At 64.0% G+C, this 55981-nt stretch carries 57 protein-coding genes and 1 tRNA gene (2 of these 58 only partly in view); 44 read left to right on the forward strand and 14 right to left on the reverse strand.

Annotation, left to right across the window (positions count from 1 at the left end; genetic code table 11):
• From KW845_RS05610 to KW845_RS05695, 18 genes are all read left to right on the forward strand, one after another.
• Positions 1–137 carry the 3' portion of a formylglycine-generating enzyme family protein gene (locus KW845_RS05610; protein WP_218368158.1) on the forward strand. It extends 1012 nt beyond the left edge of the window, so only the last 137 of its 1149 coding nucleotides appear in the window; its start codon lies off the left edge, out of view; the stop codon is at positions 135–137.
• Positions 138–188: 51 nt separating this feature from the next.
• Complete coding sequence (locus KW845_RS05615) at positions 189–1157, forward strand: MoxR family ATPase (RefSeq protein WP_218368159.1); 969 nt, start codon at positions 189–191, stop codon at positions 1155–1157.
• An 8-nt stretch (positions 1158–1165) separates the two neighbouring features.
• The gene (locus KW845_RS05620; RefSeq protein WP_218368160.1) at positions 1166–2104 is read left to right on the forward strand and encodes a DUF58 domain-containing protein; all 939 of its coding nucleotides are present in this window, start codon (positions 1166–1168) and stop codon (positions 2102–2104) included.
• Positions 2101–2604 (forward strand): DUF4381 domain-containing protein, encoded by a 504-nt coding sequence (locus KW845_RS05625; RefSeq protein ID WP_218368161.1) that lies wholly within the window; start codon positions 2101–2103, stop codon positions 2602–2604. The genes KW845_RS05620 and KW845_RS05625 overlap by 4 nt, the downstream gene beginning before the upstream one ends.
• Positions 2591–3619, forward strand: a complete 1029-nt coding sequence (locus KW845_RS05630; RefSeq protein WP_218368162.1) for a VWA domain-containing protein — start codon at positions 2591–2593, stop codon at positions 3617–3619. The genes KW845_RS05625 and KW845_RS05630 overlap by 14 nt, the downstream gene beginning before the upstream one ends.
• Positions 3604–5133, forward strand: a complete 1530-nt coding sequence (locus tag KW845_RS05635; protein WP_218368163.1) for a VWA domain-containing protein — start codon at positions 3604–3606, stop codon at positions 5131–5133. Before KW845_RS05630 ends, KW845_RS05635 begins: the two co-directional genes overlap by 16 nt.
• Positions 5130–6518: a BatD family protein gene (locus KW845_RS05640; RefSeq protein WP_218368164.1), complete on the forward strand. Its 1389-nt coding sequence runs from the start codon at positions 5130–5132 to the stop codon at positions 6516–6518. Before KW845_RS05635 ends, KW845_RS05640 begins: the two co-directional genes overlap by 4 nt.
• The gene (locus KW845_RS05645; RefSeq protein ID WP_218368632.1) at positions 6518–7552 is read left to right on the forward strand and encodes an HAD family phosphatase; all 1035 of its coding nucleotides are present in this window, start codon (positions 6518–6520) and stop codon (positions 7550–7552) included. Before KW845_RS05640 ends, KW845_RS05645 begins: the two co-directional genes overlap by 1 nt.
• Before the next feature lie 37 nt (positions 7553–7589).
• Entirely contained in the window at positions 7590–9224 is a 1635-nt protein-coding gene (locus tag KW845_RS05650) for an arylsulfatase (RefSeq protein ID WP_218368165.1), read from the forward strand.
• A gap of 76 nt (positions 9225–9300) precedes the next feature.
• On the forward strand, positions 9301–11844 hold the full coding sequence (locus KW845_RS05655) for a fused MFS/spermidine synthase (RefSeq protein ID WP_218368166.1): 2544 nt from the start codon (positions 9301–9303) through the stop codon (positions 11842–11844).
• Positions 11845–11865: 21 nt separating this feature from the next.
• Positions 11866–12657: a hypothetical protein gene (locus KW845_RS05660; protein WP_218368167.1), complete on the forward strand. Its 792-nt coding sequence runs from the start codon at positions 11866–11868 to the stop codon at positions 12655–12657.
• A 78-nt stretch (positions 12658–12735) separates the two neighbouring features.
• Positions 12736–13689: a hypothetical protein gene (locus KW845_RS05665; protein ID WP_218368168.1), complete on the forward strand. Its 954-nt coding sequence runs from the start codon at positions 12736–12738 to the stop codon at positions 13687–13689.
• A 76-nt stretch (positions 13690–13765) separates the two neighbouring features.
• Entirely contained in the window at positions 13766–14950 is a 1185-nt protein-coding gene (locus tag KW845_RS05670; RefSeq protein WP_218368169.1) for a hypothetical protein, read from the forward strand.
• Between the two features lie 102 nt (positions 14951–15052).
• The gene (locus tag KW845_RS05675) at positions 15053–16354 is read left to right on the forward strand and encodes a DUF3300 domain-containing protein (protein ID WP_218368170.1); all 1302 of its coding nucleotides are present in this window, start codon (positions 15053–15055) and stop codon (positions 16352–16354) included.
• Positions 16351–17199 carry a DUF2950 family protein gene (locus KW845_RS05680; RefSeq protein ID WP_218368171.1) on the forward strand — a complete coding sequence of 283 codons (849 nt, stop codon included), beginning with the start codon at positions 16351–16353 and terminating at the stop codon, positions 17197–17199. The genes KW845_RS05675 and KW845_RS05680 overlap by 4 nt, the downstream gene beginning before the upstream one ends.
• Before the next feature lie 34 nt (positions 17200–17233).
• Positions 17234–17626, forward strand: coding sequence for a hypothetical protein (locus KW845_RS05685; RefSeq protein ID WP_218368172.1), 393 nt, complete (start codon positions 17234–17236; stop codon positions 17624–17626).
• A 69-nt stretch (positions 17627–17695) separates the two neighbouring features.
• Complete coding sequence (locus tag KW845_RS05690; protein WP_218368667.1) at positions 17696–17875, forward strand: hypothetical protein; 180 nt, start codon at positions 17696–17698, stop codon at positions 17873–17875.
• Positions 17876–18093: 218 nt separating this feature from the next.
• On the forward strand, positions 18094–19674 hold the full coding sequence (locus KW845_RS05695) for a PAS domain-containing sensor histidine kinase (protein ID WP_218368173.1): 1581 nt from the start codon (positions 18094–18096) through the stop codon (positions 19672–19674).
• Positions 19675–19677: 3 nt separating this feature from the next.
• On the opposite strand, the gene KW845_RS05700 is transcribed toward KW845_RS05695, so the two are convergent.
• A complete protein-coding gene (locus tag KW845_RS05700; RefSeq protein WP_218368174.1) occupies positions 19678–19899 on the reverse strand; it encodes a hypothetical protein in 222 nt (73 codons plus the stop codon).
• Between the two features lie 235 nt (positions 19900–20134).
• Here KW845_RS05700 and KW845_RS05705 point away from each other — a divergent pair, with 235 nt between their 5' ends.
• Positions 20135–20557 carry a GNAT family N-acetyltransferase gene (locus tag KW845_RS05705; protein WP_370628181.1) on the forward strand — a complete coding sequence of 141 codons (423 nt, stop codon included), beginning with the start codon at positions 20135–20137 and terminating at the stop codon, positions 20555–20557.
• A 48-nt stretch (positions 20558–20605) separates the two neighbouring features.
• On the opposite strand, the gene KW845_RS05710 is transcribed toward KW845_RS05705, so the two are convergent.
• Positions 20606–21481, reverse strand: coding sequence for a LysR family transcriptional regulator (locus KW845_RS05710; protein ID WP_218368175.1), 876 nt, complete (start codon positions 21479–21481; stop codon positions 20606–20608).
• A gap of 164 nt (positions 21482–21645) precedes the next feature.
• On the opposite strand from KW845_RS05710, the gene KW845_RS05715 reads away from it, so the two are divergent.
• Both KW845_RS05715 and KW845_RS05720 read left to right on the forward strand, forming a co-directional pair.
• Positions 21646–22452: a class II aldolase/adducin family protein gene (locus KW845_RS05715; RefSeq protein WP_218368176.1), complete on the forward strand. Its 807-nt coding sequence runs from the start codon at positions 21646–21648 to the stop codon at positions 22450–22452.
• Between the two features lie 56 nt (positions 22453–22508).
• Entirely contained in the window at positions 22509–23501 is a 993-nt protein-coding gene (locus tag KW845_RS05720) for a tripartite tricarboxylate transporter substrate binding protein (protein WP_218368177.1), read from the forward strand.
• A 24-nt stretch (positions 23502–23525) separates the two neighbouring features.
• Here KW845_RS05720 and KW845_RS29640 read toward each other — a convergent pair whose 3' ends face one another.
• Positions 23526–23765: a CrpP-related protein gene (locus KW845_RS29640; RefSeq protein WP_370628182.1), complete on the reverse strand. Its 240-nt coding sequence runs from the start codon at positions 23763–23765 to the stop codon at positions 23526–23528.
• Positions 23766–24051: 286 nt separating this feature from the next.
• Positions 24052–24816: an IclR family transcriptional regulator gene (locus KW845_RS05725; RefSeq protein WP_218368178.1), complete on the reverse strand. Its 765-nt coding sequence runs from the start codon at positions 24814–24816 to the stop codon at positions 24052–24054.
• 178 nt (positions 24817–24994) lie between these two features.
• Between KW845_RS05725 and KW845_RS05730 the strand changes: the two genes are divergently transcribed.
• The 6 genes from KW845_RS05730 (at position 24995) to KW845_RS05755 (ending at position 31925) form a co-directional block, all read left to right on the forward strand.
• Entirely contained in the window at positions 24995–26269 is a 1275-nt protein-coding gene (locus tag KW845_RS05730) for an FAD-binding oxidoreductase (protein WP_218368179.1), read from the forward strand.
• Between the two features lie 49 nt (positions 26270–26318).
• The gene (locus KW845_RS05735) at positions 26319–27335 is read left to right on the forward strand and encodes a dipeptidase (protein WP_218368180.1); all 1017 of its coding nucleotides are present in this window, start codon (positions 26319–26321) and stop codon (positions 27333–27335) included.
• Positions 27336–27353: 18 nt separating this feature from the next.
• The gene (locus KW845_RS05740; RefSeq protein WP_218368181.1) at positions 27354–28319 is read left to right on the forward strand and encodes a tripartite tricarboxylate transporter substrate binding protein; all 966 of its coding nucleotides are present in this window, start codon (positions 27354–27356) and stop codon (positions 28317–28319) included.
• 47 nt (positions 28320–28366) lie between these two features.
• Positions 28367–29383 carry a tripartite tricarboxylate transporter substrate binding protein gene (locus KW845_RS05745; RefSeq protein ID WP_218368182.1) on the forward strand — a complete coding sequence of 339 codons (1017 nt, stop codon included), beginning with the start codon at positions 28367–28369 and terminating at the stop codon, positions 29381–29383.
• Between the two features lie 16 nt (positions 29384–29399).
• Complete coding sequence (locus KW845_RS05750) at positions 29400–31166, forward strand: gamma-glutamyltransferase family protein (protein ID WP_218368183.1); 1767 nt, start codon at positions 29400–29402, stop codon at positions 31164–31166.
• Between the two features lie 165 nt (positions 31167–31331).
• Entirely contained in the window at positions 31332–31925 is a 594-nt protein-coding gene (locus tag KW845_RS05755) for a YSC84-related protein (protein WP_218368184.1), read from the forward strand.
• Positions 31926–32040: 115 nt separating this feature from the next.
• On the opposite strand, the gene KW845_RS05760 is transcribed toward KW845_RS05755, so the two are convergent.
• The 3 genes from KW845_RS05760 to KW845_RS05770 all read right to left on the reverse strand — a co-directional run bounded on the left by KW845_RS05760 (position 32041) and on the right by KW845_RS05770 (position 33590).
• Positions 32041–32358 (reverse strand): hypothetical protein, encoded by a 318-nt coding sequence (locus KW845_RS05760; RefSeq protein WP_218368185.1) that lies wholly within the window; start codon positions 32356–32358, stop codon positions 32041–32043.
• 80 nt (positions 32359–32438) lie between these two features.
• Positions 32439–32897 carry an Lrp/AsnC family transcriptional regulator gene (locus tag KW845_RS05765; RefSeq protein ID WP_218368634.1) on the reverse strand — a complete coding sequence of 153 codons (459 nt, stop codon included), beginning with the start codon at positions 32895–32897 and terminating at the stop codon, positions 32439–32441.
• A gap of 69 nt (positions 32898–32966) precedes the next feature.
• Entirely contained in the window at positions 32967–33590 is a 624-nt protein-coding gene (locus tag KW845_RS05770) for a hypothetical protein (protein ID WP_218368186.1), read from the reverse strand.
• Between the two features lie 159 nt (positions 33591–33749).
• Here KW845_RS05770 and KW845_RS05775 point away from each other — a divergent pair, with 159 nt between their 5' ends.
• The gene (locus tag KW845_RS05775; protein WP_218368187.1) at positions 33750–33995 is read left to right on the forward strand and encodes a hypothetical protein; all 246 of its coding nucleotides are present in this window, start codon (positions 33750–33752) and stop codon (positions 33993–33995) included.
• 93 nt (positions 33996–34088) lie between these two features.
• Here the strand turns inward: KW845_RS05775 and KW845_RS05780 are convergent, their stop codons facing one another.
• Positions 34089–35543, reverse strand: a complete 1455-nt coding sequence (locus tag KW845_RS05780) for a PLP-dependent aminotransferase family protein (RefSeq protein WP_218368188.1) — start codon at positions 35541–35543, stop codon at positions 34089–34091.
• 515 nt (positions 35544–36058) lie between these two features.
• On the opposite strand from KW845_RS05780, the gene KW845_RS05785 reads away from it, so the two are divergent.
• The 3 genes from KW845_RS05785 to KW845_RS05795 all read left to right on the forward strand — a co-directional run bounded on the left by KW845_RS05785 (position 36059) and on the right by KW845_RS05795 (position 38150).
• Positions 36059–36135 (forward strand) — tRNA-Met (locus KW845_RS05785).
• A gap of 96 nt (positions 36136–36231) precedes the next feature.
• Positions 36232–37743: a PAS domain S-box protein gene (locus KW845_RS05790; RefSeq protein WP_218368189.1), complete on the forward strand. Its 1512-nt coding sequence runs from the start codon at positions 36232–36234 to the stop codon at positions 37741–37743.
• 44 nt (positions 37744–37787) lie between these two features.
• Complete coding sequence (locus KW845_RS05795) at positions 37788–38150, forward strand: hypothetical protein (protein WP_218368190.1); 363 nt, start codon at positions 37788–37790, stop codon at positions 38148–38150.
• Between the two features lie 22 nt (positions 38151–38172).
• Here the strand turns inward: KW845_RS05795 and KW845_RS05800 are convergent, their stop codons facing one another.
• The gene (locus KW845_RS05800) at positions 38173–38538 is read right to left on the reverse strand and encodes a hypothetical protein (RefSeq protein ID WP_218368191.1); all 366 of its coding nucleotides are present in this window, start codon (positions 38536–38538) and stop codon (positions 38173–38175) included.
• A gap of 178 nt (positions 38539–38716) precedes the next feature.
• On the opposite strand from KW845_RS05800, the gene KW845_RS05805 reads away from it, so the two are divergent.
• From KW845_RS05805 to KW845_RS05820, 4 genes are all read left to right on the forward strand, one after another.
• Positions 38717–38845: an entericidin A/B family lipoprotein gene (locus KW845_RS05805; protein WP_218368192.1), complete on the forward strand. Its 129-nt coding sequence runs from the start codon at positions 38717–38719 to the stop codon at positions 38843–38845.
• A gap of 107 nt (positions 38846–38952) precedes the next feature.
• A complete protein-coding gene (locus KW845_RS05810) occupies positions 38953–39384 on the forward strand; it encodes a BPTD_2524 family lipoprotein (protein ID WP_218368193.1) in 432 nt (143 codons plus the stop codon).
• Positions 39384–39782, forward strand: a complete 399-nt coding sequence (locus tag KW845_RS05815; RefSeq protein ID WP_218368194.1) for a hypothetical protein — start codon at positions 39384–39386, stop codon at positions 39780–39782. Before KW845_RS05810 ends, KW845_RS05815 begins: the two co-directional genes overlap by 1 nt.
• Positions 39783–39857: 75 nt before the next feature.
• Positions 39858–41150, forward strand: a complete 1293-nt coding sequence (locus KW845_RS05820) for an aspartate carbamoyltransferase (RefSeq protein WP_218368195.1) — start codon at positions 39858–39860, stop codon at positions 41148–41150.
• A gap of 37 nt (positions 41151–41187) precedes the next feature.
• Here the strand turns inward: KW845_RS05820 and KW845_RS05825 are convergent, their stop codons facing one another.
• Positions 41188–42087: a recombination-associated protein RdgC gene (locus KW845_RS05825; RefSeq protein WP_218368635.1), complete on the reverse strand. Its 900-nt coding sequence runs from the start codon at positions 42085–42087 to the stop codon at positions 41188–41190.
• A 152-nt stretch (positions 42088–42239) separates the two neighbouring features.
• Here KW845_RS05825 and KW845_RS05830 point away from each other — a divergent pair, with 152 nt between their 5' ends.
• Positions 42240–42458 (forward strand): hypothetical protein, encoded by a 219-nt coding sequence (locus KW845_RS05830; protein WP_218368196.1) that lies wholly within the window; start codon positions 42240–42242, stop codon positions 42456–42458.
• 370 nt (positions 42459–42828) lie between these two features.
• On the opposite strand, the gene KW845_RS05835 is transcribed toward KW845_RS05830, so the two are convergent.
• The 3 genes from KW845_RS05835 to KW845_RS05845 form a co-directional block, all read right to left on the reverse strand.
• Positions 42829–44505 (reverse strand): MFS transporter, encoded by a 1677-nt coding sequence (locus KW845_RS05835; RefSeq protein ID WP_218368197.1) that lies wholly within the window; start codon positions 44503–44505, stop codon positions 42829–42831.
• Positions 44506–44694: 189 nt separating this feature from the next.
• Positions 44695–46209 carry a sensor histidine kinase gene (locus tag KW845_RS05840; RefSeq protein ID WP_218368636.1) on the reverse strand — a complete coding sequence of 505 codons (1515 nt, stop codon included), beginning with the start codon at positions 46207–46209 and terminating at the stop codon, positions 44695–44697.
• Entirely contained in the window at positions 46187–46876 is a 690-nt protein-coding gene (locus KW845_RS05845; protein WP_218368198.1) for a response regulator transcription factor, read from the reverse strand. Before KW845_RS05845 ends, KW845_RS05840 begins: the two co-directional genes overlap by 23 nt.
• 221 nt (positions 46877–47097) lie before the next feature.
• Here KW845_RS05845 and recA point away from each other — a divergent pair, with 221 nt between their 5' ends.
• Positions 47098–48177: a recombinase RecA gene (gene recA / locus KW845_RS05850; protein ID WP_218368199.1), complete on the forward strand. Its 1080-nt coding sequence runs from the start codon at positions 47098–47100 to the stop codon at positions 48175–48177.
• Complete coding sequence (gene recX, locus KW845_RS05855; RefSeq protein WP_218368200.1) at positions 48174–48731, forward strand: recombination regulator RecX; 558 nt, start codon at positions 48174–48176, stop codon at positions 48729–48731. The genes recA and recX overlap by 4 nt, the downstream gene beginning before the upstream one ends.
• A 15-nt stretch (positions 48732–48746) precedes the next feature.
• Here recX and KW845_RS05860 read toward each other — a convergent pair whose 3' ends face one another.
• A complete protein-coding gene (locus tag KW845_RS05860) occupies positions 48747–49667 on the reverse strand; it encodes a LysR family transcriptional regulator (protein ID WP_218368201.1) in 921 nt (306 codons plus the stop codon).
• 133 nt (positions 49668–49800) lie between these two features.
• Between KW845_RS05860 and metE the strand changes: the two genes are divergently transcribed.
• From metE to KW845_RS05890, 6 genes are all read left to right on the forward strand, one after another.
• Positions 49801–52095: a 5-methyltetrahydropteroyltriglutamate--homocysteine S-methyltransferase gene (gene metE, locus KW845_RS05865; protein ID WP_218368202.1), complete on the forward strand. Its 2295-nt coding sequence runs from the start codon at positions 49801–49803 to the stop codon at positions 52093–52095.
• Between the two features lie 127 nt (positions 52096–52222).
• A complete protein-coding gene (locus tag KW845_RS05870; protein ID WP_218368203.1) occupies positions 52223–52825 on the forward strand; it encodes a DUF2889 domain-containing protein in 603 nt (200 codons plus the stop codon).
• A gap of 10 nt (positions 52826–52835) precedes the next feature.
• Complete coding sequence (gene sucC / locus KW845_RS05875) at positions 52836–53996, forward strand: ADP-forming succinate--CoA ligase subunit beta (protein WP_218368204.1); 1161 nt, start codon at positions 52836–52838, stop codon at positions 53994–53996.
• Between the two features lie 18 nt (positions 53997–54014).
• Positions 54015–54896 carry a succinate--CoA ligase subunit alpha gene (gene sucD / locus KW845_RS05880; RefSeq protein ID WP_218368205.1) on the forward strand — a complete coding sequence of 294 codons (882 nt, stop codon included), beginning with the start codon at positions 54015–54017 and terminating at the stop codon, positions 54894–54896.
• A gap of 238 nt (positions 54897–55134) precedes the next feature.
• Complete coding sequence (locus KW845_RS05885) at positions 55135–55842, forward strand: TerC family protein (RefSeq protein ID WP_218368206.1); 708 nt, start codon at positions 55135–55137, stop codon at positions 55840–55842.
• A 115-nt stretch (positions 55843–55957) separates the two neighbouring features.
• Positions 55958–55981: the beginning of a TerC family protein gene (locus KW845_RS05890; protein ID WP_218368207.1), read on the forward strand. Its footprint extends 696 nt past the window's final position; the window shows 24 of its 720 coding nt (coding positions 1–24); the start codon lies at positions 55958–55960; the stop codon falls past the right edge of the window.

Genomic DNA, 55981 nt, shown 5'->3' on the forward strand with positions numbered 1-55981 from the left:
GCATCAGCTACCGGGCCAGTGCCCGGCGCGGCACCGATCCGTTCAATGGCATGTCGCACCTGGGCTTTCGCACCGTGATGACTCCAGAGCAATGGAAACTGGCCCAGGCCCGCAAGAGCGGTATCGCCAGTCGTTGAAGCCGGCTGGGCGGCCGCAGTCGGCGGACGCCACAAGAACCAGGGAAGGGTATGGCGAATCGCGACGGTATTCTGGCGTTAGAGCAGGCGGTTTCCGCGGCGGTGTTGGGTCAGGCGGCGGTCATTCGCCACATACTGATCGCACTGCTGGCCGACGGGCATGTGCTGCTGGAAAGCCTGCCCGGCCTGGCCAAGACCCGCACCGTCAAGGCACTGGCCTCGCATTTGGCCGCGGACATGAGCCGTATCCAGTTCACGCCCGATTTGCTGCCCTCGGACATCACGGGTGCCGACGTCTTGCAACAGGATGCCGAAGGGCATCATCGGATCGAATTTCAGCAGGGCCCCTTGTTCGGCAACCTGATCCTGGCCGATGAAATCAACCGGGCGCCTGCCAAGGTGCAATCGGCCCTGCTTGAAGCAATGGAAGAGCGGCAGATCACGGCAGGCGGTGTCACCCGGCCCATGCCGACGCTTTTCATGGTGCTGGCCACCCAGAATCCTATTGAGCAGGAAGGCACCTACCCGCTGCCCGAGGCGCAGATGGACCGTTTTCTGATGAAGATCCGGCTGGACTATCCCAACGCCGAAGACGAGATGGCGATGCTGGCGATGCTGCGCGACGCAACCCAGGCCAGCGGCGCGGCCGGCACGCGCCTGAGCCAGGAAGAACTCTTTGCCTGCCGCGCGGAAGCGGCTGCCCTGCATGTGGCGCCCTCGGTGGACCGCTACATCGTGGACCTGGTCAACGCCACCCGCCGGCCCGCCGATTACGACGCCGACCTGGGCCGGTGGATCCAGATCGGTGCCAGCCCGCGCGGCGCCATCTCGCTGGATCGCGCCGCGCGTGCCCATGGCTGGCTGGCGGGTGCCGATTTCAGTTCACCGGACGACGTGCGCGCCATCGCCCACGCGGTATTGCGCCACCGCCTGCATTTGTCGTACGACGCGGTGGCCGACGGAGTCACGGCCGAGCAGGCCATCGACCGGTTGCTGGATGTGGTTGCGGTGCCGGCATAGGAACAGCCATGCGCAGCGCCCCACACCCCGTTCATCCCCCGCTATCGGAACTGATGGCGCTGGAAGCCGCGGTGCGCGGTTTGTCGTTCGTGGCTCGCCAACCGCTGAACAGCGTGCTGGCGGGGCAGCACGGCTCGCGGCTACGCGGACGCGGGCTGGACTTCTCGGAATTGCGGCGCTACGTGCCGGGCGACGACCTGCGGCAAGTGGATCCGCGCGCGACGCTGCGCTATGGCAAGCCCTATGTGCGCTCGTACACCGAGGAACGCGACCGGCCGGCAATGATCGTGGTCGACCAGCGCATGAGCATGTATTTCGGGTCGGTGCGAGCCTTCAAATGCGCAGTGGCCGCTCGCGTGGCAGCCCTGGCTGCCTGGATGGCCTACCGCGCGGGAGACCGTGTCGGGGGGCTGGTGTTCGACGACGATGGCGTGCGGGCATTCAAGCCGTTGCGCAGCCGCGATCGGATACGGGCACTGCTGGCCGAAGTCGCGCGCGCCAATGCCGCGCTGTCGGCACAACGACCGGAACAACCTGCCGCGCCAGGCCTGAATGCGGCCTTGCGGGGGGTCCTGGCGCATGCGCCCCACGACTTTCTGGTTTGCCTCATCAGTGACTTCGCTGGTGCCGATAGCGACACGCTGCGCTTGCTGCGACAGCTATCTGCGCACAACGACGTCGTTGCCGCGCTGGTGTTCGATCCCATGGCGCAAGACCTGCCGACACGCGGGCGCCTGGTGGTCACGCAAGGCGAATTACAGATGGAAATCGCCGTGGGCCGGCAGCGCGAGCGCCAGCCGCTGGCAGATTTTTTCGGCGGCCGCCTGCGCCAGGTGGCCGAGCTGCTGCGGCGCAGCCAGGTGCCGCTATTGTCCATCGACACCGCCGATGACGAACTGGCGCAATTGCGCCGCGAGCTGGGGCACCAGACGGGAGCGCGCGCATGAGCGACACGCTGCCCGGCCTGGATCAGTTGCGCGAGCTGCCTTTGCCGGCGGCCGTGCCATATTGGCCTCAGACCTGGGGCTGGGCGGTCCTGGCAGTACTGTTGCTGGCCGGCGGCATTTGGGCGGCCATCGCATATGCGCGGCGTCATCGACGTAATCGTTACCGCCGGCAGGCGCTGAAAGAGCTGGATGGCCTGGCACGCGAGGCAGGCGCCAATCCCTTGGCCGCGCGTGGCTTGCCAGCCTTGCTCAAGCGCACGGCATTGGCGGCGCAGCCAGCCGGGCAGCAAACGCGGGTGGCCGCACTGGGTGGCAAGGCGTGGCTGGCGTACCTGGACCAGGATGCTGGACAGCAGCCGTTTCCCGACGATAGCGCCCGCTTGCTGGCGACGCTGGCCTATTCGCCCGACGCCGCGGTGCAATCATTGGATCCGCTCGTGCTCGCGCGCTTGCTCGCGGCCAGCCGCCATTGGGTGGAGCACCATCATGTGGCGCCTTGAGTATCCCTGGCTGCTTGCCGCGGCGCCGTTGGCGCTGGTGGCCTACCGCTGGCTGCCTCCCTACGTGCAGGGCAGGGGGGCACTGCGCTTGCCGTTTTTCGACACCATGGCGGAACTCACGGGCAAGGCGCCCACGCGGCCGGGCGTACAGGCCAGCCGGGGCCAGTTGTGGCTGAACGTGGCTGTCTGGCTGCTTCTTGTATTGGCGCTGGCCCGCCCGCAATGGGTAGAGCCGCCGCTGACGCATAACGAGCCGATGCGCGACATTTTGCTGGCCGTGGATATTTCGCAGTCGATGGACAGCGATGATTTCCGCGATGCGCAAGGCCGCCCCGTGTCGCGCTGGGACGCGGTCAAGGCCGTCGTGGCCGATTTCATCGACAAACGTGCCGACGACCGGCTGGGTCTGATCGTGTTCGGCACCGGCGCCTATCCGCAAGCTCCGCTGACGCGCGACCACGCGTCGCTGCGCCTGTTGCTGGACCAGACCGCAGTCGGCATGGCCGGCCCCAATACCGCGGTGGGCGATGCGATTGGCCTGGGTATCCGCATGCTGGATTCGGCCCAGGAGCGGGACAAGGTGCTGATATTGCTGACCGACGGCAATGACACGGGCAGTGCTGTGCCGCCAGCGCGCGCGGCCGCTTTGGCCGCGGAACACCATGTCACCGTGCACACCATCGGCATCGGCGACCCGGCGGCCAGTGGCGATGACCGGGTCGATTTCGATACTTTGCGCGATATCGCCAGCACCGCCGGTGGACAGTTTTTCCAGGCCCGGGACCGAACTGCGCTACAGGCGGTTTACGCGACGCTGGATCGAATTACCCCACGCGAGGTCAAGACGCTGCGGCATCAGCCCAAGCATGACTATTTCTGGGCACCGCTCGGCCTGGCACTCTGCCTGCTGGCACTGTGGCATGGCCTTGCCGCGCTGGGCGGCCGGCGAGGGGGCAACCGCGCCGCGGCGCGAGCCAACATGCACACCAAGGAAGACGCATGGACCTCGACCTGAGCGTCTTTCACTTCCTGCGTCCCTGGTGGCTGCTCGGCATCCCGGTGGCGCTGCTGCTCTGGTGGGCACGGCGCGGCGAACTGGACACCGCCGGGCGCGACAGCCGGATCGCACCGGCCCTGTTGCCCTATCTGATCGTGAAGGCCCCCGGCAGCCGCGGCCCGCGGCCCATTGATGCCCTGGGGTTGATCCTGGCCGTGGGCGCGCTGGCCGCCGCCGGGCCGACCTGGCAGCGCGACGACCCGGTCTTCCTGGACAACGTGGCGCCCCTGATTGTGGCGGTGGATCTGTCGCCGTCGATGGACGCCGCCGATGTACCGCCTTCGCGGCTGGAGGCGGCCAAGCATGTACTGCGCGACTTGGCTGCGCGCCGTGCCGGCGCCAGGACAGGGCTGATCGCTTATGCGGGCAGCAGCCATCTGGTACTGCCGCCGACCGATGACACGAATCTGCTGGACCTGTTCGCCCAGGCCCTGTCCACGGACCTGATTGCGTCCCAGGGCCGCGACGCGGCCGGGGCTATCGCTTTGGCCACGCGCGTGCTGGCGGCCGAGCGCGCCGGAGGTACCTTGTTGCTGCTGACCGACGGCGCAGACCCGCAGCAACGCGATGCCGTGCGCAAGAATGCCCAGGCCGCCCGCGACATGCAGATACTGGTGATGGCCGTCGGGCAGACCGGCCAGGCGCGGTCGGGCATCGACACGGCGGCGTTGCGCGATCTGGCGGATGCCGCTGGCGCGCCGCTGGGCAGCCTGACGCACAAAATCGACGACCTGGATTGGATCGCCCTGCATGCGCAACAGCATTTCCGGGCAGTGCAGGACGCGCAAGCGGGACCGGCGCATTGGAAGGATGCGGGTTACTGGTTGTGCTGGCTGCTGGCGGCGATGGCGTTGCTGGCGATCCGGCGAGGCTGGAACGTCGCCTGGACCGCCAGCCTGCTTGTCGCCATCATGCTGGGCGCGCCACAGGACACGCGTGCAGGCGCGCTGGCCGATGCGTTCCTGACTGCTGACCAGCAGGGCCGCCTGGCGTTCGAGCAAGGCCATTACGACGTTGCCGCCGAACACTTCCGCGACCCGTACTGGAAAGGCCGGGCCGCCTACGACGCAGGCAACTATGCTGACGCGCTGGCCGCGTTTGCCACGATGGATACGGCCGAGGGCTATTTCTATGTCGGCAATACCCAGACGCGCTTGCGGCAGTACGACGCGGCGCTGGCCGCCTATGAACAGGCCTTGGCGCTGAAGCCAGGGTGGCAGCCGGCGATGGTGAATCGCGACATCGTGACCCGCCTGCTGGCGGCGATGAGCCAAGAGCAGCAGGGCCAGCCCGCCGAGCCGCCCGACCGCACCATCGCGGACAAGACCGCGCAGGCGGGCAAGATCGCCCAGGTGCCCGTCGCGCAGGCCACTTCCGAAGACATGTGGTTGCGCAATCTGAGCCTGTCGCCCGCGCGCTTCCTGCGCGGCAAGTTCGCTGCCGAGGATGCGGCCGCTGGAGGACGGCCATGATCCGTTGGCAGCCCGTCCTCTTGTCAGTTGCTCTGTTGCTGGGTCTGTCCGCCTCTACCCATGCCCAGGACGGTCCGGTGATGCAAGTGACGGCACGCTTGCAGGCGCCGGCCGATGTGGTGGCCGGGACGACGCTGCGCCTTGAGCTCGAGGTGATGACGCCAACCTGGTTCACGCAGCCGCCGCAGTTGCCGGGCCTGGATTTGCCGGGGGTAATGGTGACGCCGCCGTCCGGGCAGGGCGATATCGTGCACGACAAGAGAAACGGGGTGGCCTATAGCGGCCTGCGCTACACCTACATACTGAGTCCTACCGCGCCTGGCGCCGTGCAGATACCGGCATTGACCGTCAGTGCCCAAGTCGGGCCGGGCAAGCGGGCGATAACGGCCAGCAGTTCTCCCTTGTCGTTCAGCGTACAGGCCGGTAGCGATACCGGCAGCCAGGGCGTCGCGACCGGTCAACTGAACGTGTCGCAGGATTTTTCGCTGGCACCCAACCCGCTGGTGGCGGGCGGCCGCGTAACGCGCAGCGTCACGCAACGCGCCGATGGGGTGCAGGCCATGCTGCTGCCTGCCGCGCCGCTGATCAACGTGCCGGGTTTCAAGCGCTATCCGCGCGAACCGGAAGTCACCACGCTGACCGACGGCCGCGGCGGTTTCATCGGCGGGCAACGCATCGATCGTGCCGACTACATCGCCCAGCAAGCCGGCACGCTCAGTCTGCCCGCCGTGACGTTGCATTGGCGCGACAGCGCAAGCGGACAGTTGCGGCAGCAGGAGCTACCCGGACAGACCTTCGCGGTAGGGGCCGCCCCGTCGGCCACGCCGCCATTTTCGCTGGCCGACGATTTGGCGCAATTGCGGCATGGCCTGCGTTGGGTGCTTCCAGCCGCATGGCTCGCGTGGGCCGGCGGCGTGGCGCTGGTGGCGCTGGCGCTGTGGCTGACTTGGCCGTGGTGGCGACGCGGGGGCCAGGCGCTGCGTGCCTGGGTATGGCGGGCGCGCGTACGCCGGCGCGCGAGCGAGCCATGGCATTGGCACGCCTGGCGCCGCGAGGCACGCCAGGGCAAGGCGACGCTCAGCGCTTTCTATCGCTGGCTGGCGCGCGCGGCTGGCACGAACGACCTGCGCGCCGCGGTGGCGCCGCTGGGCGACCCGGCATGCGCCACCGCGGCGGCCACGCTGCGGCAGGTCTATGCAGGGCAGGGCCGCGACGCAAGCTGGCGCACCGGGTTGCTGGCGGCCTCGCGCCTATGGCGACGGGCCTGGCGCGCACGCTGCGTACCCGTACCGGCCTACGCATTACCCCCCATCTTGAATCCCGGTCTGAATCCGGGCGCGACAACGGCACGACCCTCGCGCGGCACGCGCACAAAGGACCAATGATGGACAAACTGCGGATGACAGGACTGCGGCGCTGGGCCACCTGGGCTGGCGCGGCCGCCATATCGCTACTGCTGGCGGCTTGCGCGGGGACAGACAATGCCCGCACGTCCAGCGCCGAACTGCCATCGTGGAACGACGGGCCGTCGCGCGCGGCGATCATCGAGTTCGTGAAGGCGGTTACGCAGCCGGGCAGTCCGGATTTCGTCGCCGTCGGAGAACGCATTGCAGTGTTCGACAACGACGGTACGCTCTGGAGCGAGCAGCCCATGTATTTCCAGCTGCTGTTCGCGCTGGACCGCATCAAGACGATGGCGCCCAGTCACCCGGAATGGGCACGGCGCCAGCCTTACAAGGCCGCCATCGCGGGCGATCATGCCGCGTTGGCCAAGGCCGGCGAACCCGCGTTGCTGAAAATCGTCGGTGTCACGCACACCAACATGAGCACCGACGACTTCACACTGAGCGTGACTCAATGGGCGGCCAAGGCCCGGCATCCCCGGTTCAATGAACCCTACACCAGCATGACCTACGCGCCCATGCGCGAACTGCTGGACTACCTGCGCGCCCGCGATTTCAAGACCTACATTGTGTCGGGCGGCGAAACGGAATTCATGCGGGCCTGGGCGCAAGAGGCTTACGACATCCCGCCCGAACAGGTCATTGGCAGCAGTTTCGTGACTTCGTTCGACATGCGGGGCGGCCAGCCGGTGCTGTGGCGCCATGGCAAGCTGGAATTCAACGACGACGGGCCGGGCAAGCCAGTGGCCATTCAGCGCTATATCGGCCGCCGTCCCATTCTGGCCTTCGGCAATTCCGACGGCGATCTGCAGATGTTGCAGTGGACCGCCGCGGGGTCGGGCAAGCGTTTCACCGGGTTGGTGCATCACACTGATGCCAAACGCGAATGGGCCTATGACAGGGATTCGAAGATAGGGCGCCTGGACCGCGCGCTGGACGAAGCGCAGCGCCAGGGGTGGACGGTTGTAGATATGGAAAAGGAGTGGAGCCGGGTATACGCGTTCGAGAAACCTTGATGTGTGTTGGAAGCCCTGTTGGGCAAGGAGAGCAACCATGAGAGCAAGACGATGGCTGGGAGCGGCAGTGGTAGCCGCCAGCGGGCTTGCGGTAATGGGCGGCGCGCAGGCGCAGGCCCAGAACACGCAGTCCACGCCACAGGCACAGGCCTCTGGCAAGAAACCCAATATCCTCGTGATCTTCGGCGACGATATCGGGCAGACCAACATCAGTGCCTATGGCAAGGGTGTCGTGGGCTACACGACGCCCAACATCGACCGGATCGCCAAGGAAGGCACCATGTTCACCGACTACTACGCCGAGAACAGTTGCACGGCGGGGCGATCGACCTTCATCACCGGACAAGTGCCGCGGCGCACGGGGTTGTCCAAGGTAGGGATGCCGGGCGCGCCGGTGGGCCTGCAAGACCGTGACATCACCATTGCCCAGGCGTTGAAGGGGCATGGCTACAACACGGCGCAGTTTGGCAAGAACCACCTGGGCGACCGCGACGAGTATTTGCCGACCAAGCACGGGTTCGATGTGTTCTTCGGTAACCTGTATCACCTTAATGCCGAGGAAGAGCCCGAGCGGCCGTACTGGCCCAAAGACTCGAAAGACGACGTCATCAACAGCTATAAGCCTCGTGGCGTGATCAAGGCGACGGCCGACGGCAAAATCGAGGATACCGGCGCCTTGACCTCCAAGCGGATGGAGACGATCGATGACGAAACTGTCGGCGCCGCGCTCGATTACCTGGACAAGCATGGCAAGGATGACAAGCCATTCTTCCTGTGGATGAACAGCACCCGCATGCACTTGTTCACCCATATCCGGCCCGAGCACCAGGGCAAGAGCGGCATGCCGGGCAATGCCTACGCCGATGGGATGTGGGAACACGACCAGGATGTCGGCAAGCTACTGAAGAAGTTGGATGATCTGGGTATTGCCGACAACACGATCGTGATCTATGCGACGGACAATGGGCCGAACCAGTTCAGTTGGCCGGATGCCGCAACAACGCCATTCCGCAACGAGAAGAATTCGAACTGGGAGGGCGCCTATCGTGTGCCGGCCATGATCCGCTGGCCCGGGCATATTCCTGCGGGTGAAGTCAAGACCGGAATCGTCTCGGGCCTGGATTGGTTCCCGACCTTGCTTGCCGCAGCAGGTGACACCGACGTCAAAGAACGGCTGCTCAAGGGATGGACCCCCGATGGCGCCAACCGAAGCTACAAGGTGCACCTGGACGGATACAACCAACTGGGCTACCTGACCGGCAAGAACGACGAAAGCGCCCGGAATGATTTTTACTATTTCAACGACGACGGGATGCTGGTCGCCATGCGTCAAGGCAACTGGAAGGCTGTTTTTTGCGAGCAACAGGCGCCAGGTGGATTCGCCGTCTGGAAGGATCCGTTCGTATGCCTGCGCGTGCCGAAGTTGTTCAACCTGCGCATGGATCCGTATGAGCGGGCGGATATCGTCTCCGACCAGTACTACGACTGGGTGGTAAAGAACGATTATCTGGTGCTCATGGCCTCGATGAAGGCGGCGGAATTCCTGCAGACATTCGTCGAATGGCCACCCAGCCAGCGTCCGGCGACCTTCAGCGTCGACCAGGTGCAGGCTGAGGTCGATCGGAAGGTCGAGCAAATCCTCGAAGAGCAATCGAAGAAGCAGGGCAAGTAGGCGGGAGGGCCGCGGGCGGGCCACACGCCTGCCCGCGGCCTGCGGATTTTCCACCAAGTTTCATGAGCACAACAATATGAGTTCATCCGCGCGTGCACTGGCGGGTATGTCCGGGGCCGACGCGCAAGCCTTGCCCACGGCAAGGCTTGCCACGGTGTCCCTGTTGCTGGCGCTGTCGGGCATGGCTGCCCTGGTTTTCCAGATTCTGTGGATCAAGCAGCTGTCGCTGATCGTGGGTGTGGAAGTGCATGCCATCGCGGTGGCGGTCAGTGCGTTCTTTCTGGGGCTGGCAGGGGGCAGTTGGTGGCTGGGCCGCCTGGCGGATCGCAGCGAGCGGCCGTTACGGCTGTACGCGCGGATCGAGGTGGGCATTGCGGCGACGGCGGTGGCCGTGACCCTGGCCCTGGCGCACGGCGCCTTGCCTTTTGCACGCGCTGAGCAGATCAGCCCGCTGCTGGCCTGGCTGGCCGTGGTCGTGGTTATCGGCGCGGCGCCTTTCCTGATGGGCGGCACGCTGCCTGTACTGCTGCGCGCTACCGGCGCCGGCCGGGTGGGGCGGGCCGGCGCCACCTTGTACGCCGCCAATACCGGCGGCGCCATCGCGGGCGCCTTGTTGCCGGCTTTTGTACTGATCCCCGCCTTTGGCGTGCAGCGCAGCGCGTGGGTGGCGGCGGGCCTGAACCTGCTGGCGGCGCTGGGCGCCTGGATGCTGGACCGGCGCAGCCCTATGGCCTCGCGGGGGCAGCCGGCGGCACCGGTTTCCCGGTTCGCGCCGCATTCGCTGCCTGCCCGGGCATGGCTGGCCATCGGGCTTTACACCGTGGCGGGCGCCATTGCCTTGGGCTACGAGGTGCTGTGGTCGCAGATGATCGTGCCGTTCATGAGCACGCGCGCTTTCGCATTTTCCATTGTGCTGGCCGTCTATCTGGCGGGCCTGGCGATCGGGGCGGCGCTGTACGCCCGCCTGGAGCACCGGCTGGGCGATCCCTGGCGAGTGTTCGGCCTGCTGATTGCCTGCGCGGGCATTTTCGCCCTGATGGAGGCGGCCTTGCTGGGCCGCTGGCTGGTCAGCGTCCAGAGCCTGGCGGAAGAGGCGGTGCACGGCTGGACAGGCAGCAGCCTGGCCGGCATGAGCGCACGCTTCGCGGTTGCGGCGGCCGTCATCGTGTTGCTGCCCACCTTGCTGCTGGGCGCGGCGTTTCCCGCGGTGTTGCGCATCGCCGTGCCGCCCGAGCAGCGCGGGCAGGGCGCGGGCGCGGTGTTGGCGGGAAACACGCTGGGCGGCATTGCCGGCACGGCCCTCACCGCCTTTGTGCTGCTGCCGTACCTGGGCACCCTGCGCAGCCTGGTCCTGCTGGCGGTGGCGGCCTGCGTGACAGGGGCGATTGCCGCCTGGCAAGCGCGCCCCGCCGCGCCCATGGCCCGCGCGCTGGCACTGGCATTGGGCGGCGCCGCCCTGATCGTGGGCTGGGCGCTGCCTGTGGACCACCTTGCACGCCTGCTGCCGGGCGCGCAAGACAAGAACCTGGTGTTCTACGAAGAAAGCCACGGCGGCACGGTGGCCGTGGTGGAGAGCGGCCGGGGCGATCATCGGTTCCGGCGCCTTTACATCCAGGGCGTGTCGAATTCCGGCGACGCCATGCCATCGTTGCGCTATATGCGGTTGCAGGCCTTGCTGCCGCTTATCGTGCATGCCGGCGAACCACGGTCGGCCCTGGTGATTGGCTACGGCACGGGCATTACGGCGGGCGCCCTGTCACGCTACCCGGGATTGGAGCAGCGCGTGGTGGCCGAGTTGCTGCCGGGGGTGCTGCATGCGGCGCCGCTGTTCCACGGGACTTACGGCGCGGCTCGGGACGCCGGCCTGGAGATCCGCCTGCGCGACGGCCGCCGGGAACTGCTGGGCAGCACCCAGCGTTATGACCTGGTCACCCTGGAGCCGCCGCCGCCTTCCGCGGCGGGCGTGGTGAATCTGTATTCCCGCGATTTCTATGCGTTGGCGGCATCGCGGCTCAATCCCGATGGCATCGTGGCCCAGTGGCTACCTCTGCCGACCCAGAACCTGGACGATACCCGCGCGCTGGTGGCCAGTTTCATCGAAATTTTTCCGCATGCCTCGCTGTGGACTACCGAGCTGCATGAGATGTTGTTGGTGGGCTCGATGCAGCCCTTGCCGCTGGATGCCGCCCGTATCGCCGCGCGTTATGCGCAGCCCGGCGTGCGCGCGGCCCTGGCCGAGGTAGGCGTCGGCTCGCCGGCGGCGCTGCTGGCGACCTGGGTGACCGACCGTGCGGGCCTGGTGCGCTTTGCCGGCCAGACACCTGCCGTCACCGATGATCTGCCGGCAATCGAATACGCCACCTGGGTGCGGCCGCGCGAAGTGGTGCGCACCTTGCCCGAACTGTTGGCGCTGCGCGGCGATCCACCTGTACAGGGCGGCAGTGCGGCCCTGATGGCCGACATCGAGCGCGAGCGTGCGCCGCTCGATTTGTTCTACCGCAGTGCCCTGGCGGCCTATCGGGGCGATCGTGAGGGGTGGGCTCGCGATGCCGCGGCGCTGGCGCAAGCCGGCCAAGACAACCCCTATCTGCGCTGGTTTATCGGCGGGCAGGACGAATAGCAGGCGAGCGCATGGTGATCTATGAACTATTCCGTTGTACTCGTGGGTCTGGCGGTGCTGTTCTACTTTTTATTGTTTGCCGCGATCCAGGTCGGGCGTTATCTGGGCAGGCGCGCCGGCCCGGATGGCGAATCCGGCCGTTCGGGCGCGGCTGCCATCGAGGCCTCTGTGTTCGCCCTGCTGGGCCTGCTAGTGGCGTTCACGTTTTCCGGCGCGGCGCAACGCATGGCCGAGCGGCGCGATCTGCTGGTGCAGGAAGTCAATGCCATCGGCACCGCGTGGTTGCGCATCGACCTGATCAATGCCGCCGACCAGCCCCAGCTGCGCGAGCAATTCCGCCGCTATGTGGACGAGCGCATCAACTATCACCGGCACGTGGCCGACCTGCGCCAGCGCGAGGCGATTGCGGACCAGGTGGCGGCGATGCAGAAGCAGATCTGGGCTTCCTCGATGCAGGCGGCCGCGCGCAGTACGCCGCCTTTCGCGGCGTCGTATGTGGACGCCGTGAACGAGATGTTCGACATCTCTACCACCCTGACCGTGGCGCAGAAGGTTCATCCGCCGCTGGTCACTTACTTGTTTCTTGGTTTCCTGGCGCTGGTGTGCGGCTGCTTTGTCGGACTGAACCTGGCCAACGCAAAGCGGGGCAGCCTGATTCACCAGGCGCTCTATGCGCTGGTCATGACGGCGGCGCTCTACATCATTATCGACTTTGAATTTCCTCGTATCGGCACGATCCGCATCGACCAGAGCGACGCCCTGCTGATTGCCCAGCGCGACGCCATGAGCGATCCGGCAGGTGTGTCCAGATAGAGAATGCGGCAGTGCACCGGTGTTCTGGCGCTTTTTGGTGGGGATGTCATGTTTGGCCGGCAGGCGATAGCGATAGCTATGACAAAGCGGGTTTCTGGATGCTTGCTGATCGCTCTGGTTTCCACGGCGGCAACGCCGGCGCTTGCGCAGACGGGTCTCAGGCTGACTCATGACGATCTGCAGAAGCGGGCCAATGGCGTGCTGGCGCTGATGTCGTTTTCCATCGTGCCCGACATAACCACGAGCTCCTTGTCCATTGGCAGCGGTGGTGGATCGACCTCGGGCTCCAGCGATTTCTTCATGACGCAACTGGGTGGTGGCGATACGTTGTCCGACTCGGTGCCCATTTACCTTGAAGGGGTGCTGGCGGCCAGCCGCTACGATCCGACCTTCATCGCGACACAGGGTGCAGAGAGCCGGCGCATTCCCACCAAATGGAACAGCATATCGGCCACGGGTGGCATCGGCTGGGATTTCAAGCTGACCGATGAGCTGAAGCTGAGGCCCATCTTCAATTTCGCCTTGGGCAATGTCTCCAGCGATCTGCGCGCCGCCAGTTGGTATGTGGGCAGGAAGACCGGCCGCGACGTCGATTTCCTGGACCGGGGCTCGCTCAATGCCTACGGCCTGGGCGGATCGGTGATGCTGGACTACGAGCATTATCGACCCGGCTACGAAGTGGACGTGGAATTGCGGTATTCCGATATCCGGCTGCAGAGTTTCAGTAGTTCGGCGGCCGTGCGAGGCAAGGCCGTGGCGCAATCGGCCAACCTGTGGGCGCGCTACCGAGCACCCACCGGCATGATGCTGTTGCAGCGGCCGCTGCGATACGTGCTTGAACTGACGCATTCCGAGTTCCTGGGCGACCAGCGCGGCGTGCTGGGGTTCGATCGCCTGACTTCGGTGGGCGCTGGGCTGGAGCTGGATTCCAGTGCCTACAACGTTGTCATTACGCGCACGCGCCTCGTGGGCCGCTATGTATTTGGAACCAATGTCTCGGGTTTTTCAGTGGGGTTGGCGGTGAGCTTCTGAACAGGATCGCGCCATCTGTCGCTGGGCGTGGAATTCGCTGATTTTTTTGTACCGGCGCAACGTGCTGGAGGTGGATATGAAATCGGAGCAGTCGGGGGCAAGCGCTGCCACGCAGTTTTCGCTGGTACGCAACGACCCGTTTTATCGCCTGCAGCGCCGCATCGGCCTGATCCCCGCCGACGGCGACGGCTTCAAGCGGCGCGCCGTGATCTATGCGCTGGTGGCCTGGCTGCCGTTGGTGATTGCGTCCTGGTTCGCGGGCACCGTGGTCGAATCCGCCGGCATCGCCGAGCCGCTGCTGGGCCATATCGGCATACATGTGCGCTGCCTGGTGGCCATTCCCCTGCTGGTATTGGCCGAAGGACTGGCGCAACGGACGATTCCATTGTTCATGCGGGAATTCCGCCGCACGGGATTGATCGGCGCAGCCCAGGCCCCGCAATTCGAGCAAGTGCTTGCCGATGTCCTTCGCCTGCGCAACCAGGCCCTTCCCTGGGTGGTCATCATTGGGCTGGTGGCTGCCTGGACTGCGGCCTTCTTTTTGGCGCCCAATCGGGACGAGATCCAATGGGCGGGCGCGGAGAGCCGCAGCCTGGCCTTCGGCGCCTGGTGGTTCCTGCTGGTGACCCGACCGATATTCTCGGTACTGCTGCTGGCCTGGATATGGCGCCTGATATTGTTGGCGATCTTGCTGTTTCGTATCGCGCGCCTGCCGTTGCAGCTGGTCGTCATGCACCCGGACCGCTTCGCCGGGCTGGGCTTTCTGGACCGTATTCCGGTGGTCTACAGTCCGTTCATTCTGTCCGTCTCGGCGGTGGTGGCAGGGGCGTGGGCCCACGGCGTTTTCTACCATGAGGTGCCGGTGCCATCGCTCTATGTGCAGATGGCCACGCTGCTGGTCGTGCTGGTCGCCATGGGACTGGCGCCGCTATTGGTATTTGCGCCCATGCTGCTGCGGGCCAAGAAGAAGGCGCTGCTCGACTACGGCGTCTTGCTGGCCCAGCATGGCCGGGCGGTGGATGCGAAATGGATCGCCCGGCAAGACGTGCCGGACCTGGCCATGCTGAACGCGCCTGAACTGGGCCCGGTGGCCGATATCCAGTCCCTGTACCAATCCGTGGCATTGATGCGGCCGGCCATCATCAACAAATCGATCGTCGCCAAGATCGTGCTGCCCGCCGCGTTGCCCTTGCTGTTGCTGGTGGCCACGCAATGGCCGCTCAAGAGCACATTGAGCAAATTGCTGTTCACGCTACTGTAACCAGGAGGAGGCGCATGCGGCGCGGATGATGGTTGGCAACACCATTGCGCCATGGGTGACGGAATCTCGCGGTGTAGATCGCTTTCCCGACAGGAGAGTTCCATGAAAGGGTTTCTAAGGTATTGCATTGCTGTGTTGGCGCTGCTGTGTCTAAGCCCGCCAGGCTACGGGCAATCCAGGCTGGGCAATGCGCAACTGGACCAGATGCTGGCGCCGGTCGCGCTGTATCCCGACGCGCTGCTGTCTCAAGTACTGATGGCGTCCACTTATCCCGATGACGTGGCTGCGGCGGCGAAATGGTCCGGCCGGAATGCGAATCTCAGCGGCGATGAGGCGGTGAAAGCCGTGCAGGACCAGCCCTGGGACCCCAGCGTCATGTCGCTGGCGGCATTTCCCTCGGTGCTGGACATGATGGGCAGGCAGCCCGATTGGGTGCGTTCGGTGGGCGATGCCTTCCTGGACCAGCCGGATGATGTGATGAACTCGGTGCAGCGACTGCGCCTGCAGGCACAGAAAGCGGGATCGCTGGCGAGTAGCTCGCAGCAAACCGTGACGACGTCCACCGAAGGCGGTTCCACCGTGGTCAGTATCGCGCCCGCCTCGCCGAGCGTGGTGTACGTGCCGACCTATAACCCCACCACCGTCTACGGCAGCTGGCCTTATCCCTCGTATCCGCCGGCGTATTACCCACCCCCGCCGGGGTCGACGTTCGCCTCGGCGCTGGTCTCCGGGTTGGCATTCGGCACGGGGATCGCGATCGCCGATTCGTTGTGGGGCGGCTTCGACTGGGACGATCACGACGTGGATATCGACGTCAACCGCTACAACAACATCAACGTCAACAAGAAGCTGGACGCCAGCCGCACCAACGTGCAGTGGAATCACGACCCGTCCCGACGCGGCGATACGCCTTATCGCAGCGCGGATACCCGGCAGCGCTTCGATGATCGGCGTACCGGTGCGCAACGCGGCCAGGGAGGCCAGGGTGGCCGGACGGCCGGCACGGCATCCCGGCCCGTAGCGAGCCAGCAGGACCGACGCCAGCATGCACAGGAAGTCATGCGTCAACGCGAAGGGGCCAGTTCGACAGCACGTAGTTCGGGCGGCCACCAGGCTGGCGCGCGGCCCGGTGCAGGGGGCGTGCACGCAGGCGGTGCCAACCGCAACGTCAGCCGCGGCGATGCGCAAGCGTCGGCGATTGCCCGTTCCCGGGACAACAATCGCGACAATGCGTTGCGCGGCGTCAACGGCCCGACTCATGCGCGCAGCGCGGGTGCTTCGCATGCGGGCCAAACCAGGCCGGCCACGCACCAGGCGCCACGGCGCGTGTCGGCCCCGCCCCGCGGACACGGTGGCGGCATGCATGGTGGTGGACAACTTGGGCGGGGGCATGGAAGACGATGAAACACGCAAAACAGCAATGCATGCGCGGTGCCGCGCTAGGCCTGTTGGCGGTCGGCGCCTTGTGCGCGGCGGGGCAGGCGTATGCCCAGGCGGCCTATCCCAGTGCCGAGGCCGCCGCCGAGGCCCTGGCCACGTCTATTTCCACTGGCGATGAAGAGCAACTGAAATACGTCCTGGGTGCCGACTTCCAGCGCTATGTGCCGCAAGACAGCGTCTCGCGCGATGATGTGTATGCCTTCCTGGCGGCCTGGTCCAAGCACCATGAAGTGGTGGCTGCGGGGCCGGCGTCAGCGGCGTTCATCGTCGGACAGCATGGTTGGTCCTTCCCGGCCCCCATCTTGAAGGGCGCGCGCGGATGGCATTTCGATGTGCGCGAAGGCGCGCGGGAAATGCAGCGGCGGCGCATCGACCGCAATGAGGATGCGGCGATTGCCACCCTGCAGGCCCTATGCGAGGCGCAGCAGCGGTATCGGTCCTCGGTGGGGCAGGGCAGGCCGGCGCAGCGGATTGTCAGCCGCGAAGGCCAGCACGACGGCCTGTACTGGCAGTCGGACGGCCAATCCCCCGCACAAAGCCCGTTGAATGATGACGCCCTGGTGATGGGCGCCAACGTGCCCGTGGATGCCGCCTTGCATGGGTATAGGTATGCCATCTTGCCAGCGAGCGACGAGACGGGTTGCGCTTTCGCCGCCTGGCCGGCAGTGTACGGACGGTCTGGCCAGTACAGTTTCGTGATCGGCCCCGGCGGGAAAGTGGCCGAAAGCGATTTAGGCAGGCAGTCTACTGTGGCGGATTTCGATCAACGAGGCCGGGCGAATGAAAAATGGGGCGATGCCCTATCCTGAGATGGATCAATTCTATTGTTGTTGGAGAACTATCATGACAGCGTTGAGCCGAAAAATTTTTCGATACTCTCTGGTGGTTGGGCTTCTTTGCGCCAACGAAGCGAGCTGGGCACAGGCATATGGGGCATTCTCCAAGGATTCAATTTACGGGTCCTTGCAGCATGCCGAGGCAGTATCTTTCAACGAGGCTGCAGCAACCGTACTTGGCAATCCAAAGGATGGCGTTGTCACGCAATGGACCAGCCCTGTTGCCCGTCGCGCTCCTGTTTCGGGACAACTTTACGCCGACGGTTCTCGCCAGCAGAATGGCCTACCTTGCCGCTTGCTCCATGCCAGGCTGGAGCAAGGTTCGAATCATGAAAACTGGGAATTCTGGTTTTGCCAGACCGACGGCCAATGGAAGGCTGCCTCTCAAACCCGTCGCTGAATCGGGCGATCTGGGTGCTGACATGCAGTTACCGCATCTTGTTCCCTGTTTCCCGGGTTGGCAATACACTTGCGGCACTTCAACTCCCTTGTCCGCGATATGAAAATCCTTTGCAGCCTGGCGATCATGGCCACATTGCTGGTCGGCTGTGCCGTATATACGCCGGATGGCGCCGTCATTGTCGATCCGCATGGCGGCGGCGGTGGCGGTTTCTGCCCGCCTGGCCAAGCCAAAAAAGGCAACTGCTAAGGCTTCGAGCACGGCCTGCCGTGGGGCAGCATGTCTGCCCACTTCCTCCAATGGCCCTACTGTCGAGGTCAGATAAACGACAAAAACAGCGGCTTCGCGCGTGGGAACGGAGCCCTTCGGCCCGGCATGGTATTTGCTGTCGTACGTAGGTTGGTGGCAACGATCGTTCTTTGAAAAGGCCGGTGTCCAGGCCACCATAACCTCGCCACGGGGAACTCATGGAATCGTCATCGCAGTTTCCAACGGAAGACCGGTATCGCCTGCTGGTCGATGCCGTCATGGATTACGCGCTCTATCTGCTGGACGTCAATGGTCGGGTCAGCAGTTGGAACACCGGCGCTGAGCGATTCAAGGGCTATACGGCTGAAGAAATCATCGGCCAGCATTTTTCCGTTTTCTACACCGAGGAAGACCGTGCCGCCGGTATTCCTCGAATTGCCTTGGAGACAGCCGCGCGCGAGGGGCGCTTCGAAGCAGAAGGCTGGCGCGTTCGCAAGGATGGCAGCAGGTTCTGGTGCAGTGTCGTAATAGACCCCGTCCATGACGACCAGGGCCAACTTATCGGGTATGCGAAGATCACGCGCGACATCACGGAACAGAAGCACCACCGCGACGAGCTGCAAGCCACCCGTGATTCCATGCATCACGCCCAAAGGATGGAGGCCATAGGCCGGCTGACTGGCGGGGTGGCGCATGATTTCAACAACTTCCTGACTGCCATAAGGTTTTCCGCCGAGTTCCTGAAGCGGTCTCCGGATATGCCCGAATCGCTGATGCACTATATCGGCATCATCTCGGATACAACCGAGCGGGCGGCACAGCTCACCCGGCAACTATTGGCTTACGCAAAAAAGCAGCCGCTGCAGCCCCATGTGTTTGACGCAAGAGAAAGCTTGACCTCGCTTCGATCGCTTTTCGAGGCATCTGTCGGCTCGTCTGTCGAGCTGACTTATGAACTTGGCTCCGGCAATTGCACGATCTTTGCAGATACAGGCCAACTTGAGTCGACGCTGTTGAACCTGGTCATTAATGCGCGAGACGCTATGCCGGCTGGCGGGACGTTGACCTTATCGGTGCGGCATGTCGATAATCTGCCACCCCTGCGCAACGCGCAGGGGCGCCTGGGTCCGTTTGTGGCCCTGTCGGTTCGGGATACGGGTGTGGGGATTGCTCCAGAACTCGTCCAGCATGTCTTCGAGCCTTTCTTTTCGACCAAGGGCCAGCACAAGAATTCCGGGCTGGGGCTCAGCCAAGTACTGGGCTTCGTGCAGCAGTCCGGCGGCGACGTCGGGGTGAGCAGTGTCGTGGGGCAAGGTTCGACGTTCACGCTTTACCTGCCGGCCGCCGACCCACCCAAGAGCCCGGATGCGCAACCGGTGATGCCTCGCACGGACATAGGCGCGTGCAACGACATCCTGCTGGTTGAAGACAATCGACTGGTCGGCGAAGTCGTCTCGAATTTATTGCAGGATCTCGGCCAGAACCCGACCTGGGTGGTTGATGCCCAAGCGGCACTTCATGTACTCAACGAAAAAAGTGGACGATTTGACGTCGCTATCCTGGACGTGATCTTGCCTGGGATGAACGGTGTGGAATTGGCAAAGCGGGTTCGTGCAAGCTGGCCGGATATACGCATTGTCTTGGCCAGTGGCTATAGCGACGCGATAGTGGGGCCGGAGGCTGTCGAGTTTCCTGTGATGCAAAAGCCGTATTCAGTTGAAATGCTGGCCAAATTACTACGAGACGGATCATCCGCACGCCGGGAAACCCCGGATGTTTGCCGGGGCCGGCGTTGTTGAAGGCTATTCGCTGATGTGGTGCTGGGCGATGGAGTCCGGGTCAATTCCCCCATTGCGCAGGCGGGAGTCGACGTCTTCCTGTCCTGCGGACGGGGCGTCAACGGCAGGCAGGTCCAATGCATTGGCCAGTGCTCGTTTGGCTTCGAGCGTGCTGGAAATGGCGCCGTTCACAAGGGCCGTGCCGTCACTGCCATCGGTTTTCTTGAAGCTGATCTGCGTTTTCATGGTGTCTCCTATTGCGCGGAGCATCCGCCCTTTAACCGTAACACAACCAAAACGCCATGGCGCCTGACTTGGGTACGTTCTGTATCATCGCTACTTTCCGTCCGCAGGAGTTGCTGTCGTGCGCGCGATTCCCGATGTTCAGATACGGCTTGTTTCGCCCCAGGATTCAATTGCTGAATTGACCGCGTTACTCCATAGGGCGTACGCGCCCTTGGCCGCGATGGGGTTGCGGTACGTGGCAACGCACCAGTCGCCCGAGGTGACCCAAGCGCGTATTGGCCAAGGCGAGTGCTACGTGGTCCAGGCCAGCGGCAAATTGATCGGCACGATAGTATTTCGGCCTGCCGAGAAAACGAAAGGGTCTGCCTGGCTGGACCGTGCCGACGTGGCTTCGCTGGGACAGTTCGCCATCGACCCCGAGTGGCAGTCGTCCGGATTGGGAGGCCGCTTGATGGCCCTGGCGGAAACGCGTGCTGTACAGACCGGCGCAGCCGAGATCGCCCTGGACACCGCCGAGCCCGCAACCCATTTGATCGAATGGTATTCCCGGCGCGGCTATCGCTTCATTGAATACGCGCAGTGGCAGAGCGTCAATTACCGAAGCGTGATCATGAGCAGGCCGGTATCGCCCGTGCAAAACGGCAACTCGCCAGGCTGAGTTGCTTGATGCCACGGGCGTTGGCGGCCAATGCCCGGTGCCTGGGAATCATGCCCCCAGCAAATGCTGGACAAAGGCTCGAGACAACTCTGTCTGCGGACGCAAGGTGCTCCAGAGCACATGGCTATGCACCTGTATCTCGGGTTTCAGCGGCCGGCTGGTAAGGCCTTGCACCGGCAAGGCACTCAGCAGGCTGGACTCGACCAGCGCAACGCCTGCGCCATGAAATGCCAGGACCATGCCTGTCATTGACGTCGCCACTTCGATCTGGATATTCAAGGGCCGTTTGATAAACGCATTCAGGCGGTGGCGCAGCAGCGCCTGCGGTACATAGGTGATCACGGGGTAGGGCAGCAGGTCGTCGATGGCGATGGATGACAGTGCTGCCAGCGGGTGGGTCTCGGGCAGAATGCAACTGAGTTCCGCATTCCGCATGGGCAAGGATTGCACGCCTTCATGGTCGCCAGGAGAAAAGGCCACGCCCAGGTCGACTTGCTCGTTGACGAGCCGTTCCGTGATCAAGTTCGAGTCCATCGACTGCAACGACACACGCACGGTCGGACGCGTCTTGACGAATTCCGCCACGGCCTGCGCCAGCCACGCGTTTGCGATAGGCGAACTGGCGGCGATGGACAGCGACCCGTGGATGCCCTCGGCCAGGTCCTGGCTGAAGCGTTCCAGCCCCGCCACCCGACCGAAAATGTCCTGCACTTCGGGCAGAAGCGCGCGGGCTTCCGGAGTGGGGACCAGGCGTCCGCCCTGGCGCCGGAATAGCTTGAATCCCAGGCGCTGCTCAAAATGCTTGATGGTGGCGCTGACGGCCGGCTGGGTAACGTGCAGCAGAGTGGCTGCCCCGGTGATCGAGCCAGACATCATGACGGCATGGAACGCCTCCAGGTGGCGCAGTTGGATGCGGGCAAGCATGGGGGCAGGCAGTCTCCATAAGCTGGCTTTATGGCCGGCATTGGTTATGTGATTGGCAGTTATCTTAGACCACTGCCTAGAATCGCGGCACGCATGAGCCCGGTGGCGCCGGTTGGCGCCCGTGGCCGTGCGGCGGGCTTAATCGACCTTTACCAGGAGCGTTCATGCAGGAGAAGCAAGAAACCGTATATCGCCCCAAGCAAGACAATCTGTATTTTCCAAAATACCCCACGTTCGATTCCGCCGAAAAGGAACGCTGGCATCGGCGGCAACGGCTGGCGGCGGTCTGCCGGGTTTTTGCCAAATTCGGATATGAATATGGGTTTGCAGGCCACGTGACGGTGCGTGATCCCGAGCATCCCAACCTTTACTGGACCAACCCGTTTGCCATGGATTTCGGGCGCGTCCGTGCCAGCGACATGCTGATGGTGGATCACGCCGGTACGGTGCTGGAAGGGCGCTGGGCAGTCAACCGCGCGGGCTTTGTGCTGCACTCGGCGATTCACGAGGCAAACCCCGATGTGCTGGCCTCATGCCACGCGCATACGACCCATGGCATGGCCTGGGCAGCCTTGGGGCTGCCGCTGGACCCCATCACCCAGACCGCTTGTGGTTTCTACGAAGACCAGGCCTTGATTACAGAAGAAGCGGGCGCCGTCGTCGTGGAAAACGACAAGGGCCATGCCGTGGCGCGAGCCTTTGGCAAGGCAAAGATCGCCATTCACCAGAATCACGGGTTGTTCTCGGCCGGACGGGAATCTATCGAGGAAGCCGCGTGGTGGTTCATCGCCGCCGAGCGTGCTTGCGAAATCCAGCTCAAGGCGCAAGCCACGGGCAAGCCGCTGAAAATGATCAGCCGAGAGGCGGCGTTGCATTCCAAGAAGCACCTGGCGACGCCGTTCATGGCCTGGCTGCATTTTCAACCTATTTACGATGCCATCGTGCGTGAGCAGCCTGACTGCTTGCTGTAGTTGGCCGGGCCCTTCGGGGCCCACTACAAAAATAATGAACACAAAGGAGAGTAACCATGGTATTTCCCGTTAGTACCCGCGCAGTAGGGGCCTTTGCCTTGATCGCCGCAAGCGCCTGTGCGCCCGCATGGGCTGCCTGGCCCAATGACAAACCCATCGAACTGGTGGTGGGTTTCGCCGCCGGCGGCGAAACGGATGTGCTGGCCCGCACGTTGGCGCCGTTCATGCAGAAACATCTGTCCGACGGGGCCAATATCGTCGTGGTGAATAAGCCCGGGGCCTCCGGCGCGATCGCCAATTCTTACGTGCAGCGTGCCGCCAAAGACGGCTATACGGTGGCGATGGTGAATACGCCACCGATGAATTTCATGCCCCTGGTACAGTCGACGCCCTACGATCCTGACCAGTTTGCACTGATTGGCCGGGTGGTCAGCGACCCCACGTTATTGGTGGTGCGCGACGACAGCCCCTATACGTCGCTGAAGGATCTGGTGGCGGCGGTCAAGGCCAAGCCGGACAGCGTATCCATCGGCCAGAATGGCTTGGGCAGCAATGGCGGCGTTGCCCTGAACGTCTTGATGCTGGAGAGCGGGGCGGCGTTTACCGAAGTGCCGTTCGCCGGCACGGGCCAGTCGAAGATCGCGCTGATGGGCGGCCATGTGGATATGATCTTCGCCAGCCACACCGCGGTGCCCAACCCTGCGGCGGAACAGACCAAGTTGCGCATCCTGGCCCAGTTCGTGGACGCCCGCGCGCCCATGTTGCCGAACGTGCCGACCGCCAAGGAAGAGGGTTTCGACGTAGTGGTGCCCTCGGATCGTGGGCTGGCGGTGGACAAGGGCGTGCCGGCCGAGGTGCGCGAGCGCTTGCAGGTGGCGTTGGAAGCCGCTCTGAAAGATCCGGGGTTCCTGGATGCGGCCAAATCATTCTCGGCCATCCTTGCGTATAAGCCGGGAAGCGCATGGCAGGGCGATATCGATGCCGCCGAGGCGCCCTTGACCCGATTGGCCGCGCAACTCAAGCAACGCGGCGTGATCGCCGGGAACTGACCCCAGCCTTTCGCCCGGGGGCGTTTATTCCACGCCATCATCCAAAGGCGCCGGCGGGATTGTCGGCACGGGCGGGGGGGCCGCGTTGCGGATGTCGGCGACGGCGTGCCAGCCGGCCTCCCAGGACTTCACCTTGAATTGCCATTCGCGGATGGGTTCGCCTGTGTGGCCCGGCATGTTTGCGGCTCGATAAAAGGGGCAATCCAGCAAGCCCAGTCCCGCACGGGCGGCCTGGGCGCCTTGTTGCCAGATTTCCATATCCATAAAGGTGCGGCAGTAGTCCAGAAGTGAAAGACCTGCAGCATGCCCGCGCGTGGCATTTCACGGAAGGCGCCGGGGTACTAGTAAGGGTGATGGCTTTCTACTAGCTTGCCGATGCCGAAGGCAAAAAAAACCCCGCACGGTAGACCCGGGCGGGGTTAAAAGCATTACCAAGATGTGTGTGTAGTCCCTGGAGAGAGTAGGTGTTCCACACAGGAGTCAAGATAAACGAAGCACCGCCTTTGTGGTGCTTTCGTGCCCCTGCCACGCTATCTTCAGTTGCGGTAGATCAAGTTGCGTTCTTGCTGATGGCCCGGGCGGCCCGAATTACCAGCGGCCCGAGGTCTAGCCGGGCGCGTTCAAGAGACCAACGTGGCTTGGGCACCGAGATATTGATGGCCGCTATCGGCTGGCTGTCTTCGTTCATTACCGTGGCTGCCACGTTGACGTCGCCCTGGAAAAACTCTTCGTCGGCATAGGCGTACCGATTCTGGCGTGCTTCGTCGATCAACCGGCGCAGCATGGCTTGATCGATGGTGGTGTGCGGCGTGTGTTTCTGAAACGCGGCCGTCGCCAGTTTGCGCTCAAGCTCGTCGGGGGGCAGGTACGCCAGCATGGCCCGGCCCGACGATGACGCGTGCATTGGAATGCGCGTCCCCACCGGCATGTAGACGGGGATGTGCTTGGACGTGGGTACGCGCATCACGAAGACCATGTGGTCGGTTTCGTCGGGAACGGACAAATTGACGATTTCGCCGCATTCCTGGTTCAACTGGTGCAGCACGGCATGCGCGTTCTGGAACAGGGGTTCACGCGCCAGGTAGCTGTAGCCCAGCCCTACCGCCTTGACCGTGACGCGGTAGCGCTTGGTGTAGGAATCCTTTTTCAGGTAGCCGCATTGTTCCAGCGTATAAGCCACCCGCTGCGCCGAGCCGCTGGTGATGTCGCAGGCCTGGGCGATTTCGCGCAGGTTCATGGTTTCGTTGGCGCGAAAAGCCTGGAGTACCGCCAGGCCTTTTTCCAGGGATTGGATGAACAACGCCGATTCGGCCATGAGCTGTCTTCCCGGCGGCAGGCCCGGAAGACCGGTTATCGCCTGTCGCGTAGTGTTTATCGAGACGCGATGTTATCACCCGCCTACCCGGGGTCTGGCCGCGGTTTTAGTCGATTGCCAAACCCCGATTTTCGATAAATAATAATCGTATATCAAGTTTTAATTATCGCTATACGATATGTTTGCGGCAGACCAAGCAGTACCCGAATCGGTGGACGTGGCCATCATCGGCGGCGGCATCATTGGGGCCAGCACCGCCTATGCCTTGGCCCAGGCGGGGGCACGCGTATGTGTGTTCGAAAAAGGCGTGCTGGCGGGCGAGCAATCGTCGCGCAACTGGGGCTGGGTCCGCACGCTGGACCGCGACCCGGCCGAAGTGCCCCTGGCCATGCGGGCCAATCAGTTGTGGGCCGACATCCAGGCCCGTGCAGATGTGGGCTTTCGCCGCACCGGCATGTTGTATCTGCAGGAAAACGGCCAGGATGCCGCCCAGCACCAGCGCTGGCTGGACACCGCTCGTGCGTACGGGGCCGATGCCGCCTTGCTGGACCGCGCGCAGGTGCTGCGCCACCTGCCTGAATCGCCCCGGCCCTGGAGCGGCGCCTTGTACAGCGCGTCTGACGGTGTGGCCGAGCCCGGCATGGCCACACAAGGTATCGCCGGCCTGGCCCGGCAGCATGGCGCCACGGTGCTGGAGCATTGCGCGGTGCGCGGGCTGGACGTGCAGGCCGGGCGAGTCGCGGGAATAGTCACCGAGCGTGGGCGGGTTCGGGCGCAGGCGGTGCTATTGGCCGGAGGGGCATGGTCGCGCCTGTTTTGCGGCAACAGCGGCGCCGAGTTTCCGCAACTGAAAGTCAGGGGCTCGGTGCTGCGCACGCAGCCCTTTGATGCACCTTTGGCGGCCACGGTCAATGCCAGGAATTTCACATGCCGCAAGCGTGCCGATGGCGGCTATACCGTGTCGCAGTTCGGCGCTTCGATGGCCGATGTGGTGCCTGACAGTTTTCGCTTGATGGGCAAGTTCATGCGCGCGTGGCTGGCGAACAATGCTTTCGTGAAAGTGCGCTTCGGGAAACGCTTTTTTGAAGAGCTGGCCATTCCGCGCCATTTCGAGTTGGACCGCGTCAGCCCCTTCGAGCGCCACCGGGTACTGGACCCGGCCGCATCGCCGCGGGCCATCAAGATTGCCTGGCAGCGGCTGACCGAGACCTTTCCGGTATTTCGCGCCGCCAGTATCGGGCGGGCCTGGGCGGGCTATATCGATGTGACGCCGGATGCGTTGCCGGTGATGTCGCCGGTGGATGGCATTGCCGGGTTCTACCTGGCCTCGGGCTTTTCCGGCCACGGTTTCGGTATCGGGCCGGCGGCGGGCGAACTGATGGCCGATCTGGTCCTGGGCCGCACGCCGCGCGTGGATACCCATCCTTTCCGCTTTTCGCGCTTTTCCGGATAGGTCGCCACGGCTTGGGCGTTTACATGACACGACACAAGAGGAAACTTGCATGAGTTCTACAGCGGGCATACACGAGCAGGCCGTCGTGGTCGACGGGCTGGTGTTCTTCAGCGATGGCAGCACGCGCGACATGCTGGCCGGCGGCGTCAGCGCCATCAACCTGACCGTCACCGATATGCGCTCCGATTTCGAGCAGGCGCTCAAGGATGTGATGGCATGGCGGCAACGCGCGCTGGACCCGGATTCGGGATGGCTGCTGGTCGAGCGCGCCGAAGACATTGCGCGTGCCAAGCGGCAGGGCAAGCTGGGCCTGATCATGGGTTGGCAGAACGGCCGGCCGCTGGGTGAACAGCCCGACCGCGTGGCGCTGTTCCATACCCTGGGCATGCGCGTCATCCAACTGACGTACAACGAAGCCAATCTGCTGGGCGATGGCTGCCTTGAACGGCGCAACGCCGGCTTGTCGGCATTGGGCATCGAGATGGTGCGCGAAATGAATCGCGTGGGCATCGCGATCGACCTGAGCCACTGCGCACCGCAAACCTGCCTGGATGCGGCGCGGCACAGCGCGCGTCCGGTGCTGTTGACGCATGCCAATGCCAACGCCGTGATTGCCCGGCCGCGCAACAAGTCCGACGAGGTCATCAAGGCGGTGGCCGCCACGGGTGGGGTGGTCGGCTGCAGTATCCACGCGTACCTGAGCTGGCGCGGCGATCCCAGGCAGCAGCCGCTGCTGGAAGACCTGGTGGCCAATGTGCGCTACATCGGCGAATTGGTCGGCTATGAGCATGTGGGGATCGGCACCGATTTCCCCGCCGTGGACACCTATGAAGCCGTGCGCCACGTGATGGTCATGTCGCGCACCAAATATGCCGCTTCCGGTGGCGATTTCTCGGATGCCTTTGGCGACGTGATGGAGGCCCGTTACCCCAAGGAAGCACCCACGCCAGCGCAGTTTCCGCAATTGACGCGTGCCCTCGAGCAAGGCGGCCTGAGCCCGACGCAGATCATGGGCGTGCTGGGCGGCAACTTCCAGCGCGCATTCGCCCAGGCCTGGGCCGCCTGACCGGTAACGGAACCCATCATGAAGATCCGTCATTTCGTGCAAGCCGCCGCCGCGGTGGCCGCCTTCGCCGGCCTGGGGCTGGGTACCGCCCATGCCGGCTTTCCCGAGCGCACGCTTCGCATTGTGGTGCCGTACCAGCCCGGCGGCTCGACCGACACTGTCGTGCGCAAGTTCGCCGAGCTGGTTGCGCCCGAGCTGGGCCAGCCTGTCATTGTCGAAAACAAGGGTGGCGCCGGCGCCACCATGGGGGCGCGCACACTGGCCACCGCCCAGCCGGACGGCTACACGCTGGCCATCTTGCCCAGCCCGGTGTTTCGCATGCCGCATATCCAGGATGTGGGCTATGACCCGAACCACGATTTCACCTACGTGATGATGCTTAGCGGGTACACGCTGGGCGTGGCGGTGCCTGCCGGCGCACCGTATCGCACGTGGGCCAACTTCATCGCCTATGCGCGTGCGCATCCTGGCGACATCGCTTATGGCACGGCCAGCGTGGGCAGCGCATCGAACGTCATGATGGAAGACATTGCGCGGCGCAATGGCGTGACGTGGCGGCATATCCCCTACAAGGGCGAGTCGGATGTGCTGCAGGGCGTGCTGGGCGGCCAACTGCAAGCCTATGCGGGCTCGACCACCGTGCTGCCCATGGTGCAGTCCGGCAAGATGCGCATGCTGGTGACCTGGGGCGCTCATCGCAGCGCGCAGTTTCCCGATGTGCCGACCCTGCACGAACTGGATGGCACACCGGCGGCGTATGCGCCATTCGGTATCGCCGCCCCCAAGGGGCTGCCGCCCGCCATCCTCGAGACCTTGCACGACACCTTCAAGCGCGTGGCCGAATCGGATGCCTTCAAGTCGATCCTGACCCAATATGGCCAGGAACTGGTCTACATGGATAGCGCCGACTACGCAGGCTACGCCGCCGAGCAATTCAAGGCAGAAGAGGAAATCGTGAAAAGCCTGGGGCTGAAGACGAACTGAAGCCATTTCCCGTCGAATGCCAGGCGGATCAACCAAGGAGAGCTTCTATGGTCAACGCTGTAATCGATGACAAGAGCGGGCGCCGCCGCTTCGTGGCGGGCCTGATGGGCGGCGCCGTCCTGGCAGCGGGGCTGCCGGCCAGGGCGGCACCGGTTTCAGCAACGAAATGGCCCGGGCAGCCGATACGCCTGGTAGTGGGCTATCCCCCTGGCGGCGGTACCGATACGGTGGCCCGCTTGCTGGCCCAGCAGTTCTCCGACAGCCTGGGCCAGCAGGTGGTGGTCGAGAACCGTCCGGGCGCCAGTGGCACTATTGCCACCCAGCAAGTGGTGCGGTCCGCACCCGACGGCTACACCCTGCTGTTTGCCACCGCCTCGCCCCTGACCGGCGCGCCGCTGACCATGAAGGGACTGCAGTACGATCCCATGACGGATCTCGAGCCCATTACGCTGGTGGGCAACGGGCCCTTCATCCTGGTCGCCAACCCGGCCTTTCCGCCCAATACCTTGCCCGAACTGGTGGCGTACGCGCGCCAGCACCCCGGCCAGGTCAACTACGCGTCGCCGGGCAACAGCACGGCCAATTATTTCTTCTGCGAGCTGCTCAACATGGACGCTGGCATCAAGACCGTGAACGTGCCCTACAAAGGCAGTTCGGCCTTGGTCAACGACCTGATCGGCGGCTACGTGCAATACACGCTGGAAACCCCGGGTACGACCCTGCCGCTGATCCGCCAGGGCAAGCTCAAGGCGCTGGCCATCCTGCATGATCAGCGGCTGGCCAAGGCGCCCGATATTCCTACCGCGGTCGAGGCCGGGTTCCCGCAATTGGTCGGAGGCTCGTGGTATGGCCTGCTGGCGCCGGCCGGCACGCCCAGGCCTATCATCGATAAGGTCCAGCAGGCGACCGTGGCCGCCTTGAAGACACCGGCCATGCGCACCGCCCTGGAAGAGCGCGATGTGCTGGCACAGGGCAATACGCCCGAGCAGTTCCGGCAGTTCATCGAGGCCGAATACCGCAAGTGGAAAGACGTCACCAGCCGCATCGGCATCCAACCGCAATGACACCTGGGCGTACATCATGAATACCACCACGCATGCCGATCCCGACCTGACCCAGGGCAGCGCGCCGCTGTCCATGCGGCCCACCCTGGCTGGCCTGGACCACATGATCTCGGCGGGGCATTACCTGGCCACCCAGGCCGGCGCGCAGGTCTTGCAGGCTGGCGGCAACGCGGTCGATGCGGGCGTGGCGGCGGGCATTGCCCTGGGGGTCGTGCAAAGCGATATCGTCAATGTCGGCGGCGTGGCGCCATGCCTGGTGTACGAGGCCGGCACGCGCAAGGTCTGGAGCATCTCGGGCCTGGGCTACTGGCCCAGGGCCGCCAGCCTGGATCTGTTCCTGGACCGGCACGGCGGGCGCATCCCGGCCGGCGTGCTGCGCACGGTGATTCCCGCCGCGCCGGATGCCTGGATCACGGCACTGGAGCGTTTCGGCACGTTTTCGTTCGGCGATGTGGCTGCCGCCGCCATCGGTTTTGCCCGTGACGGGTTCGTCATGTATCCCCTGATGGCCGAGGTGCTGGCGGATCACCAGGATGACTACCGGCGTTGGCCGTCCAGTGCCGCGATATATCTGCCCGGCGGGCAACCGCCGGCCGCGGGCCAGGTATTCCGCCAGGCCGACCTGGCGGCCAGCCTGCAGTACATGGCCGACCAAGAGCGCGCCCATGCATCGGGCGGCCGCCTGGCCGGCTTGGCGGCGGCGCGCCGCGCCTTCTACCAGGGCGATATTGCCGCTGCCATTGTCGACTACCACCAGGCGCACGGCGGCCTGATGACCCACGACGACCTGCGCGATTTCTCGGTCGATGTAGAACCCGCACTGACCACCGACTTCCATGGCACGCAGTTGTACAGCTGCGGCTTCTGGTGCCAGGGCCCGACCCTGCTGCAGATGCTGAATATCCTGGAATCGCGCGACTTGCGTGCGCTGGGGCACAATTCGGCGCCGTATATCCACTTGCTGACCGAGGCGATCAAGCTGGCCTTCGCCGACCGCGAAGTGCACTACGGAGATCCACGCCACAAGACGGTGCCGCAAGACATCCTGCTGTCCAAGGCCTATGCGCGCAAGCGGCTGTCGATGATCCTGGCCGATCGCGCCGGGCCCGACATTCCCGCGGCGGGCGACTTGCTGGATGCCGGCCTGTCGCTGCCCCGCGGGTTCACGCCCGAAGACACGCGCCGCACCGATCCGCGCCTGGACACTTCGTACGTGGCGGTGGTGGACAAGCACGGCAATGCATTCTCGGCCACGCCCAGCGACGGTTCGTACAACACGCCGGTTATCCCGGGCACGGGGTTGTGCGCATCCAGCCGGGGCAGTCAGTCATGGGCCGAGCGTGGGCACGCCAGCGCGATCGGCCCGGGGCGCCGCCCGCGCCTGACGCCGAACCCTACGCTGGCGTTGCGGCCAGGCAGCTATGTGATGCCATTCGGCACGCCGGGCGGAGACGTGCAATGCCAGGCCATGCTGCAGACTTTCCTGAATATGGAAGTATTCGGCATGGACCCGCAGCAGGCGGTCGAGGCCGCGCGCTTTGCCACTTTCAGTTTTCCTTCCTCGTTCGAACCGCATAGCGTGCAGCCCGGCCGCCTGATGATCGAGGGCCTGGTGGGCCGCCCGGTAGGGGATGCGCTGGCCGGCATGGGACACACCGTGCAATGGTGGCAAGACCGCAATTGGCGGGCGGGAGCGATGTGTGTCGTGCGCCACGACACGGACACCGGCATACGCTGGGGCGCGGCCGATCCGCGGCGGCCGGCCTATGCAATAGGCCGCTGAGCGGGTTTATCGACAGAAGTAACGGATGGCTACCGCGGCCCATGATGCGGCCAGCGGCGAATTGCATTGTTGCAATTGGCTGGGATGTCTTGCCCGCCTGTGCCGTTTGCGCGCGGGCAGGCGAGTACAGTGAAAGAACCCCTTCAAGAACAACAGGAGAGTCTCATGCTCAATACATCCCCGACGCTGCGGCGTGCTGCCATGGCCGCGATGACAGTCGCCATGGCCGGACTGGTATTTTCGGGCTGCACCATGACTTCCCCCAAGGCTTCGGCAAGCGCAACGGAACAACGCCAGGAAATCGACAGCGGCGCCGATGCCACGCTGACCAAGCTGTACGAGACCTCGCCCCAAGCCAAGGCGTTGGTTGAGCGCGCCAAGGGCGTGCTGGTCTTTCCGTCGGTGCTCAGCGCCAGCTTCGTGGTAGGTGCCCAGCACGGCAAGGGCGTGCTGCGCGTGGGCGGCACCAACGCCGGCTACTACAGCACGACGGCAGGGTCGATCGGCTTCCAGGCCGGCGCGCAATCCAAGGCCGTGGTGCTGCTGTTCATGACCGACCAGGCGCTTGAAAAATTCCGCAATAGCGAAGGCTGGACGGTGGGCGCCGACGCGTCGGTGGCCGTGGCCGATGTGGGCGCCAATGGCCGCATCGATACGAATACGGCCCAGCAGCCTATCGTCGGCTTCGTCATGAACAATGGCGGGCTGATGGCGGGCGTGTCGCTCGAGGGCGCGAAAATCGCCAAGGTCGATCTCTGATGCCAGGCTGTCGCGCTGCCTAGCGCGCACTTACGCATCGCGACAGGATCCGGCGCCCAGAGAGGCGCCGGATCTGCATCCGGGACGCCACAGCGGATCGGGTCGCGGTGCTGGCCTACGAGCCCGTTGGGCTGTTGGCCTTGGGAGCAGGCTTGTCCACGCAAGTGAAGTCGACCGTGGCTTCCTTGGGCATCAAGCCGGTTGCATGATTCGACGTGACCTTGGGTTGCGACAGGCGCTGTCCCAGCGACTCGCAATGATCTTCGGCCTGCTTGCGGGCAATGTTCTTGACTTCCACCCAGGTCTGCCACTTGCCTCCGGCGTTGTAGGTGACGCGGTAGGTATTGTCGCCAGTGGTGGCGGTTTCGCTTATGCTGGCGCACGCGCAAAGCAGGGAAAGCGCCAGGGCGCACGAAAAAGGGCGAAGCAGCATGGGAATTCCACGAATGATGTCAGTGCTATTACAAAGCACCAGGCGGTCGTCGTGCAAGCGGCTATCGCGTCCGCCCGGATTCAGCCCGGCCCGATCGCGTTGCGGCGATCGAGCTTGCGGCTGAGCACGATCGAAGTCTGGGTTTGCTTGACGCCGTCGAGCAGGCCGATGTGATCGAGCAAGTCATCGAGCTGCTCATGGGTTTCGCAGCGCAGGAACACCAGGTAGTCGAACGGGCCGCTGACCGACGAGACTTCTTCCACTTCAGGAATCTTGCCCAGCTCGCGTATGACTGCCGCGGGCGTCTTGGGCAGTACGCTGATGAAGCAGTAGGCTCGCACGGCCGCGTCTTCCAGCTTGTGGCCCAGGCGCACGCCATAGCCGGCGATGGCGCCGTCGCGTTCCAGCCGCGCCAGCCTGCCCACCACGGTGCTGCGCGCCAGCTTCAACTTGCGCGCCAGGATCGCGGCAGGCTCGCGTGCGTTGGCCTGCAGCAGGCTGAGCAATTGGCGATCGATGGCGTCGAGTTTGTCGGGCATGGGGCGTTGGAAGGGCACGGGGCTGTACGCAAAGTACAAGGCCTGCGTGCGGCTAGTCAATGTACCCGCTCAGTCGGGTTCGGTGGGCAATCCGCCGTGATAGATGCGGCCCTCGAACTCGAACTGGGCGATGGTCTTGGCGGCGGCCTCGAATATCCGGTCTTTCTGCACGGGCGTCAGGTGCTGGGTGTCTTTGAGCGTGAAGCGGCACGTGTCGGCCCCGCTGTCGTAGCTGGCGCTGGCAACAAACTGGCTGACGCCATAATCGTCGGCGAAATGAGCGAATTCGCGCAGCTGCTCCATCTCATGGAAAGCGCCGCCCAGGCTGACCAGGGTCATGCCCAGCTTGGTTTCACGCATGGCGGCGTGTCCGGCAAGGGGTCGGGGCCGGCCCGCACCGGATAGCGGCGGCGGCGGGGCGTCGTCATGGTCATTGAAGCGGGCGCCGATGGTGCGCATGCGTGCAAGCACCATGCGCCACTGGGCGGGTTCCAGCGCCAGGCGCGCGGCCAGGTAGAACAGGCGCTGCCTGCCCAGGCGATGGGGCGTGGGCTGCGCGGTGAAAGCCGACCAGTCTGCCGCATCGTCCAGGCCCGCCAATTGGGCCATTTGCGCGTTGCTGTATCCCAGGGCGTCCTGCAGGCTGCGCAAGGCCTGCGGGCTGGGCGGAACATAGTGCTGAAGGGTTTTCATGGCACGGCTCCGGTGTGGCCGGGCGCGCCGGAGAGGACGGCCCGGCCGGGGCGCCTGGCACGGCGGCCGCATGGCCTTGATGCTAGCGTGCCGGCGCCTGCTTTGCCAAGCGGCGTGCATGCTAGGATGCCCGGCAGATAATCTATCTTGCGAGGCTATATGGATACCCAGGAACAAATCGCCGTGATCGTGCACACGATCTCGCACCAAGGCGGGCGCATTGACGCGCTCAATTCCGTGATGGCCTCGATGCTGCATCTGGCCAAAGCGTCGCCGGGCCTGCGCGAGGCCATCGAGGCGCAGCTCGAACAGAATTATTCCAGCCTCTTGGCGCGCTCGGAAAATCCGCAGTACGTGGCGGGTTTCGAGAGCGTGCGCGATACCGTGCTGGCTGCGCTGAAATAGTCCGGCTTACTCACAGCTTCTGTGGACAAGCCTTGGGATAGCCTGGGCACAGCAGGAAAATTTCCTTATGTGACAAGTGTTTGCTTAGGGCGCTCAATTCCTGACTGAATTGCCCGATTCGGCCACGATATTGCCCAGCGTGCGCACCGCTTGCTCAATCTGCGGCGTGTAGGTCGAGCCGCAGCTCAGCCGCAGGAAATGGTTGTAGCGGTCCGAATTCGAGAACATCGTGCCCGGCGCGATACGAATGCCCTGGGCCAGCGCCTGTTCGAACACGCGTGTGCTGCTGCGCCGACCGGGCATCTCGATCCACAGCAGCATGCTGCCGTCGGGCACATTCAGGCGCGTGCCCGCCGGGAAATGGCGGTCGATGGCCTCGGCCACCCGCATGCGCTGGGTCTTCAGCTGTTGCCGCAGGCGCGCCAGATGGCGATCGTAGGCTTTCGAGCCCATGTACTCGGCTACGGCAACCTGGGCCAATGGTTCGTTGGAACGGCTCTGCGCGAACTTCAGCATGGCGATGCGCGAAGCCCAGCGGCCGCCCGTCATCCAGCCCAGTCTCATGCCGGGGGCCAGCGTTTTGTGCATCGAAGCGCAATAAATGACATTGCCCGTGTGGTCCCAGGACTTGACCGCCGGGCGCAATTGGTTGTCGTCGCACAGCGCGCCGTAGGTGTCGTCTTCGATCAGGGCGATCTGGTGGCGTTCGCATAAAGCAGCCAGCCGCGCTTTCTCGGTGTCCGGCATGACGCAGCCCAGGGGGTTCTGGAAGGTGGGCACCACCACCACGGCGCGCAGGTGCGGGTGGGTGCGCAAGGCCAATTCCAGCGCGTCCACCGACATGCCATGTTGCGGGCTGGTGGGTATTTCCAGCGCCCGCATGCCCAGGCTTTCCAGAATCTGCAGCAGCCCGAAGTAAACCGGCGATTCCACGGCGATGGTATCGCCGGGCCGCGCCACAGCCCGCAACGCCAGGTTCACGGCCTCGATGCACCCGTGGGTGACTACGATGTCGTCGGGGGCCAGGCTCATGCCCAGTTCAAGGGCGCGCCGCGCCAATACGCTGCGCAGGTCGGCATGGCCCATGGGCGGCACCCGGCTGACCAGCATCTCGGGATGGTTGCGCAATGTCCGGATCATTGCCTGCTTCAGCGCGTCGGCGGGATAGTGGGCCGCCGACGCGGCGGACAGGGCGAAGTTGACGCTGGTGGCGTGACGTTCGCACTGGGCCACGAAGTCCGAGACACGATCATGGATGCCGACGTAACTGGCCGGGTCCAGCGGTTGGCGGGGGTCCGGTTCGGAAGCGGGCAGGGTGGTGCCGCGATGCCGGGGCCGCACAAAATAGCCCGAGCGTGGCCGGGCTTCGACCAAGCCGTCATCCTCCAGCTGCCGGCAGGCCTGCAGCGCCGTCGACAGGCTGACGCGATGGGTGCGTACCAGCGCGCGTACCGACGGCATGCGTTCGGCGGGCGCCAATGCGCCGCTATGAATGGCGCGGCGATAGTGGTCGGCCAGCCGCTGGTATAGAGGAGGTTGCGCGTCCATGCATGCATCATGCGCCCGGCGGGTTGCCGCCGTAAGGCACAGTTCCCGGGAAAACCCACCATAACAGATGAAAAACGACCTGTCTGTTCCGGTACAGAAAGCCTGTTGGTGTGCCTGTTACCGCCAGAAAGACGTGCGTAAGCTGGAAGCCTCTTCATTGGCTTTATGGATACGCCGCGATGGACATCCCCGCCACGGTCACGACCCACCCGTTCATGCTGCAGCGCGGCGATATCCGCACGCTGCAGGCCACGCGCGGCATGGTGCTGATCTGCGTCGAAGGCCATGTGCAACGCACCGAGCAGGTTTCCCGGATCGACGACCCCTGGCCCTATGCCGTGCAGGTAGCGCTGGCCCAGGGCGAAGCGTACCTGTGCGAGCAGGGTGGGCCGCTGCGCCTGACGGCACAATCAGAGGCCCGGTTGTTATGCCTGCGGCCGTTGCCGTGGTGGCGTGTACTGGTCTGGCGATTGCAGCGGATAGGTGCGAAATATGCTATGATTACAGACATCAGACGCGGGGTGGAGCAGTCTGGCAGCTCGTCGGGCTCATAACCCGAAGGTCGTAGGTTCAAATCCTGCCCCCGCAACCAATTCGATGAAAGCCCGATGCATGCGCCGGGCTTTTGTTTTTGCGGCGCGGCCGTGCCCGTCGCGATACCGCCATTGCAGCCAAGCCAGGAGCGCCCATGCACAAAGCCTCCGTGTTCACTGCCGAAGGCCGGCATCTGCTTGAGATCATCGACGGCATGATCGAAGGCGTCATCCTGCTCGATCCCAGCCGGCACATCGTCTGGGCCAACGGCACGGCGTTGGCCATGCATGGCGTGAGCGACCTGGCCGGCCTGGGCGGCACGGCGGCGGGGTATCGCAAGCGTTTCGCGCTGCGCTATCTCAATCGTCGCGCCTTGACGGCACGCCAATACCCGCTCGACCGGGCGCTGGCCGGCGAGACCTTCACCGACGTTTTCGTCGAATTGCAGCGCCGTACTCGCCATGAGCCGCACAGCCGTGTCCTGCAGGTGCGCAGCCAGGTGGTGGTCGATGGGGGCGCGCATCTGGGCATGGTCGTGGTGATGCTGGACGTCACCGAGCGCTATAACGCCGAAGAGCGCTTCGAGCGTACGTTTGCCGCCAACCCCGCGCCGGCACTGATTTGCCGGCTGGCCGACCTGCAGTACGTCAAGGTCAACCAGGGGTTCCTGGAAATGACGGGCTACAGGCACGACGAAATCGTTGGCCGTACGCTGTACCAGATCGATGTGCTCGACAGCATGCCCGACCGGGATGCCGCCATTGCGCAACTGCACGATGGCGCCACGATTCCCCAATGCGAGACCTTGCTGCGCACCTGCGATGGTGGTTCGAAACTGGTTGTCATCGCGGGCCAGCCGATCCCGGTCGACGATGCGCCTTGCATGCTGTTCACGTTCAACGATCTGGAAACGCGCCGCCGGGCCGAAGATGCACTGCGCAAGAGCGAGGTTCGATTTTCCAAGGCGTTCCGCCTGGCGCCGGTGCCCATGACGCTCAGTACCCCCGAGGGCATCCTCATCGAAGTCAATGAGGCTTTTACTGCCATCACTGGCTACCAGCCCGACGAAGTCATCGGGCATGCCGATGGGCTCGCGCGACTATGGGTCGACGAAGAGGCTTATCGCAGCGTGGCTGCATCGCTGGCCGACGGCAAGGGGGTGCGCAATATCGAGATGCTGCTGCGGGATCGGGATGGAGGCATGCTGGATTGCCTGGCGTCGGCCGACCTGGTGGATATCCAGGACCAACGCTGCGTGCTGGGTGTCATCCAGGACATCACCGAACGCAAGCGCTCGGAAGTCGAGCTGATTGCCGCCATCGAGACGGTCATGCAGGACACGTCGTGGTTCAGCCGTACCGTGATCGAGAAGCTGGCGCAGATCCGGCAGCCGCGTCGCGTGGTGCACGGTTCGGGCGAATTGTCCGACCTGACGCCGCGCGAACGCGAGGTGCTGGGCCTGATCTGCCAGGGCCTGAGCGATGCCGATATCGCCGCAAATCTGGGCCTGTCGCGCAATACCGTGCGTAATCACGTGGCGACGCTGTACGGCAAGATCGACGTGCACCGGCGCAGCGCGGCCATCATCTGGGCGCGCGAACGGGGCATCGTTGGCAATGAGCGATCGGCGCGCCGCCCGGCGGGCTTCCGCGATCAAGACGCTTGAGATACCATGCCTGGGCCGACCGGTGGATTTCCAGGAGACGCGCCATGGGCACTGCCAAGTATGACCATCCCGGCTATATTGCCGATATCGGGCCGCAGGGCACGTATTACGTAGGTGTATGGTGCCCGCACGGCTATCCGGCCCATGTGCATATCGGCGATGCTGCGGCCCAGGCCGACGCGGGCCTGCGATTGCGCATTCCCGACGGCGCCTTCCAGTCATTGTCCGACGACTTCGAGACGCTATGCCGACGCGCCATCGGCCAGGCCCTGGAAAGCGGGTTGCTGCGCGATGGCTTGGGTGGGTTCCAGGAAACTCGCCTGGCCCTGGAAACGCAGCCCTGGAACGGCCCGATGCAACCGGCGCCCAAGCAGGCCCAGGCACCCCATATTGCCCTGCAATCCTAGGGCTTGATGGGGTAGGGCGCTATCAGGCGCGGCCGCCCGGGCGGCCCAGCATGGCCACCAGCGCCTGTTTCAGGTGTGGCGAAAAAATCGGTACGGTGTGCGTCACGCCGTCGCGGTCAACGCCTTCTTTCAACGTAACCGACTGCCCATCGAAGATGTCGGGAGCCTTGCCCGACTCGATGTAATGCGCAAGCAGGGCATCGACCTGTTCTTGCGTGGCGGCCAAGGGGGCACCAGCCGCCAGTTGCTGCGCGGTGCGGGCCTGCAGCACGCGGTGCAAGTCGTCGATGAACAGTGCCAAGGCGGCATGGCCGCGGCAGTCGGGCTGTTGCCAGCCCCAGCCTTGGCCGGGATCGTCGCTGCCCGGAGGCAAAGAATTATTCTGCATTCCACCATGCTATACCATCACCGCAGTTGCGTGTATTGAACGTTTCACCCCGGCGATATGCGCATTGTTCTTGGCGGTTCAGTGGGAAACGGTGCATGATTGGCACTGCCGGTTACTGCGATCCGGCGCCGGACGCGCAGGTGCGTGTCCGGGTCGTCTACCGTGCCAAGGAGAAATCATGAAGAACAGAATCCTGCTTGTCGCCCTGCTCGCCGTGGCGGCCATTTCTGCCGGCTGCAATACCGTTGCCGGGGCCGGCAAAGATATCGAACGCGGTGGCGAAAGCATCCAGAAGGCTGCCGACTAAGGCTTGCCCGCCGCCCGCCCCCAGCTGTGCGGGCCGGGCGGCAACCGCCGCCCATGGTGCAGGCCTGATGCATAATGCAGCCATTGGATTGATCTGGCGGAATAGACATGCGCATTTTGGGCCTGGCAGGGTTGACCGTTGCCGTTGCACTCAGCGGCTGCGCGAGCAAAGGGTTGTTGTCTGGCGATGCGCCGGGCGCCGCTGACACATTCGCGGTGCAGGCCGATTTCCAGGCCGCCTACCGCCGCGCGGGTGAATATGTGCGTGTCTGCCATGAGCAGCGCCGCCATCCGTACGGCATTGTCTACATGTCGCACCACAGCCTGGGCCAGAAAGGCGCGCCCAACGAAGTGCAGGTCTACAAGAAGACCGAGCCGGCCAAGATCCTGGAAATCATCCGCGCGCAGCCCGATGGTCCGGCCACATCCCAGGTAACCGTCCAGGTGGTGGGCGAGGCGCCCTGGGACGAAGCGGAAATCCAGGCGGCCAGGGCCTCTATCCAAAGCGCGACCCCGGTATGCCGGCCGCTGGCGAATTGATGCCAGTGCCTGGCGCTACCTGCGGCGGTGCGTATGCTCCCCTGGGTGCGGCGGCCCGTTGGCTGGGCTGGCTGAATGCCATCGGGGCGCTGGTCGAGCTAGGCTTCAGTCTGGGAGTGCTGGGCGCCGACGTGGCGCCGCCGGATCTATCTGTGCCGCTGGCGGTCTTCCTGGTGGGCGTGCTGGCCTGCGGAAGCGCCATGCTGTGCTGGGGCCTGGCGCAGGCGGCGCGGGTCGAAGGCCGTTGTTCCAGGGCAGCCGCCTGGCTGGGCGCGATCGCGTATATCGTGGCCTTGGCGGCTTTCGTCGCGGGGTGCTGGTTGTCGGCCGGCCTGGCGTTCGAGGCCTCGGACAGCCAAGTGGGTGCGGCGTATACCGCGCACGCGACATTCTTCTGAAAATCGCTTGCGGCGCGCAAAACGCCGGGTTTAATATGCGCATTGCGTATATTTACACCTAAACCCGGGGCCGCCATGTCCATTTCCCAGCAAGCTTTCCTGCGCGACGCCATGCGTCGCCTGAACCTTACCCGCGATGTTTTCGCCACGCGCATCGGCGTGAAGCGGCGTGCCCTGGACACCTGGCTGCTTCCCGAGGGCTCGCAGGAATTCCGCGCCATGCCCGAAGTGGTTGAGCGCTTTGTCAGCGAAATCGTCCAGAACAGCGCCTTGCTCGAAAAATATACGCAAAGCGCACAGGCGGGGGCATTGCGCGACCGCATTGCGGTGAATGGCAAGGCACAGCTGATTTCGGTGGATCAGTTTTCGCGCGAATCGGTCGAAGATCTGTTCCGCGTGGCTGACATGATGCAGCCCATCGCGCGGCGGCAGAAAGTGTCGCGGGTGCTGGAAGGCGCGGTGCTCGGCAATTTGTTCTTCGAAGCCAGCACGCGTACTCGCGTCAGTTTCGGCTCGGCGTTCTGCCGCCTGGGCGGTTCAGTGTGCGACACCACAGGCTTCACGTTTTCATCCATGGCCAAGGGTGAGTCCATCTACGACACCAGTCGCGTCATGAGCGGCTATGTTGATGCGATGGTGATTCGTCACCCCGATCAGGGCTCGGTGGCCGAATTTGCCCAGGCGACGAATATTCCGGTGGTCAATGGCGGCGATGGCCCCGGCGAACATCCGAGCCAGGCGCTGCTGGACCTGTACACCATCCTGACCGAATTCTCCAGGCTGGGCAAATTGCTCGACGGTGCGCACGTAGCCATGGTGGGCGACCTGAAATATGGCCGTACCGTGCACTCGCTGATCAAGTTGCTGGCGTTGTACAAGGGCATCAAGTTCACCTTGATTTCGCCGCCCGGATTGGAAATGCCCGCCTACATCATCGAGCAAGCCAGTCGTAACGGCAACGTCATCGAACAGAAAAGCACCCTGGCCGACGGTTTGGCCGGTGCCGACGTGATCTATGCCACGCGCGTGCAGAAAGAGCGCTTCGCCAATGAGGAAAGCGAAGGCTATGCGCCTGATTTCCAGATCAGCCGCGCCATCATCGACACCCATTGCGGGCCCGACACAATCGTCATGCACCCCTTGCCGCGCGACAGCCGGCCGGGCGCCAATGACCTGAGCATCGACCTGAACGATGATCCGCGCCTGGCGATTTTCCGCCAGACCGACAACGGCATTCCAATCCGCATGGCAATTTTTGCCGTGCTGCTGGGGGTGGAAGGACTGGTGCAGCATTCGATGCGCGACGTGACGTGGAAGCATCCGTCGCATATCGGTCCCGATGATTCCGCCTTCCACGGGCTCGATTGAAAGCACGAGCGGCGGGCGGCACCAGGCCGCCCGCGGCTCAGATGCGCTTCTCGCCGCCCAGCGCCTCGGTCAGCTCGGCCAGCAGCTTGGCCAGTTCCCCCGTCATGAGCGCCATGTCGGAATCGAACTTCTCGTCATCATTCTGCATGACCGTGTCGTTGCCTTCTTTCAGCACGTCCAGGGGCGCCACGCGCTTGATGTCCAGTGATTCGGTCAGCACGAACGACACCCGGTCTGCCCAGGTCATGGCCAGGCGGGTGCATTGCTTGCCCGACTGAATGTGGCGCCGTACGTCGTCGACGTCGATGGAGTGCTTGACGTAGCGGATGGCTGCGCGGCTTTCACCCGAGGCTCGCAGTTCGGTGTCCTGGTCGATGCTGAAATTGGCGGGGGCTTCGTCGGCGGCCAGCCAACCGGTCATGGCCGCGGCCGGCGATTGCGCCACATACAGGTTTTCCAGCGGCAGCGGGTCGATGGTCTTGACCAGCAGGCCGATGACTTCGTCGGCCTTGGCCGAAGCGGCCGCATCGATGACCAGCCAATGGTTCACCGGATCGATCCAGACACGGGTGTCGCGATAGATGCTGAAGGCCTTGGGCAAGAGTTCGTCAGTGACGCGCTCTTTGATTTCCTTCATTTGCTTGCGGCCCGGCTTATAGCCTTGCTGCTCTTCGATTTCTTGCGCGCGTGCACGGGCAACCTGGTTGACGACCGTGGTCGGCAGCAGCTTCTTTTCAGCCCGCAGGCTGAGCAGGATCTGTTGGTTCACCGTGTGCGACAGGGCGGCATTCTCGCGTGGCGAGATCCAGCCCATGCTCTGCATTTCGAGGTTGTTGCCGGCCTGATAGGCATGCTTGGCCAGGCTTTCTTCAAGCTGCTCGCCGGTCAGCGTCCACGGCGAGGATAGTCGGTAGGTCTTGAGATTCTTGAACCACATGGCGTCGGGCAAAAGGGTTGATTCTATACGAGTGCCGGCGGCATGGCGCCCCATGTGGTTCCCTCATTGACACGACACGTTCTGTCACTGACAGTGGGCAGGCGTTCCGGTATCTTCCGGCGCATCGTCATTCACCAGAAAAGGACATAACGATGAAACCGGCGACTATCGTAGGAATCGTGCTGATCGCGCTGGGCGCGGCGGCGCTGGTATACAAGGGGTTCGATTACACGAGCGAAGAAACCGTGTTGCAGATCGGTTCGGTCAAGGCCACGGCTGAAACCGAAAAATCGGTGTCGATCCCCACATGGGCCGGCATCGCTGCCATCGTGGTAGGCGTGCTGGTCGTCGGCCTGGGGCGCCGCCGCTAGCCTGCGTGCCCGCCCGGCCTGCTGCCGGGCAAGGCAAGGCGCCACGCTGCGCCTTCATGTGTTTGCCCACCGCAAAAAAAGGCCCGGCTTAAGAAAGCCGGGCCCGGCAGGGTCACACAATGTCACGCCATTAAAGGCTCGCGGGGGACGTGGCATTGGCGTCAGAGAACTGGCCCTGCGATTCGCGGACAGGGGATCAAACGTCCGAGAATGCAGTGCAAGACCGTGATCTGAGCTTGCAGTCTAATCCCGGCGGTCTGACATCGTCCTGAATCGAGCTTCGCGTCTGCCTGCGAAAAAAAAAGCTCCCGAGGGAGCTTTGAAGGGCCAGACAGGCGCAGCAGTCCTGCCTGGCGGGGGAAAGTGCGAATCAGGCGTTGATGTCGACGTCTTTGGTTTCGCGCACGAACAGGGTGCCGATGACCAGCGTCATGACCGCTATGATGATCGGATACCACAAGCCGTCGTAGATATTGCCCGTGGCCGCCACGATGGCGAAGGCCACCGGAGGCAGGAAGCCGCCGAACCAGCCGTTGCCGATGTGATACGGCAGGCTCATCGAGGTGTAGCGGATGCGGGTGGGGAACATCTCGACCAGGATGGCAGCGATCGGGCCGTAGACCATTGTTACGTAGAGCACCAGGATGCTCAGCAGCACCACCACCATGAACTTGTTCATCTGTTCCGGATCGGCCTTGGCCGGATAGCCGTGGTCGCGGATGGCAGCGGTCAGCGCGGTTTTCAGTTCAGCCGACCGGACCTTGAAGTCGGCGGGCGACATGTCCCTGCCTTCGAACGAGGCGAACTCGTCGTTGCCGATCCTGACCTTGGCTATGGTGCCTGCGGGTGCGGCCTGGTTGGTGTAGTTCACCGAGTTGCCGGCCAGGAACGACTTGACCACGTCGCATGAGCTGGTGAAAGACGAGGTGCCCACCGGGTTGAACTGGAACGAGCACGTGGCCGGATCGGCAATGACCGTGACCGGCGCACTGGCCTGGGCTTTTTCGAGTGCCGGGTTGGCGAAGTGGGTCAGCCCCTGGAACAGCGGGAAGTAGGTCAGCGCGGCGATCAGGCAGCCGGCCAGGATGATGGGCTTGCGGCCGATGCGGTCCGACAGCGAGCCGAACACCAGGAAGAACGGCGTGCCGATCAAGAGCGCCAGCGCGATCATGATGTTGGCGGTATTCGCATCGACCTGCAGGGTCTTGGTCAGGAAGAACAGGGCGTAGAACTGGCCCGTGTACCAGACCACGGCCTGGCCGGCGGTGAGGCCGAGCAGGGCGATGATCACGATCTTCAGGTTCTTCCATTGCGCAAACGATTCGGTCAGGGGCGCTTTCGATCCGCGGCCTTCTTCCTTCATGCGCTTGAACGTGGGGGATTCGTTGAGCTGCAGCCGGATCCACACCGAAATGCCCAGCAGCACCACCGAGATCAGGAACGGAATGCGCCAGCCCCATTCGCGGAACGCGTCTTCGGACATGACGGCACGGATGCCCATGATGACCAGCAGCGACAGGAACAGGCCCAGCGTGGCCGTGGTCTGGATCCAGGCGGTATAGGCGCCGCGGCGGCCGTGCGGCGCGTGTTCGGCCACATAGGTGGCTGCGCCGCCGTATTCGCCGCCAAGCGCCAGGCCTTGCAGCAGGCGCAGCACGATCAGGATTGCCGGCGCGGCGATGCCGATGCTGGCGTAGCTGGGCAGCACGCCCACCAGGAAGGTGGACAGGCCCATGATCACGATGGTGACCAGGAATGTGTACTTGCGCCCGACCAGGTCGCCCAGGCGGCCGAACACCAGTGCGCCGAAGGGGCGTACCGCGAAGCCCGCCGCAAAGGCCAGCAGCGCGAAGATGAACGCCGCGGTGGGGTTCACACCCGAGAAAAAGTGCGCAGCGATAACGGCTGCCAGCGAACCGTACAGATAGAAGTCGTACCACTCGAAAACGGTACCCAGCGACGACGCGAAGATCACGCGCCGTTCTTCCTTTGTCATCGGGCGCCGGCCCGAAGATGGGCCGCGGTCGGCCAGCGATGCTGTGCTCATGATGTCTCCTCGTTTCTGGGCCGGTGGTTATCCACCGTGCGGGCTCTTGGCCGGGTGGGCCGGTGCAGGGCTGGTTACAAGGTAAGAAGCCAGCCTGACGAGGTTCTGACGCGATACTTACCCGAATCTTAATTTTGAAACCAAACGTATCATTTCGGGGGGCAGGGCACGACCGCGTCAGGGAATGCCCTAGGTAGTATCGGACGGATCGGCAGTGCGTCCGTACAACGGAAAACTGACCCGGATGCAGGTTCCCGGTAGTTGCGAATGCGCTGTGCCCTCGAGGATTTGCACCGTGGCGCGATGCTTCTGCGCGATTTCGCGCACGATGGCCAGGCCCAGCCCGCTGCCTTCGGCCTGGGTGCCAAGTACGCGATAGAAGCGGTCGAATACCCGCTCGTGCTCTTCAGGAGCGATGCCCGGGCCGGAATCTTCCACTTCCAGGATGGCGTGCGCGGACGTGGCGCGCACCCGTACCGTTACGTGTCCGCCGGGCGGTGTGTAGCGCAGGGCGTTGTCCACCAGGTTGTTGAGCAGTTCGGCCAGCAGGATGACGTTGCCCGCGATGGGGGCGGCAGTATCGGCCGCCTCGAAACCCAAGTCGGTGTTCAGCGCCAGCGCCTGGGGAACCCATAGCATGGTCTGTTCGTAGCCCACGGCATTCAAGTCGGTAAGGGTAAGGTCGGCCGAATGCGGGTTTTCGGCGCGGGCCAGCAGCAGCAACTGGTTCACCAGGCGCGTGGCGCGTTCCGAGCCCATGACCAATTGGCGCAGGCTGGATTGCATTTCGTCGGGGCTGGCATCGCGCAGGGCCAGCTCGGCCTGGGTACGCAGCCCGGCCAGCGGGGTTTTCAACTGGTGCGCGGCATCGGCCACGAAGCGCCGTTGCGCCTGTACGTTGGCCGAGAGTCGATCGAGCAATTCGTTCATGGCGCTTACCAGCGGCGCGATTTCGGTAGGCGCGGCGCGCTCGTCAATGGGCGAAAGATCGTCGGGTCGGCGCGCGCGCAGGCGCTGCTGCAACGCATTCAGCGGTGCCACGCCGCGCGACAGGCCGAACCATACCAGCAGCACCGCCACCGGCAGCACTACGAACTGCGGGATGATCACTCCTTTGATGATGTCGTTGGCCAGTTCCGTGCGCCGTTCCATGGTCTCGGCCACCACCAGCAGCACCGGCTGCGTCTGGGGGATGTGCAGGTCGACCCAGGTGTAGGCCAGCCGCACGCCGAAGCCGCGCAGCGTGTCGTCGGCATACAGGATTTTGCCGGGCTGCGGCTGCCCCAGGTCGGCGGGCAAGGGCAGGGCGCGGTCGCCGCCCAGGTATTCGCCCCGGCTGCCCAGCGCCAGCCAGAACACGCTGTCGGTTTCATCGGGGCGCAGCACATCGCGCACGGATTCGCTCATGCGCAGGACTGCGCGTCCGCCCTGCGCATGCACATACCGCGACAACACATGCAGATTGTTGGACAGCGCGCGGTCGTAGGGCACATTGGCAATGTTCTGGGCCACCACGTAAGTGATAGCCACGCTCATGGGCCACAACAGGAACAGCGGGGCCAGCATCCAGTCCAGGATTTCTCCCAGCAGCGAACGCTGGGGCGGCGCGAAGCTGGGTCCCTTGGCCCCGCCGCGCATGGCGTCCAGGGCTTCCTGGTTCAGCTTTTCGTGCGTGGCAGGCTCAGTGGGAGAGGTAGCCGGCACCCTGGTCCCGTTCAAGGCAATAGCCCAGGCCGCGCACCGTGATGATCTTGACGCCGCTGGGCTCGAGCTTCTTGCGCAGGCGATGCACGTAGACCTCGATGGCGTTGGTGCTGACTTCCTCGCCCCATTCGCACAAGTGGTCGACCAACTGCGTCTTGCTGACCATGCGGCCGCTGCGGGTCAGCAGGATTTCCAGCAGGCTGACTTCGCGTGCGGACAGGTCGAGCGTTTGGTCATCGACCAGGGCCACGCGCCCGGTCTGGTCGAATACCAGCCGGCCGTGGCGCAGCAGCGTGGCACCGCCGCCGACGCCACGACGCGTCAGCGCCCGGACCCGGGCTTCCAGTTCGGACAGTGCAAAGGGCTTGGCCATGTAGTCGTCGGCCCCCAGGTCCAGGCCCTTGACGCGCTGTTCGACGCTGTCGGCGGCGGTCAGGATCAGGACGGGCAGCATCGAATTGCGTGCCCGCAGGCGTCGCAGCACTTCCAGGCCCGTCAGCTGGGGCAGGCCCAGGTCCAGGATCAGCAGGTCGAAGGCCTGGGCGGCCAAGGCGGAATCGGCGGCCGCACCATCGCGGACCGCATCGACGGCATAGCCATTATGGCGCAGCGAACGGGACAGGCCGTCGGCCAGGATGCTGTCGTCTTCGGCGATGAGAATGCGCATGCGTTAGGGAAAAAAACGGCGATGGCCGGAGAGGGCTGGCCTGTGCGCGCATTCTGGCACAGGGCAGGAGACTTGCCCATCCAGGGAATCCCTGGAGAAATCTGGCATACTGTGTTTTTATCCAGTATAATCCGATGCCATAATCTTCGCTGCTGGCACATTGCGCCGCAGGAATGCATACAACGGCATTGCACACAAATTTACCCACGGGACACCACCACATGAACGACAAAACCAGCAAAGCAGCCGCCTCGGAAAAGGCCAAGGCGCTGGCCGCCGCGCTTTCGCAAATCGAAAAGCAGTTCGGCAAGGGCTCGATCATGCGCTACGGCGACAACGAGATCGAACACGATATCCAGGTCGTGTCCACCGGCTCGCTGGGGCTCGATATCGCACTGGGGGTCGGCGGCCTGCCGCGCGGCCGCGTCGTCGAGGTCTACGGCCCGGAATCGTCAGGCAAGACCACGCTTACACTGCAAGTCATCGCCGAAATGCAGAAAATCGGCGGCACCTGCGCCTTTATCGATGCCGAACACGCACTTGACGTGCAATACGCCTCGAAGCTGGGCGTCAATCTTACCGACCTGCTCATCTCGCAGCCCGACACCGGCGAGCAGGCTCTTGAAATCACCGACGCCCTGGTGCGTTCGGGTTCGGTCGACCTGATCGTGATCGACTCGGTCGCGGCGCTCGTTCCCAAGGCCGAAATCGAAGGCGAAATGGGCGATTCGCTGCCCGGCCTGCAGGCCCGCCTGATGAGCCAGGCCTTGCGCAAGCTTACCGCTACCATCAAGCGCACCAACTGCATGGTCATCTTCATCAACCAGATCCGCATGAAGATCGGTGTCATGTTCGGCAACCCCGAAACCACGACCGGCGGCAATGCCCTGAAGTTCTATTCGTCGGTGCGCCTGGATATTCGCCGCATCGGTTCGATCAAGAAGGGCGAAGAAGTCGTAGGCAACGAAACCCGCGTCAAGGTCGTCAAGAACAAGGTCTCGCCGCCGTTCAAGCAGGCCGAATTCGACATCATGTACGGTACGGGTATTTCACGCGAAGGCGAAATCATCGACCTGGGCGTGCAGGCAGGCGTGGTGGACAAGTCCGGCGCCTGGTATAGCTACAGCGGTACTCGTATCGGCCAAGGCAAGGACAACGTTCGCGAATACCTGAAAGAACATCGCGAGCTCGCCATCGAAATCGAGAACAAGGTGCGCGAAAACCAAGGTATCGTCAGCCGTGCCGCCACCTTCCCGCCCAGTGAAGCCGAAGCCGAGACCGAGGGCGACGGCCAGGCATGATCCGCAAGCCCGGTTCTCCAGGTTCGCCGCGTAATGCATCATCTACGCGGCGCGAGCCGGGCACGCGCCAGGCCGGCGATGATGGCTTCGAAACGCTAGGCAAGCCCGTCCCGCGCGGGCCTACGCTGAAGGCTCGCGCGGTGGGTTATCTGTCCCGGCGCGAGTACGCGCGCAACGAGCTCGCGCGCAAGCTGCAGCCTTACGTCGATGAAGGCACCGATCTCGAAGCGGTGCTCGACGCGCTGGAAAAAGAAGGCTGGCTATCCACCGAGCGGTTTGCCCAAAGCCTGGTGCATCGCCGCGCCGCACGGCAGGGCACCGCCCGCATCGTGCAAGAACTGCGCCAGCATGGCGTGGCCGAAGACCAGGTGGCGCAACTCCGCGATGACCTGCGGGCCACCGAATATCAACGTGCGCTGGAAGTCTGGCGCAAGCGCTATGGCGCCAAGCCCGCCGACCGGGCCGAATACGCCAAGCAGGCCCGCTTCCTGGCCGGCCGTGGCTTCGCCCACGACACCATCCGGCGCCTGCTGGGCGAAGACCACGACGACTGACCGGCGGGCGCTTGTTCAGGCCTTGGCCGAGCGTATGCCATCCAGCGTCTTGAAGCACACCTCGCGGGCGATCGCCAGGAAATCCCCCACATACGACGCGTCAGTATCCTCGGTGCGCACCGCCGCGTACAGCGTGCGCCATACGCCCTGGGGCCCCAAGTGGCACAGCCGCAGCCCGCCTGGCTTCAGGTATTCCGTCAGCGCCCAGTTGGGCAGGGCCGCCACGCCACGGTTGCTGGCCACCAGCTGGGCAATGATGGGCGTGAGTTCTGCCTTGCGCACCGCGGCCGGCTCGACTCCGGCCGGGTCCAGGAACGCCGTGAACACATCCAGTCGTTGCCGGTCCACCGGATAGGTGATCAGGGTCTGGTCGGCCAGTTGCTCGGGTTCGATGTGCCGGAAAGCGGCCAGCGGATGCGATTCCGCCACCGCCAGCACCAGTTCGTACTTGAACAGTGGCAGGTACTCCACGGCTTCCAGTTGTTGCGGATCGGACGTGATCACCAGGTCCAGGTCGCCGCGTACCAGGGCGGGCAGGGGGGCAAATGAAAAAGCCGCCGACAGGTCCAGGGCCACGTCGGGCCATTGCGCGCGAAAAGCATCCAGCGCCGGCATCAACCATTGAAAGCATGAATGGCACTCGATGGCCAGGTGCAGCCGTCCGGTGCGGCCGGCGGCCAGTCTTTGCAGTTCGCGCTCGGTGGCGCGCAGGCGCGGCAGCACCTCATCGGCCAGCGCCAGCACGCGCAGGCCGGCGGTAGTCAGGCGGGCGGGGCGGGTGCGGCGGTTCAGCAGCGCAGTGCCCAGCCGCGTTTCCAGGTCGCGCAACTGGTGCGACAGGGCCGATTGGGTCAGGTGCAGGCGGTCGGCGGCCTCTTGCAGGCTGCCCCCGTCGCGGATGGCCGACAAGGTTTCAAGATGGCGGATTTCAAGCATGGGCAAGCCAGGGGATGAGCGGATTATATGAAAAATATTCAATCAATGTATGTTGAGATTGATTTTGCCGCAAGTTGGCTTAAGGGGAGAATAGCATCTGAGTTGAGAAAATTTGATTTACTTGGATATCTATATGACTATTATTCATAATATTGGATTCCCGCGCATCGGGGTGCAGCGCGAATTGAAGCGCGCGGTCGAGGCCTACTGGGGGGGCAAGCAAACCGCTTCCGAGCTCGAACAAACCGGCCGTGAGCTGCGCGCCGCCCACTGGCAGCGTCAGGCCAGCGCGGGTGTGCAATTCGTGCCGGTGGGCGATTTCGCCTGGTACGACCATATCCTGGAGTGGAGCACCTTGCTGGGGGCCGTGCCAGCCCGTTTCGGGCAGCCGGAAGGCCAGCCCGTTACCCTGGACACCCTGTTTCGCATGGGCCGGGGCCGCGCGCCCACGGGCACGCCCACGGCAGCCTGCGAGATGACCAAGTGGTTCGATACCAATTACCACTACATCGTGCCCGAGCTGGTGCCGGGCCAGGCTTTCCGCATCGCACGCGAGTATCTGTTCGACCAGGTCCAAGAGGCGCAGGCGCTGGGCCATCAGGTCAAGCCCGTGATTCCCGGTCCGCTGACCTGGTTGTGGCAGGGCAAGGGCGATGCTTTCCCGGGCGGCGCGGGCGATACCGCCAAGTTGCAACTGCTGGACGCGTTGCTGCCGGTGTACGCCGAGGTGCTGGCTCGCCTGGCGCGTCTGGGCGTGCAATGGGTGCAGATCGATGAACCCATCCTGGTGCTCGACCTGCCGCAGGCCTGGCGCGATGCTTTCCGCAATGTCTATGCCCGCCTGGCCGATACGCCCGTCAAGCTGTTGGTGGCCACGTATTTCGGTGGCCTGCAAGACAATCTGGCTACTGCGCTGTCGCTGCCGGTGGCCGGCCTGCATGTGGATCTGGTCCGTGCGCCGAACCAGTTGCAGAAAGTGGCTGCCGGGCTGCGCCCCGACCAGGTGCTGTCGGCCGGTGTCATCGATGGCCGCAATATCTGGCGCACCGACCTGGACGCGGCCTTGACCGTGCTGGCGCCGGCGCGCCAGCAATTGGGCGAACGCCTATGGCTGGCACCGTCGTGCTCGTTGCTGCACGTGCCCGTGGACCTGGCCGGCGAAACCGACCTGGATGCCGAGTTGAAGAGCTGGCTGTCGTTCGCCGCGCAGAAGCTCGACGAACTGAGCTTGCTGGGCCGCGCGTTGGCCGACGCCCAGGCATCTGGCGTGAGCGAGGCACTGGCGGCCCAGCGCGCCGCGTTGCAGGCCCGCCGCCAGTCGCCCCGCATTCATAATCCGGCGGTGGGTCGCCGCATGGCTGACGCCGCCTCGGTCACGCGTGACCGCGCCCCGTTCGCCGATCGCATCGCGCGCCAGCAGCAGTTGCTGAGCTTGCCGGCATTCCCCACCACCACCATAGGCTCGTTCCCGCAAACCGCCGAGATCCGCGCCTTGCGGCGCGACTGGAAGTCGGGCGCCCTGAGCGACGCGGCCTACGAGGCAGCGATACGAAAGGAAATCGAGGCGGTCATCCGTTTCCAGGAAAAAATCGGACTGGACGTACTGGTGCACGGCGAGCCCGAACGCAACGACATGGTCGAGTACTTCGGCGAACTGCTGGCCGGCTTTGCCTTCACCCGCAATGGCTGGGTGCAAAGCTATGGTTCGCGCTGCGTCAAGCCGCCGATCATTTTCGGCGACGTGGCACGCCCGGCGCCCATGACTGTCGGTTGGTCGTCGTATGCGCAGTCGCTGACCGACAAGCCGGTCAAGGGCATGCTGACCGGTCCGGTCACCATCTTGCAGTGGTCGTTCGTGCGCGATGACCAGCCCCGCGAGCAGACTTGCCGCCAGTTGGGGCTGGCCTTGCGCGACGAAGTGGTCGACCTGGAAAAAGCCGGGGTGCGGGTCATCCAGATCGACGAGCCCGCCATCCGCGAGGGCTTGCCGCTGCGCCGCGACGACTGGCAAGCCTACCTGGATTGGGCGGTGGATTGCTTCCGTCTGTCTACCGCCGGGGTAGAGGCCGATACGCAGATCCATACCCACATGTGCTATTCCGAGTTCAACGACATCATCGAGTCCATTGCCGCGATGGACGCCGACGTCATCACGATCGAGACCTCGCGCTCGAACATGGAGCTGCTCAAGGCCTTCGAGGATTTCCGGTATCCCAACGACATCGGCCCGGGCGTCTACGACATCCATTCTCCCAATGTGCCTGACGTGGACTGGATGGTCGGCCTGATGCGCAAGGCCGCAGCCCGGCTGCCCAGCGAGCGCCTGTGGGTCAATCCCGATTGCGGCCTGAAGACCCGCGCCTGGCCCGAAACCGAGGCGGCGCTGGTGGGCATGGTCGAGGCGGCCCGTACCCTGCGGGCCGCCTGATCCGCCCCAGGGCGGGAGCCGGCCCTCTCGGGAAATGAGCCCCGGGGCCGGGCGGGCGCCGGGGGCCTGCGTTATACTCTTCAGGATTTGCTGCTTTGCGTCAAATGCCCTGAGCGCAGGCCATCCCATGCCCTTGCCACCGTCGAATGTCTCTCGCCATCCGCTGCACACGCGTTCCATACGCGTGCAGTCCTACGGGCGCGACGACGGCCTTTGGGACCTTGAAGCCGAACTCATCGATGTCAAGGCCTACGATTTCCCCAGGCAAGACGGCGAGATCTTCCGGGCCGGCCGTCCCATCCACCACATGCACTTGCGCATCACCATCGATGATGCGTTCAACATTGTGGCGGCCCAGGCGGTCTATGACGCAGCGCCCTACGAACAGCAATGCACGGCCGTCGAAGCCTCTTACGCGAGGCTGATCGGCATGAATTTGCTCAAGGGCTTTCGGCGCCAGGTCAAAGAGCGCTTTGGCCATACCGCGGGCTGTACCCACATGACCGAACTGTCGCAGGTGCTGCCTACCGCGGCGGTGCAGACCATGGCCAACCGCCGGCGCCAGAACAGCAATCCGGACAAGCGACCGTTCCAGCTGGACGGCTGTCATGCCTTGCGCACCGACGGCCCGGTGGTGCTTGAGCACTATCCCAAGTGGTACACCGGGGATAGCGCTGAAGCGGCGGCGGACGCGATCTCCGATTCCCCCTCTTTTTCTCATTCGTCCTGACAGGTAACACATGAAAATCCACGAGTATCAAGGCAAGGAACTGCTGAAGCAATTTGGCGTGCCCGTGCCGCGCGGGATTCCCGCTTTTTCCGTTGACGAGGCCGTGGCCGCCGCTGAAAAACTGGGTGGACCGGTCTGGGTCGTGAAGGCGCAAATCCACGCCGGTGGCCGTGGCAAGGGCGGTGGCGTGAAGCTGGCGCGCTCGCTCGACGAAGTTCGCAAGCTGTCCTCGGAAATCCTGGGCATGCAGCTGGTCACGCACCAGACCGGCGCTCATGGCCAGAAGGTACGCCGCCTGTACATCGAAGACGGCGCCGATATCCAGAAGGAATACTACGTTTCGCTGGTCACCGACCGCGCCACGCAGAAAGTGGCCATCATCGCCTCGAGCGAAGGCGGCATGGATATCGAGGAAGTCGCTCACTCGACGCCCGAGAAAATCATCACCGAATATATCGACCCGCTGACCGGCCTGTCGACCGAGCAGGCCAAGACGGTGGCCGAAGCCATCGGCCTGTCGGGCGATTCGGCCACCCAGGCGGCCGACGTGTTCCAGAAGCTCTACAAGTGCTACATGGACACCGATGCCTCGCTGGTGGAAATCAATCCCCTGAACCGCGACAGCAAGGGCAACATCATCGCCCTGGACGCCAAGTTCAACTTCGATTCCAACGCGTTGTTCCGTCATCCCGAGATCGTCGCCTACCGCGACCTCGATGAAGAAGACCCGGCCGAAATCGAAGCCAGCAAGTTCGACCTGGCCTACATCCAGCTCGACGGCAACATCGGCTGCCTGGTCAACGGCGCCGGCCTGGCCATGGCCACGATGGACACGATCAAGCTGTTCGGCGGCGAGCCTGCCAACTTCCTGGACGTCGGCGGCGGCGCCACGGCCGAGAAGGTCACCGAGGCTTTCAAGATCATGCTCAAGAACAAGGGCGTGAAGGCCATCCTCGTCAACATCTTCGGCGGCATCATGCGCTGCGACGTCATCGCCGAAGGCGTGATCACCGCGTGCAAGGCCGTCAACCTGAATGTGCCGCTGGTGGTCCGCATGAAGGGCACCAACGAAGAACTGGGCAAGAAAATGCTGGCCGACTCGGGGCTGCCCATCATCAGCGCCGACACCATGGCCGAAGCGGCCACCCGCGTCGTAGCCGCCGTCAAATAAATTGCCAAGGATTCACAAATGTCGATTCTGATCAACAAGGACACCAAAGTCATCACCCAAGGCATCACGGGCAAGACGGGCCAGTTCCACACCCGCATGTGCCGTGAATATGCCAATGGCAAAGCCGCCTTCGTGGCCGGCGTGCACCCCAAGAAGGCCGGCGAGGACTTCGAAGGCGTGCCCATCTTCGGCAGCGTGCAAGACGCCAAGGCCAATACCGGCGCCACCGTATCGGTGATCTACGTGCCTCCGGCGGGCGCCGCGGCTGCCATCTGGGAAGCCGTCGAGGCCGAACTGGACCTGGTCATCTGCATTACCGAAGGTATTCCGGTGCGCGACATGCTGGACGTGAAGAACCGCATGAAGGCCAAGAACAGCAAGACCCTGCTGCTGGGCCCCAACTGCCCCGGCCTGATCACGCCTGACGAAATCAAGATCGGCATCATGCCCGGCCACATCCACCGCAAGGGCCGCATCGGCATTGTCAGCCGCTCGGGCACCCTGACGTACGAAGCCGTGGCGCAGGTCACCGAGCTCGGCCTGGGCCAGTCCAGCGCCGTGGGCATCGGTGGCGATCCCATCAACGGCCTGAAGCACGTCGATGTGCTCAAGCTGTTCAACGACGATCCCGATACCGACGCCGTCATCATGATCGGCGAAATCGGCGGCCCCGACGAAGTCAATGCCGCCGAGTGGGCCAAGGACAACATGAAGAAACCCGTGGTCGGCTTCATTGCCGGCGTCACGGCGCCTCCGGGCAAGCGCATGGGTCACGCCGGCGCACTGATCTCCGGCGGTGCCGATACGGCCGATGCCAAGCTCGAAGTGATGGAAGCGTGCGGCATCCGTACCACGCGCAATCCGTCCGAGATGGGCAAGCTGTTGAAGTCCGTGCTGTAATCAAGGCGCGAACTTTGCTCCGGAAAGCCCGCCCCGGCGGGCTTTTTCGCGAACAGGGGGCGTGTGCTGTCTGGCCGGCCCGGCCAAATATAATAATGGGTCGGTATTTTGCGTACATCTATAACAACCCGCCGGGCGCCACAGGCACCCGGCACCGGCCGACCACCTTGCTCGCGCATACGAAAACGGCCTGTACGTCCACGTTTATTCACACCTAGGGGATCTAGGAAAGAGAGGAATGGAACTCACTTCAGCCGCATTCTGGATAGCCCTGCTGCAAATCATCTGGGTCAATATCCTGCTGTCCGGCGATAACGCCGTAGTCATCGCGCTTGCCGCGCGCTCGCTGCCTCCCACGCAGCAGAAAAAGGCTATCGTGGTCGGCTCTGCCGCTGCGATCATCATGCGTATCATCCTGACCCTGGTGGCGGCCACGCTGTTGCTGCTGCCCTGGTTGAAGCTGATCGGCGCGCTGTTGCTGATTTATATCGGCGTATCGCTGCTGCTGCCCGAAGGCGAGGACGATGCCGCAGGCAAGAACCATGGCAGCCTGCTGACCGCCATCCGCACCATCATGATCGCCGACCTGGTCATGAGCCTGGACAACGTCGTGGCCGTGGCTGCCGCTGCCATGGGCGATACCACGCTGTTGGTGGTGGGCCTGGCGATCAGCATTCCGTTGGTCATTTTTGGCAGCACCTTGTTGCTTAAGGTCATCGAACGCTTCCCCATCATTGTCTGGGTGGGCGCCGCATTGCTGGGCTTCATTGCCGGCGAACTGCTGGTGGGCGATCCTGCATTGCAAGAGCCGGTGGCACGCATCGATACGGCACTGGGGCTGACGCAGCACCAATTGGCTCTTATTGCCGGGGTGGTGGGCGCCTTGCTTGTACTGGCGCTTGGAAAAATTTTCCTGGCACGCCAAAAGGTGCTGACGCAAAGCTGAACTACAATAATAGATTCGACATTCGGGGCTGCGAGCGGTCCACGCTCGCAGCCCGCGCCGGTGCGCGGCCGGCGTTTTGTCCCTGTTTCATTGAATAAACTCCCGGGGGTCTAAAGTGCTTGAGTTTTTCCAGACGCTG

It is taken from the genome of Bordetella sp. BOR01 (assembly GCF_019218885.1).
Lineage (GTDB): Bacteria > Pseudomonadota > Gammaproteobacteria > Burkholderiales > Burkholderiaceae_B > Bordetella_A.

Bases quoted from the DNA above. Each gene is read 5' to 3' on its own strand.
- KW845_RS05615 (WP_218368159.1), top strand. From the start codon at position 189: ATGGCGAATCGCGACGGTATTCTGGCGTTAGAGCAGGCGGTTTCCGCG.
- KW845_RS05750 (WP_218368183.1), top strand. From the start codon at position 29,400: ATGAATACCACCACGCATGCCGATCCCGACCTGACCCAGGGCAGCGCG.
- KW845_RS05815 (WP_218368194.1), top strand. From the start codon at position 39,384: ATGCCAGTGCCTGGCGCTACCTGCGGCGGTGCGTATGCTCCCCTGGGT.
- KW845_RS05780 (WP_218368188.1), bottom strand. From the start codon at position 35,543: ATGGACGCGCAACCTCCTCTATACCAGCGGCTGGCCGACCACTATCGC.
- sucC (WP_218368204.1), top strand. From the start codon at position 52,836: ATGAAAATCCACGAGTATCAAGGCAAGGAACTGCTGAAGCAATTTGGC.
- KW845_RS05860 (WP_218368201.1), bottom strand. From the start codon at position 49,667: ATGCTTGAAATCCGCCATCTTGAAACCTTGTCGGCCATCCGCGACGGG.
- KW845_RS05670 (WP_218368169.1), top strand. From the start codon at position 13,766: ATGAAATCGGAGCAGTCGGGGGCAAGCGCTGCCACGCAGTTTTCGCTG.
- KW845_RS05630 (WP_218368162.1), top strand. From the start codon at position 2,591: ATGTGGCGCCTTGAGTATCCCTGGCTGCTTGCCGCGGCGCCGTTGGCG.
- KW845_RS05805 (WP_218368192.1), top strand. From the start codon at position 38,717: ATGAAGAACAGAATCCTGCTTGTCGCCCTGCTCGCCGTGGCGGCCATT.
- sucD (WP_218368205.1), top strand. From the start codon at position 54,015: ATGTCGATTCTGATCAACAAGGACACCAAAGTCATCACCCAAGGCATC.
- KW845_RS05655 (WP_218368166.1), top strand. From the start codon at position 9,301: ATGAGTTCATCCGCGCGTGCACTGGCGGGTATGTCCGGGGCCGACGCG.
- KW845_RS05810 (WP_218368193.1), top strand. From the start codon at position 38,953: ATGCGCATTTTGGGCCTGGCAGGGTTGACCGTTGCCGTTGCACTCAGC.
- KW845_RS05775 (WP_218368187.1), top strand. From the start codon at position 33,750: ATGGATACCCAGGAACAAATCGCCGTGATCGTGCACACGATCTCGCAC.
- KW845_RS05885 (WP_218368206.1), top strand. From the start codon at position 55,135: ATGGAACTCACTTCAGCCGCATTCTGGATAGCCCTGCTGCAAATCATC.
- KW845_RS05845 (WP_218368198.1), bottom strand. From the start codon at position 46,876: ATGCGCATTCTCATCGCCGAAGACGACAGCATCCTGGCCGACGGCCTG.
- KW845_RS05730 (WP_218368179.1), top strand. From the start codon at position 24,995: ATGTTTGCGGCAGACCAAGCAGTACCCGAATCGGTGGACGTGGCCATC.
- KW845_RS05825 (WP_218368635.1), bottom strand. From the start codon at position 42,087: ATGTGGTTCAAGAATCTCAAGACCTACCGACTATCCTCGCCGTGGACG.
- KW845_RS05720 (WP_218368177.1), top strand. From the start codon at position 22,509: ATGGTATTTCCCGTTAGTACCCGCGCAGTAGGGGCCTTTGCCTTGATC.
- KW845_RS05745 (WP_218368182.1), top strand. From the start codon at position 28,367: ATGGTCAACGCTGTAATCGATGACAAGAGCGGGCGCCGCCGCTTCGTG.
- KW845_RS05760 (WP_218368185.1), bottom strand. From the start codon at position 32,358: ATGCTGCTTCGCCCTTTTTCGTGCGCCCTGGCGCTTTCCCTGCTTTGC.
- KW845_RS05755 (WP_218368184.1), top strand. From the start codon at position 31,332: ATGCTCAATACATCCCCGACGCTGCGGCGTGCTGCCATGGCCGCGATG.
- KW845_RS05770 (WP_218368186.1), bottom strand. From the start codon at position 33,590: ATGAAAACCCTTCAGCACTATGTTCCGCCCAGCCCGCAGGCCTTGCGC.
- KW845_RS05625 (WP_218368161.1), top strand. From the start codon at position 2,101: ATGAGCGACACGCTGCCCGGCCTGGATCAGTTGCGCGAGCTGCCTTTG.
- KW845_RS05740 (WP_218368181.1), top strand. From the start codon at position 27,354: ATGAAGATCCGTCATTTCGTGCAAGCCGCCGCCGCGGTGGCCGCCTTC.
- KW845_RS05640 (WP_218368164.1), top strand. From the start codon at position 5,130: ATGATCCGTTGGCAGCCCGTCCTCTTGTCAGTTGCTCTGTTGCTGGGT.
- KW845_RS05675 (WP_218368170.1), top strand. From the start codon at position 15,053: ATGAAAGGGTTTCTAAGGTATTGCATTGCTGTGTTGGCGCTGCTGTGT.
- recA (WP_218368199.1), top strand. From the start codon at position 47,098: ATGAACGACAAAACCAGCAAAGCAGCCGCCTCGGAAAAGGCCAAGGCG.
- KW845_RS05680 (WP_218368171.1), top strand. From the start codon at position 16,351: ATGAAACACGCAAAACAGCAATGCATGCGCGGTGCCGCGCTAGGCCTG.
- KW845_RS05735 (WP_218368180.1), top strand. From the start codon at position 26,319: ATGAGTTCTACAGCGGGCATACACGAGCAGGCCGTCGTGGTCGACGGG.
- recX (WP_218368200.1), top strand. From the start codon at position 48,174: ATGATCCGCAAGCCCGGTTCTCCAGGTTCGCCGCGTAATGCATCATCT.
- KW845_RS05820 (WP_218368195.1), top strand. From the start codon at position 39,858: ATGTCCATTTCCCAGCAAGCTTTCCTGCGCGACGCCATGCGTCGCCTG.
- KW845_RS05800 (WP_218368191.1), bottom strand. From the start codon at position 38,538: ATGCAGAATAATTCTTTGCCTCCGGGCAGCGACGATCCCGGCCAAGGC.
- KW845_RS05795 (WP_218368190.1), top strand. From the start codon at position 37,788: ATGGGCACTGCCAAGTATGACCATCCCGGCTATATTGCCGATATCGGG.
- KW845_RS05660 (WP_218368167.1), top strand. From the start codon at position 11,866: ATGAACTATTCCGTTGTACTCGTGGGTCTGGCGGTGCTGTTCTACTTT.
- metE (WP_218368202.1), top strand. From the start codon at position 49,801: ATGACTATTATTCATAATATTGGATTCCCGCGCATCGGGGTGCAGCGC.
- KW845_RS05710 (WP_218368175.1), bottom strand. From the start codon at position 21,481: ATGCTTGCCCGCATCCAACTGCGCCACCTGGAGGCGTTCCATGCCGTC.
- KW845_RS05650 (WP_218368165.1), top strand. From the start codon at position 7,590: ATGAGAGCAAGACGATGGCTGGGAGCGGCAGTGGTAGCCGCCAGCGGG.
- KW845_RS29640 (WP_370628182.1), bottom strand. From the start codon at position 23,765: ATGGATATGGAAATCTGGCAACAAGGCGCCCAGGCCGCCCGTGCGGGA.
- KW845_RS05635 (WP_218368163.1), top strand. From the start codon at position 3,604: ATGGACCTCGACCTGAGCGTCTTTCACTTCCTGCGTCCCTGGTGGCTG.
- KW845_RS05700 (WP_218368174.1), bottom strand. From the start codon at position 19,899: ATGAAAACGCAGATCAGCTTCAAGAAAACCGATGGCAGTGACGGCACG.
- KW845_RS05620 (WP_218368160.1), top strand. From the start codon at position 1,166: ATGCGCAGCGCCCCACACCCCGTTCATCCCCCGCTATCGGAACTGATG.
- KW845_RS05765 (WP_218368634.1), bottom strand. From the start codon at position 32,897: ATGCCCGACAAACTCGACGCCATCGATCGCCAATTGCTCAGCCTGCTG.
- KW845_RS05870 (WP_218368203.1), top strand. From the start codon at position 52,223: ATGCCCTTGCCACCGTCGAATGTCTCTCGCCATCCGCTGCACACGCGT.
- KW845_RS05715 (WP_218368176.1), top strand. From the start codon at position 21,646: ATGCAGGAGAAGCAAGAAACCGTATATCGCCCCAAGCAAGACAATCTG.
- KW845_RS05725 (WP_218368178.1), bottom strand. From the start codon at position 24,816: ATGGCCGAATCGGCGTTGTTCATCCAATCCCTGGAAAAAGGCCTGGCG.
- KW845_RS05695 (WP_218368173.1), top strand. From the start codon at position 18,094: ATGGAATCGTCATCGCAGTTTCCAACGGAAGACCGGTATCGCCTGCTG.
- KW845_RS05685 (WP_218368172.1), top strand. From the start codon at position 17,234: ATGACAGCGTTGAGCCGAAAAATTTTTCGATACTCTCTGGTGGTTGGG.
- KW845_RS05665 (WP_218368168.1), top strand. From the start codon at position 12,736: ATGACAAAGCGGGTTTCTGGATGCTTGCTGATCGCTCTGGTTTCCACG.
- KW845_RS05830 (WP_218368196.1), top strand. From the start codon at position 42,240: ATGAAACCGGCGACTATCGTAGGAATCGTGCTGATCGCGCTGGGCGCG.
- KW845_RS05835 (WP_218368197.1), bottom strand. From the start codon at position 44,505: ATGAGCACAGCATCGCTGGCCGACCGCGGCCCATCTTCGGGCCGGCGC.
- KW845_RS05790 (WP_218368189.1), top strand. From the start codon at position 36,232: ATGCACAAAGCCTCCGTGTTCACTGCCGAAGGCCGGCATCTGCTTGAG.
- KW845_RS05645 (WP_218368632.1), top strand. From the start codon at position 6,518: ATGGACAAACTGCGGATGACAGGACTGCGGCGCTGGGCCACCTGGGCT.